A 52,033-nucleotide genomic window follows, 5' to 3' on the forward strand; every position below is an offset into this window, starting at 1 on the left:
GCCGAGGGGCATGGCACCAGGGCGAGCACGGGAAGAGTCACACCCCGTGCCGTTCTCAGCCAATCGTGGGTGGCCCTTGACCTGTTCCCGGGGGTTTCCTATCCACCTTCTTTGCAGCTTCTATGAGCTTCTCCCCCAGCCAGATGAACCCCTTAAGAATCACGGTGACGATTATCCGCTTCTTCGACATGCCCCATGATGTGCGCAGCTATCGCTCAAGGGAATGCCCGGGAAGGCTCCGGCTGATCGACCATGGTTAACCGGGGTGTAGCAGCGACCACGAACCAACCGGTAAACCTGTATTCCTGTAAGCGGTAGAGCTGTAGAGCTGTAGATACAGCTCTACAGCTTCACTAGCCCCACCAAGACCGGTACCGATTCACCCCGCCACCTCGCCTAGTCGCGTAAACAGTTCCGCACCTAGCCATGTAGCGACTAAGTTTGAGTTCAATCCATCAGCCGCAAGCTCTGACGTTGGAATGAGGCCCGATTCTAAACTGCCAGGGTTAATGCCAGGGCTCATAATAAGGCCATTACGGATGAGGTCCTGCACTAATGGCAAAACAGCATCTTCCAGCCCGAGAGTATTTGCGGCATCCCGAACATTGACTGGCCCTAATGGCTTCCAGTAGGTTATCCCGTTTTGTAAGGTAGATCCATGCAGGAATAGATTAAGCAGACGCACATGCGGCCTCTCGATGGACGCAAGAATTCTTATCCAAATACTCTCGGAGTCGATTAGTGCATCATCTGCCACTAGCGCACCCAAGGAATCGCCAAGCGACTTTAATTTCTCTTTCAAGCGGGTCCTGCGGGCCGCTTCCAACGCTTCCGTGGCGAGAAGGATAAAGCTGTCATCTTTAAGTAGTCTTTCAACAACTTCCGCGGGCGGGAGGTTTGATTTATTAGCCGCGTGCCCAATCAGCTCACCCGTTCGCTCTTTATCTAATTTGCCTAGCTTTTCGCCCCATTCCTGCAATGCGGCGCCAGCCATCGCAACTACTATTGCCGCCGGTGGAATTGCGGCGCTGAGGGTGGCAGCCGCTCCCGCTATCGCGACTTTACCTACAACCCCTGTCCCGTACTGAGGTGGAAGATCCTCAATTTCGGGTCCCCCTGTGTGCGATTCGTCGGTTCCATCTCCGGCGTTCATGAGCACTCCTCCGCTGAGCTAACCCCATCTGACCTGTTTATCACCCGCACGCCTCCAGGACACCCTCGGCACCAGGGCACGAGCAACAGGGCGCGGCCGAGGGGCACGAACCGACGATCCGGCCCGGAAACCTGTATTCCTGTATTCCTGTATTCCTGTACCTCGGTAGATACAGCTCTATCGATTCACCAGCCCCACCACCACGGGCTACGCGTATTCGCGTAGCTTATTTTCGATCCATTGATCCACTTTAGAAGAACGAACCTCGGGGTACCTTTCATACATGTATTGCATAAACTCCAACATGCCTGCTTCCTGATCATTTCCGCGGAAGTCCAGCGTTGGACGTTCGATAAGATCCTCTAAGTCAGCTTTGGAAAGTTCTTCAGCGATAACTTGTAACCTCATCAACATGATATTGCTGTAGTCGTAACTGTGAGTGAACTCAGCTTCCGCAAGCCACTTTTCTTTTAATACCCGGCGTACGGAGGATGATCTAAGATCATCCGGGAGAGTAATACTGTCTAGCCAGCGCCCACTTTCAAATACTCGATAAAAGGCAGTAGCTGACAGACTGCGTCGCTTAGCGCGGATAAGATCCTCGATCTCGGCGATCACTTCATCACTCACGTAGCGTGTAATTAGATCATAAGCAAGACTAGCGAGCGAGATGTAATGTAGCGCGAGATTTGGCTCAAGCGGTGAGGCTGGCGCGTGCGCTTTTTCGTTCCGCAGGAACTGAATTGCCATATTTAAAAACTTTACTCCCTCATAGAAATCTTTTTCTACGGGGCTCCGTGGAGCATGACCAAATATTTTTTCCTGATTTGACGGTGCGAACGCGTCGCTTGCCCTTTCGCTGCCCGTTTTCTCTCGGAGCTGCTCCCGGACAAGCTTATACGACTCCTCTACCGCGTGGAAGTAGTCTCCGTTAATCAGGTACTGATCGATGTGGTTGTAGATATCTTCGTGAATCTCAATATTGATTTTATTAGCAGCCACCGTCGCCTCGGTAGTGAAGCTAGCATTCACGCTGTCCCCTAGCGGTGTCATCACATCTTCAGGGCGTGGATCGCTCAGGCTTTGTGCGATGTCGTGCATTCGTCTAATCTGCTCGTCGGTAATCTCGCCTTCCAGTGCGCCCGCGTCTTTCTTCGCACTCAGGTATTCCGCGAGTGCATGCAGCGAACCAGCGACATCGGTGTCGGACCCGCTTCTCCAAAGAGCGCGCACGCGATTTGCTTTGGAATCGCCAAATCCTGGATAGCTTTCCGCGTCATAAATATCTACGTTAAGATCGCGGAAGAAGTTTGCGAATGAAGAATTTGAGAAGTCAAGAACATACCCTGATGTCATATTGAGAACGGACTCGAGGAACGTCTTATTAGCTATACTGAGGCCGCTCATTTGTTTGTTATTTCCCCTTGATGGTGCGAATGCCTGACTTGCTAGGGTTTTTTCCCTTTGCAGCCTTGCTCACTATCTTGCTTGTGACAGCTCTAGCTCGCCTTCGCTTCATCAGCGCTCTTTTAGCTTCATCCTTCTGGATTCTTTGGCTGAGCGAACTTGATGCTGCACTCTTAGCCTTCGCGCTGCGTGGCTGGCCCAGAGCGGTAGCGGCAGCCTCTAGCTTCGTTGTCCTGGCTGACTTTGCCCGCGCTAGGGCGGGCTTAGGCGATCTGCCCGTTGCGCTGACTTTCCGATGTGCCGCTACTGCCGGCCGATAGTGAGGCGTTGCTTTCGGAGTCGACTTCCTTACCTGCACTTCGGCGATTTGCTTACCAGCGTTAGGGATTACGCGCACCTCCAGGGGACCGAATTGCCCGTATGACTTCTTCTTGTTCTGAGTTATTTCGTGTTTGAGCTGGCGCGCGGCTCCGGCATCTTCGATGCCGTAGAGGGCGACAACCACCCACCGGCCCATAGGGGATTTCCTGAGGTATTCCAATACCCCTTTCCCCGTGGCCTGGCGCTTGCCGACGATGATTCCCAGCGCGGCGGAAGTGCGTAAGTCCTCGCGTGGCTGGCTCCGCCGCCGCTGCACGTACAAACCGCCCGCGCCGCGCTCATCGATCCGTTGCACACCGGCAATTAGGTCAGGGACCTCATCGGGCGCTACTTCGGTGTATACGCCTTCTTGCTCAAAGTAGAAATCCGTCTCCAGTTCAGGGGACCGATGCCAAAGCTCCGTATTGGGCAGGTAGGAATACAGCTCATCCCCGTCCCTAGCCATGACGCCGTACGCGCTCGACCCTTCGGCCTGCGTCTTGTAGAACTTCATGGCGTCCTCCTGTTCTCAGTATGTGTTGCTGGCCGCAGTAAAGCTATCGGCGGGGATATGGCTTTTTCCTGACGGGCAGGCCGTCAATTTCGTCTAACGTGTCGATCCCCTCGGGCATGGGAACTTGGGCCTGCCGCGCCCTCATCCTGGCGTCAGCGGCAAGCCTTTCCGACCCTGGAGCATTGAGATCACGGGAGATCTCGTAGTCCAGGTGGGTATCTGTTTTCGCAGCCAATGACAGCTCGGAGTGCACCTGCACCTCTGTCTGTGGCCCGCCCGGCGGCTTACCGATGATGTGAATACCTTTGTACGGATTTCCTGACACGTAGGTGCTTTCAATCTCGGAGATTTCCCATCCGTGCCCCCTGAGCTGGCGGACCGTCATGCGGGCCGCATCGGGGATGGTGTCATGGTCGGTCACCGCGACCGTGTAGCGCAGCGTGTCCCCCAGTCCGGCTACCACGCTTTCGGCTGAGACCTCCCTGCCCTGGCCAAAGGCGGTCGCTTGCTTCGTGGTGATCTTGCGCGCCAATGAGGCCGGCGACTTCATGCGAAATTCCAGGTCCGCCGCTCGGCCTCCCACATCGGCGGCGAGCGCTCGAATGTCGCTGGTGGCTTTCGGCTCGATGTCGCGCACGGTGGTGATGGCTTTGACGGTCGCGCAGGCCACCTCGGGGCCGCTGTCGTCCCATAGGGCGGCTACGTCGGTTGTGGCCGCCCATTCAATCGGCGGCACACCCTCGGGGGCCGGTGGTGCCAACTCGGCAGCGGTGAGGGCTCTCAGCGCCCGGCTATCGGGGCAACGTCTTCCACCTTCATCCTGTGACCGGCACACCTTGCAAATCTAGCGCAAGCAAGGCGCGGGACTGCTCATACTTCGCCGCCAGTCTGGCTTGCGTCCGTGCGTCTAGTTTCCTGACGCGCTCGGGGTTTGTGTTGTCATCGATGTCAGCGGCCTTCACGATCCGGGCCAGCTCGTCGGAGCGCACCCGCGCGAAGTAGTCATCGATGCTCTCACCCTTGCGTTTGGTCATGGCCTCGACGCCGGCGATTACTGCCTCGGGGAATCCCTGGGTGCGGAGCTGGTCAATCGTGACGCCGGTGTCTTCTACTGCGTCATGCAGCCATCCGACCGCCGTTGCTTGCTCGGCTAGGTGTGCCGGTGCGGTCTGGCTTGCTGTTCTGGCTACCCGCTCGGGGTGCCCGATGTAGGGCACGCCCGCCTTATCGGTCTGGCCCTCGTGTGCGGCCCTGGCTACCTGCTCGGCCTGTGCAATGAGCTTGCTCATCGTGTCCTCCCCTGGGCCCGTTGTGGCCCGTTACCTTCCATTGTGCTGCCCTGGCGCGGGCTACGTCCCCTCATACGCTTTCCTGACGCAACTAGCTGTAGTCGAGCGAGCCGGCTTAAGCGGTATATCTGTATACCTGTATAGCTGTATAGCTGTAAATATGACACTACAGGTATACAGGAATACCAACCAAAACAATTCACCCGTACAAGGCCCAGGTAGGCCGGGCAGGTTGGCCCTTGGTTGGGGACAAGACAGACTGCTCGGCCGGGCATAGTGCTGTGTGAGCGTCGGCCTAGTCGTCTCGGCTGGTATATGACGATCAGCGCCGAGCCTTCCGGCACGCGCACGGTAAGGGCTGCTCTAGCGCGTTATAGACCACCCGGCTTGATTTAGGACCACCTGCGACTAGCCGGATCGTTGTGACGGTTTGATTGAGGACCACCGCCAGTCTTGTTCCATCTGATGGGACGAGCTCGTGGAGGTTCGGATGAGATTGCGTACGGAATTGTTCGCCAGCATTCAAAGAGATGCCGGGTTGAGGGTGCATTGATCCGCGAGTCGGCCAAGCGTTATCAAATCGGCAGAGATACTCAGAAGGTGTTAGTCCGGATTGCCGAGAGCGTGCCGCAAAAGCATCTCAAGGATCTCGATGTCGTTAAGGGGATGTTCGCCGGGGAGTATGTCCTCTGCTATCGCCTTGATGGGCTCGATCGGGAACCAGGGAGGAATCTCGCGGTAGGTACGGTTTAATCCGGTCAGGCTCCATGTCCGGGAGTCAAGGCGTTCTGCCCAACCTGCGCAGAAGACGACAAGGGTCTTCAGCAATTCAGGAGCAGTCTTTACTACGTCGGCCAAACGGTCATGCACTTCCATAACTGAGGTCAGGCGGGTGAAAGTCCACATCATTGACTGGCCGTTGACATCGTTGCCTACCCAAGAGGCCGTGCTTGACCAGTCTGTGTCCGACCACAAGCGACGCAGGCCTTCACGGGCTGCAATGGCAGGAGCGTTTTGCCCATCACTACGACGAATATTCTCCTGTAGTAGCGCGACCGCGGCGCAGATCGGAAGCCGCTGTCGATCCTGTTCCACAAGTTCCAGTTGCTCATCTTCGGTGGCGTTACCCGCCACCGCAACAGCGAGAGCAGCGGTAGTATCCAGTCCGATCGCAAGGAAGTGCGCGGTCGGTGGGATCGCTGCCGCTTCACGGGTCGCCTCAGCGACGCGTTCGCGGAGTTCGGGGTCATACGGACGATGATTGACTCGATGAAACGGTCGCGCTTGGTTGAGAAGTTCGCGGTGAACCGCGAGGGGGTCCACATCCTCGGGCTCGCTCATGATCTGGGGAGACTTCGGTACTTCTACCTGTTCGCCTCGTGAAGCACGAACTAAATCGCCAACTGACCGCTCCATGTCCGCCAGTGCCGTGTTAAATTCAACGTCCTGGTCCGGGTTGAAGCCTCCAGTCCAGGACGAAGCCGCGTCAACTACCCCGATAATCGCTCGATCCAGAGCATCACACCAAGGTCCCACTGGAGTCCGTGTCACGCGTACCGCTGCAAGTTCAATTCGAGCTGCTTCCGCCGCCGGTTCAATTTCATTGCGTGCTGCCATCAGGGTGGATCGAATGCCTTCTCGAACTGGCTGGACTTCCATCTCCGAGGGCTCCACGTACACGGGGTCGCCGTTGTCATCCCACATGTTGAAGGATCGCCGCGTCTGTTCTCTTAGCTGTTGCCAATGTTGGGCCCAGGCCCGAGTGGCACCGCGAGTGCGCTCTGCGGTGAGACGAAGAGCCTCGACGCGTCGAACTAATTCAATCGTGGACGGTGCGTGGAGGGCATTAAACGACTCGGACGCCACGAGCGCTTCGGTCGCCTCATCGTCGTTGATCGGCCAGTTGCGTTGGATCCGGTCGTACTCTGCCATCTGCGCTGCTTTCCACTCCCGAAGCAGCTCGGCCGGGAACAAGTCGGGGGTCTCGTCGATTTCGTAGGAGTGCTCGATGCACAGCAGGATGAGATTGCTGAGTGCCCGGTTCTCCTGTGCGGGCATCTGAAGCCACCGTGGTCCGCCGCTCCGTCGTGCGTGGATGTGGGCCACTCGGCTGTTCAACACTCGGTCGCCCGTCTCGTCCGAAAGCTTGTATAGCGGGCGACTGCACTCTGGGTGAGCGCAGCGAAACGCAGACCCGTACAACTGACGGACCGTAGAGGGTGTTGGTAATGGGTATGCGGCGTTCATCATCGCTTTCCAGTCTTTTGTCTGCATCATTCGCTCGTGACGATTTTGCACCAAGGGTCCTCAGCCCGACGCAGGCAACGGAGTTCTAGAATCCTCCTTGGTCGTTAACGCAGCGTTGAGACCTTCCGTGCAATTAGGTCTCAGGATCTTCAGGTACAGCAGGATGTCCGCGACTCGTTCAGGAAAACGCTCGATGACGTCAGAACACTGTGTCGGGTGAGGGGCGGCCTAGTCGTTTCGGTCGGCGCGTATGACGATCAGCGCCGAACCCTCTCCGGCACTCGCTCGGCAAGAGCCTTTCTAGTGCCCTCATAGCCGTTCCCGCTAGCGGGCTCATCGGGGACAGGGGGCTGAACCAGGTTGTGCTATCGCCGTGCCATGGCGCCGGACGTGAACCATTGAACGAGTGTTGCAGCAGTCATGACTGCTACTTCCGCCGCTTCCTTGGTGATAGCCACCTCCGGCGTGGGACTTCCGCCATGGCGGTCCGCTTGCCCAGCCCAAAGCATCTTCATCATGGACAGAACAGTGGAGGCGGTTGTCGCGTGCTCATCTTCTCGTTGCAGCGGCAGCGACCATCCTCCTGTGTTCCTGATCTGTGAGTTGATCTTGCCGAGTGTGGCGGCGGTGTCATTTGGACTAACCACTGGGACTGCAGCGTCCTCAACGGATTTAACGGCGAGTGCGTAGGCTCGCGATGGGTCAGGATCGATACCGAATGCGGCTTCCCAAGCTTCGGCCAGTCGCTGTCCGGCGCGTCCACCAGATGCAATGGTGTGATCAACCACTGACTGCACTGCTTCGGGTACCCGTCGGACCAGTCCAGTGGAGCCGGCTCGCTTTCCGACTTTCCACGCGGACCCCGACTCTTCCAGGATTATCTCCAGCGCATCGCCAATGTAGCTGCCTTTCTGTAGCGATAGTAGGTAGTCAGCGAGCCGAAGTTCTGCCCCGGCAGCTTCAGCTGCCTTGCGGATCAAAGCCATACCAGTGGAGGGGTCTGCGCCTCGGTATGGGATTGCGATGCGACATCGCCGTTCGACTTGTCTAACGAGCTCAGCCTTCAGGAAGTAGTCATATTCCATCGAGTACTCAGCGCGTTGCGCATGAGTGAACCGATCCCACATCCAACCCCAAAACGACTCGGACATCCAGTCCGGTACACCATCGTGCAGTGCGTTATAAGTGGTGGAGCTGGCACCTTCGAAACCGAGTGGTAGCCATCCTTCAAAAGTCATAGGTTCCAGTGTGGCAGCGCATGGCGACACACATCGTGAGCGAGCAGACCTACAAGACACTCCTGCCCTAATTGAAGTCATATCGCCACTAAAGTTCACGCCGAGGCCCGCCCGCGTTTCCCCCGCCCGGGCGGGCCTCCCTTCCGACACTCTCCGCCCCCGGCGCCCATCACACTCGCAAGCCAGGCGACCACGATCGCCGCGGCTCCTACTGACGTTCACGGACGTTGGTTAGCTCATCGCTACCGCCGATAACCTGACTACGGGCCCAGCAGCGGGCACCGAGCCCCGACTTCACCGCCGACGAAGGACACCCCATGACGAACACCGCCCCCGCCTACGAAAACGTCCCGGTCGAGATCGACATCGCCCTCACGATCGAGGAAGCCGCCCAACGTGCAGGGATGACCGTGCCCTACTTCCGCACCCTCATGGGCAAGCTCAACGGAACCGAGGACGATCTACGCACTCCCGTCCAGCCCGGAGTCCGCGCCAGGAAGTACGACATCAACAAAGTGGATGCCTGGAAAGCCGCCGGAACACCAATCCGCAAGGAAGCGATCCGCGTCCCTCAGGCCAAGCCAGGAGCCCGCCAGATCGAAGCGACCGCCACACGCCAGGGCACCCGCTGGATCGTAGACTTACCCGAGATTGGCCAAGGCACCCAGACCGAGAACCTACGCAACGCCGAACGCATGGCCCACACACTCGCCGTAACCAAGCTCGGAGTCGCACTTGATGAGGTTGCAATCAACCTCACCTACACGCTCCCCGAGACAGCAAGTACCAAGTGGCAGCAGTCTAAGGACCGCGAGCGCGAAGCCAAAGACATCGCTGCCCAAGCCGCACGCCTCAAAGCCGAAACGGTTCACGACCTCAGAGATCAGGGCTACACGTTCCAAGACATCGGGGAAATGCTCAGTATGAGCCCGCAGCGGGCACAGCAGCTCTCCCAGGAGAACCTCTAAGCGCCTCTCAGCTCCCTGGACGGGCACCTTGCCTGGGACCCCCCAGGCCCTCCAGCGGGCTAACGCCGCCGTTCGGCTCGACGTCAGTCGGTGACTTCGAAATGCGCAGTGCATCCGGCCGCCACGTAGGTGGACACCGCGCCGACGTTGGAGCTCTGCAGACTGCGGCGCTTGATGAGCCCATCTCGTGAAGCGCTGCCGCGGCTGTACGCGTCATCATTGTGCCGTACCCGCGACCGCGGTGGTCCTGATGCATATCCATTGGCTCGATGAGACCGGGGCGCCTAGTGCCAGCGGACCATACCGCGGCGACGGCGACTGCATCGCTGCCGTCGTGGAGCGACAGGATGCGCACGGAGCCGAAGAATGGTCCCTCAGCGGCTGCCTGCCATCCGCACACCAAGCTGTGAACGCTCCTCCGGTATGAATGTTCCTGTTCCCGCCTGGTGCCCAATGGGTCTGGGACCTTTCACCGCCATGTCAGTCCATTGACCAGTCATCGTCACCGAACCCAAGTGTCCTGAGGTTTTCCCGGATTGCGGTGCGTTCGTCTGCAGTGAGTTTATCCATTTGGCTTGACTCGACATCGATGGTGACCTTGACGTTGACTCCGGAGCTGACGAAGTGGGCGATGATTTCCTCATATATTTGGGACACATCGCGGACCACTCGGGCTGAGGTGAGTTCCTTCGTGGCGTGGAAGCGGGTAACCGGCTTGATGGTCGGTCCCGTTGTACCATCGCCACCGGGGAATGTTGACGAACCTGTCCCAGTGCCAGTGGTTGCCCCCGCGTTGGTTCCCGTACTTGTTGCCGTCCCTCCACCAGACGAAGCCGCTGCCGCAGCAGCAGCTTCGGCAGCGGCAGTGTCGGCATCGATCTGGGCTCGGGATATGCGCGGGTCAACTATCAGACCGCTCGGTCGCACGTCGGCGGGGCGCTTCATCGTCAGGCCGACGTAGCGGTCATCCTCGTAGGCATCGGCATAGGCAAAGCCATCAAGTTCGATATGGAGGACCTCACCGAGTTGCCACACGCAGTCCATGACAACCTTCGGATCAACCACCTTAGGCATATAGACGTACTGGCTGAAGAAGCCCGCCATAGTGTCAACGGGCACGTGGTGTTTATCCTGCCAAAGACGGAGGTTATTGATCTGCATTCGAAGAAGATGCGGCGCAAAACGCTCCACAATAAATTCTCCGGCCCGCGCCTTCTTAGTGACGCGCTCAGCGAGAGTCCCGTCGCCGTTCATGAGGATCGCTTCGAGCTCAATGTCACTCTGCCCGGCTTCCTGGTGTGGAACGAGAATCCAGCGGTACGCCTCCTTAATTGAGTCTTTAACGGTTTGTTTGGCTTGCTCAACGCGGCTCGTGGCGAGTTTGATGTTGTGCTGATCGAGATTTAGGGCGTCCTTAGTATCGAGGATATTTTCCCACGCCATTCGATTGCGCACTGCATTCAGCATCACATCAACACGGTCTAACTCTGGGGCGAGGAAGACTAGGCTGTTTTTATGAATGCGGGCGTTAGTGCCGCGCTTATTCAGGAACTCGCGTGCGTCGGTTTCTGCGTTCGAATTGGCCTTCTTAGAAAAGGCCCGGTCGGGGCCAAAGATAACAAGGCCGATACTGGAATCATCCTCCACATCTATGGACCCGGCGGGGAAACGGTGGACGCGGCGAAAAAGGCCTTTGTCGGTCTCCTGTCGGACGACGGTGGTGAGTTCGTCAAAAACTTGATCGTCGTGGTAGCTGTCAGCTCGTTCCTGAACGATTTGGGAGACGGTCTGCTGCAGGCTGAGCCAGTACCGGTCCTGGTCTCGGTTCATGTACTTGCCAAGATCTCCCAGTCGCCGGACAGCGTCAGCCACGTACGAAGGGTTGTCTCCCGGGTAGGTGGCCCCAAGGACAACGCGCTTCTGTTCGATACCGCGGATCGTTGAAGCCGACCCGTCGCGTTCGCGTCGGTTTGCCATGGGGGCGGTGCCAAGGAACACCACCCTCGCTGCCCGCTTGGCTGCCATCGATCGACCGAGAATCTTAATCTCGTTGTCGATGGTCGAGGCGGCCGAAAAATCTCCTGCGATGTCGGCATCCACGATCGGTTTCCATGTGTCGTCAAGGTGGTTGGTGATCTCTTCAAAGACCTTTTGGTTGTCCATAGGAATGGATGCGGGAAGAATCATTGGTGACTGGTCACCACTGGTCCACAACGCGTGTACAACAGTTGCCATGAGCCGCAGGACGCCGCGTGTGCGCTGGAACCGTTCAAGAGTGGACCAATCCTGGTAGAGCCGGTCAAACAACTCCGGATGAATTGGATACGCGGCTTTCATAGTGGACCGGTAGCCAGGCCGCATAACTTCGTTGGGAAGATCCATGGAATACTTCTGGTAGTGCTCTAGGAACTTGCCGACAACGAGGTCACGTGAGGCTGTTTCGGTACTGCTAAACGGTTTGAAGATGCGTCGCCGAACAATCTCGAAGGACTCCTCTACAGAGGCGGGCTGCCACGCCGTTTCCAGCCGGTGGATGACGGACCGCAGGTGACGAAGCGCTTCAAGTCCAGCGGTGCCACCGATTTCGTGCTCGTTCTCGACCGACGCATCGGAAGCATGCATGTCGCGGACTACGTCAGAGGCAGGCAGTGATACGACCAAAAGCGCGGTGGGCACTGCCTTGGTTGCTTCGGTCAGTGACTGCACGAACGTCATGTGGGCGTCAAAGGTGCCTGCCGGAACAGAATCGCTACGAGACCAAAGTTGACGCAAGTAAGCGACCCACTCATCAATGAGGATTATGCAGGGACCAAACTTCTCGAACAGGGCCACTAGGTCGGTGGTAGGTGGTGGCGCGGACCTGGCGTCGTAGCGGGAGACCATAGCGAAACCTTCGGGTCCGCCCAACTGCCAAGCAAGTTCACCCCACATTGTGTTTACGACTGTGCCGTCTGGTTTGGTGGAACCGAGTACTGACAGGTCGTTGCCTACCAGGACCGCCCGGTTGACTTCAGTAGGCAGATTTTTGATACCGAGGTTGTCGAGAACCTCCCGCATACCCGGCAACTTATCGGCCGGGACACCCGACGCGGAGTGATAAACAGCCAGAAGTGAGTGAGTCTTACCTCCACCGAAGGTGGTCATTAGGTCGATGACTGGCTCACCACCAACACCACTGAGACGCTGCATGGCCTGTTCGAGCAGGTAGCGCAAGCCACGGGTCAGATAGGTCCTACCGAAGAACTCTGACGGGTCGCCGTACTCGGGTCCGGCGACACCTTGGTGAACTTGACGCAAGTCCGCTGCAAACTGAGCCAACTGAAAAGATCCGCGAGCAACATCATCGTGTGGTTCGACTACATCACGCCATGAGGGCAGTCCGGTCGAGTCGACCTGTACTGATAGCGACTTCTCCTTAGCGCGCTGGAGACGCTTCTGGTCCTCCTCGAACATCATGCGACGGAAGTCACGACGCATCTCATCGGTTGTGTCAGCTTGCTCTACAGCACCGATGGATCGGAGAAGGTGTTCCCCGTCCATGAGAACGCGTTCGGCACGTTCAGATGAGATTGGCTTGCCGTGCGCCCATTCTTTGCGGGCATCCCATAGAGCCGACACCGCACGCTTATCCTCGAACACGAGCCCGTGTTCCTTGAAGACTGCGTGCCACTGCTTGTCGAAGACCCAAAACAAGTACGCAGGGTCGGTCGCATTTGGCGTGGTATCACGTGTAGTCTGACCGGCAGTACGCACCACTTCAACTGCCCAGGCGTCGCCGTACTTTGCTTCTAGCAGCCCAATCATCCATGGGCCGAGGCCTTCTGCTACCAAATCAAGGACGCGTCCGACACGTTCCTTATTCGTCAACGCCATATCAGAAAAGCCCCTCAGTCATTGTCGCGCCGTCAGTACTCAACTTGATCAGTTCGGCCCACGAGTTGATGAGCGCGTTATACCGCTCCTGATCACCCGTTCGACCCTTCTTTGCCGCGATATCGTGCAAACGATAGACCAACGCCATCGCAGAATCACGCAGATTCCCGAGGACGGCCATCAATCGCGCCGCCTCCAACTCGCCGCCACGGTCGATTAACCGGTGAGCGAGATGATGCACAGCCTCCCATGCAGTAGGACGTATATCGGCAGAAGGAATCCAAGTGTGGTCCAGATCTCCTTCGCCAACGAGTTGCACCTTGTTTCCCCGACTGGTTACAACTTGAGCGCGAGCAACATCATCGACGCTAATTCCGAGCGTCCGCGCCGACTTATTTGCGTCGTCGAAGGAAGCAGCCTGCCAACCGTTCGTTTCCCACCATCGAACCGCGAAACGCGACGCTGGGTCGAGATCCCCTTCCTGCTCATCCAAAATTTCCGCCAGTGCAGCATTGATAAGTCCGAGAGCCTGCCTAACCTGCACACGTTGTCCAGACTGGTCAAGCACCGCTCGGTATCGTGAATAGATTTTCATACCGGGCCCTAGCGCAGCCTGATATAGATCGACAGGAAGGATAGAAGACGCCTGCAGATCCCGCACTGCCGGACCCAACTCACGACGGAGAGCACGATTGAACTCTGACAACGACGTAGACGTCGCGGTGAGAGATCGAGAACGACAGACCATCACGATGTAGGACGCGACTGCGTTAGTCCCGGCGGAGATCATGCGGTTAACCGTGGTGCCGTGAACAGGCCACGTACCCGTAATTTCGAGATCGGCGTCGATCATAGCTGTCAGAATTGAAGACCAGCGCGCTTCTTCCTCTCCCCCAGCCTTCTGCTCCTTTGACGCGTAGACGACGAGCATGGGCAAGTCGTCCGCCATCGACTTTTTAAGGTTTCGGAACGTCTCCGTGAACCCCTCGATGAAGTAATTACGTGCCGCGGCCTTATCGTTTCCGTGGTGCGTTGGTATAGCAGTGAGCTCCCCCGCCTTTGGGGTTGCCAGAGTGCTGTAAAGGTCAGGATGAACCTTCCTAAGCGCTCGACGGTGCCAAACATAAAAGAAATCCGAAAGATCCGCGTATCCAATTGCATCGAAGTAGGGAGGATCCGTTGCTACAAGGCCACCTTTATTCGGAAGAGATGCGGTACGCGCATCCGACCGGACCGTAGTGCCCTCCCCACTTGAAATAAACGGAATCGATCTCACCAAGTTGGCGACAATCGCTTCCCATGAGCCGATCGAGGTGCCGAGCGCATATGTTTCAACGAAGTCCCACATCATGGGCATATCAGCGCGACCGAACGCTGCCTTCGCCGCGCTCGGTCCGTTGCGAGTGAAAAGAAAGGTTTGCGTCGAACCGTATTGTGCGAGTTTTCCGACTGCTAGACCCAGAAGTGTCGTAACAGCGTCAGCCCAATCGTTTGATCCTCCATCCTCAAGGATTCGAGAATGTATCTCCGAGACGAGGTCGGCGAAGGTACAAAGCACCAGACGTTGCCGGTCTGTGTACTGGGACTCCTGCGTTGCAAAGCCGAATCGTGGCCCAGAAAACCATCGCGGAATGTCCGGCAGCATGATTTCAGGGAAGTCGTCGACACGTTCCACCGACAGTGCTGATTCAATCTCCACCTGTGATGGTGCGCGTGTAACTCTAAGACCGTTGTGGGCAGCGATGACGGCGATCAATCGCAATCCCAACGCCCCCGCGATTCCCTGATCGATCACTTGTCGTTCATCGATCACTGCCCCGCATCCAAGACACGCAAACGACGCACCCCTGCCGACCTTTGGAGGTTCAGGCGCAGACCCAGAACGCTGCCCTGTTACAACGTCAAGATAAACTCGTCCGTCTTGGACACGCGGCTCTACCCAAGCCAAATCTCCCTGTTTCTTGGACAACCACCAAGACGTCGTAAGTACTGTTTCGATGCCGCACACGGGGTTCGAACACGTCGCAGTCCGCCCCCATATCCACGCTACTGGTGTCTCACCAGGCGCCAGGGGAAAGGCATCTGCCAACTTTTCGGCGGCTAATTCCTTAACTATTGCGGCATAGTGCAGGGTGTCAGTGATCAACCCTTGATAACCGAGTGAGTCCTCTGGCAAAACATCAAAAAGTGCACGGACACGCATATCCTGGGTATCGATTGCTGGGTCGACTCGTGGCCTAATGGGCCGATGTCCGTAAACCTTAGGGAGGGTCTCCGTAATAGTGCGAGTGATCAGGAGCGGTATGGGGTTTAGGTCGGATCCGTGAGTGGGGAGCCCCAGTCGTTGGCCCTCGACAAGTGTCGACCCTCCCCCGCAGAATGGGTCGAACACAATTGGGACACCAGTAGGAAACTGATGCTTGAGTAGTGCCTTCGCTTCAACCAGCGTGTCAGGGTCCGGCAAACTAGCCCCATTTGCAACCAGTCTCTTGATTACGTCGAGCAGATAAACGCGCTGATTATCATCCTCAGGGTCGTCTATCAATGCCGAGAAGAGCAATGCTCGCCATGCCGGGAGGGGCATCGGCGCAAACCACTTGTGCAGGTTACGAATAGTTCCAGTCTTGACGGCCTTATCCGCCTTTGCTGCTTTGCTAATTTCTTCCAGCGGTAGCGCAACTTCAATCAACTTCCGCTTGCGGCTAGCCTCAGTCACTTCTGATCCATCTCCTTGGCTTCATTCCAAAACGGGTCCCAGTCAAACTCAACTCGGGCAGCTCGGGGGTCAATGGGTTGGTTTATCGGCTGGCGCAGGTAGCGAACGGTGGTGCTGTCGTCCGACAGGACTCGGACGAGCGCGAGGACGCTGCGTTGCCCTTTGTTGAGCGCAGTTACTGCTTCTTGGCGGGTGAGGACGAAGGTCTCACCGCCCTCAAAGCGGCCCTTGACTTCGATGAAATCGAGTCCGGCTGGGGTCTCAGATTCAATGTCGTAGCCGGGGTTGTTGTGCGGCATTTCAGTTGTGTTGTGCTTGTGGGCTCTCTCAACTCGCAGTACGGCGTCAACTGCGAGTCGTTCAATGCGCGTTGTCTCTTTGGCGCGGTGGACTGCGGCCTCGGGGTTCACCTGGGCGTCGAGCCAACCCTGGGTGATGACGAGGCATGCACCGGTCATGCGTGGAGGGCGAGCTGAAATGTCGCGTTCTTTTTCCAGTTCCTTGAGGCGTCGTTCAAGGCGGCGCGCAAGGGCTTCGGTGCGTTGTTCGATTTGTGCTGCAGGGAGACGAGTTTTCTTTCCGGCACGTTCTTGTTCACGAAGTTCGAAAGCACGCTGGTCCCAGTAGTTGATTTCTTTGGTGAGCCTGTCACGGACGAGTCGTTCGGTCTTGGCGACGCGCTCTTGTGTGCTTGCGGTGACGGCTGTGGCGTGATTTCGGGCAACGGTTGCTGAGGCATGCTTGATCACGCGCGCGTCGAGGTCTGCGGCTTGGCACCACGGTGCTTGGAGGACTTTCTGTGCGGCTTGCTTTTCGTCATCTGTGGCGGCGTCGAGGTTGGGGATGGGGCTCTGGGTAAGTGCGGTGATGGTCCCGTCAGTGTTGACCCGCACATACTGGGCTCGTCTGGAGACGACGAAGGGCTGGCCATCTCGGCCTGTGCGTTCGTCGGTGACGTCATGTTCGAGGAGACTAACGACGTAGGGGTCAATGGCGAAATCGGCGCGGTCGATGAGGATGGTTCCGCGGCGGAGTGCGTCGTGGTGGCGGTCAGTGACGACGCCCATGGTGGCGGACATGAGCGGGTGTCCGGGGTGGACCAAGGTGGCGAGGTGGTTATTGCCGGGCGCACGCACATACTTTGGATCGAAGGTGACGCGGTGGTAGGCGTTTACTATGGGTGCACCATAACCGGTGATGCGGTCGTGTTCCTTCACTTCGCTCGGAACTGACCGGATTTCGTAGCGATGGCTCTCGCGCATTCGAAGGTTCCCGCCGAGATCTTTGAATGCCTTGTGGAAGAACGCTTCAACGTGATGCGGTTGGAGCCGCGCTGCCTCGGCGCGTTCCATCTGCTTGCGGACCTCATTGACTTCGGATTCGTCGAGGTGTGAGGGCACCAACTGGTTTTCCTCGAGGATCTCGGCGATACCTTCGCCGATTTTGGCGTCAACGACTTCAGTAAGATACCGCTGGCGCTCAGGCTTGTCGCCTTCTCGAATGGCCTCGATCATGAGGTCTCGGAGGCTGTTACCCTCAAACATTTTGCCAAGCACGTCGTACACGCGCCCGCCGAGAGCTGCGCGCTGTTCGTCCAACTTCTCCAGCAATCGTGTATAGACGTCGCCTTCGCGGGTCTCTTTGGCGACAAGTGACCACATGTGGCAGACGTTTGGCTGGCCGATGCGGTGAACGCGTCCGAACCGTTGCTCGATGCGGTTGGGGTTCCAGGGCAGATCGTAATTGATAAGTAGGTGCGCATTCTTGTGCAAGTTAATGCCTTCGCCGGCTGCATCGGTAGCGACCAAGAAAACACACTTCGCGTCCTGCTCGAACGTCTCCTTGGCCTTTTTGCGGTCCTCTCGCTTAGTGCCGCCATGAATGGTGATGACAGAGTTTGGATCGCCTGTCTTTTCAGTAAGGCGGATGACCAGGTCGTCGAGGGTGTCCTTGTGTTCGGTGAAGATAATGACCTTTCGACGCGCTCCTGTGGAATCACGCATTTCGAGATTGTCATCGAGAGTGTCGCGTAGTGAGTTCCACTTGGCGTATGTAGGGCTGGTCTTAACTGCAAGGGACCTGTCTAGGAGCTGCTCGAGGACCTCAATCTCGATGATCAGTTCCTCAGGGGTGCGTGATGCGGTTGCAGCGGCAATCGCCTTGTCTTCAAATGCTTCACGTTCGGCGTCCGTGAGTTCTTCGAGGTCTTCTTCGTCCTCTGGAACGTAGAGGTCAGTGTCCTTTTTCGACGCGAGGGCCACCAACCTGGATTCTGCTAGTTCGGTCTCTAGGCGCTTTTTGCGTCGTTCTAGTGAGCGGTGGATAGCCGCAGGTGAGGAGGCCAGCCGCCGTTGAAGCGTGGTTAGAGCGAACCCGACCGCGACCTTCCTACTCTTGTCGCCGTCGGAGGCATCGTTACGGTTCATCTCTTCCCGCACGTACTCGGTGACAGCCCTGTACAGGTCCTTCTCGGGGCCAGTCAGTTCGTACCGAACGGTGTAGGCGAACCGTTCGGGAAACAGCCGGGTTCCGTCGAAGGTGAGGAGTTCTTCCTTTACGAGGCGGCGCATCATGTCTGACACGTCAACCTTGCGGGTTCCTTCGCGGGCGACCCCCTCGAAGCGGTCGGAGTCAAGCAGGGCCATGAACAACTGGAACTGTTCTTCCTTCCCGGAGTGAGGGGTTGCAGTCATTAGGAGCAAGTTGCGAGTGTGCTTTCCGAGTTGCTCGGCCATTTGGTACCTCTTGGTTTTTTTCACTTCCCCACCCCACACGGAAGCGGACATCTTGTGCGCCTCATCGATGATGATGAGATCCCAGTCGACCGTGCACGCTTTATCGAGGACGCTCTCGCTGTCGCGAGCCAGCATGTCGAGACGCGCCAGCCAAAGCCCGCCACGATTGAACGGGTTTGCTTCGCCGAGAATCTTGTCGCGGGTAAGCATCTCAACCTCGATCGCAAACTTTTCGCGCAGTTCCTCATCCCACTGGTCAACGAGACCTCCGGGCGAGACGACCAAAACATTGGCTGCGTCGCCGCGAAGGAGCAGTTCCTTGATGAGAAGCCCAGCCATCACGGTCTTGCCAGCACCTGGGTCATCCGCCAGCACGTAACGCAGCGGTTGGCGAGGAAGCATCTCTCCGTATACAGCACGCAACTGGTGTGGCAAGGGTTCGACGTTGGACGTGCCGAGTGCAGCTAATGGGTCAAACAGGTGAGCGAGTCTCATCCGACGGGCCTCCGCCGCAAGGAGAAATGCCTCCGGAGATGCGTCGAAGGCGAACGCGCTGCCAGGCTCGACGGCTTTGAGGTGAACCAACATGTCCGCGAAAACAATCTTCTCGGCAAGTGCACCCGCTTCGGTGCGGTAAGCAACCGAAGCGGAGTCATCCGTGAGACGGTCGACCGAGATAATCCTTACTGAACTGGCGCCCGCCAACCCACTGATCGTTGCGCCAACCTTAAGCACAGCGAAGAGCCCACTCTCTACTGAGTCACTCAAACGTTTCTCCTGTCGCCTGAACGTAGCAATTCCTCTGTTTACCGTAACCGTCTGAGCCGACAGGCTGCTTCTCACCAGCTGTGCACAAGACATCGGTGAGTACAGGACCGACCTCTAAGGTGTACGCCGCGTACTTAGGGGAGCTTCCCAGGAAAAACTCGACCAACTCCTCTAAACAGCACAGCAGCTACGTGGTGCGCGATAGAGTCGAGGGCTGGGGCTTATTGATTCAAACCGAACATCTCTGGAGTAGAACATGGCGCAGCGCGTACAAATTGACCTGATTGATGACCTCAACGGCGAAGTTGCGCAAGAGACGGTGCGCTTCGGCGTTGACGGCACGGAGTACGAAATTGATCTGACGAAGGAGAACGCTGAAAAGCTGCGGTCTGTGCTGTCGCAGTACGTTGATGTGGCCCGTAAGGCGTCTACTGGTCGCAAGGGTCAGGGTGGGCAGCGTGGGACCTCTACAAGCCGCACAAAGCGCGACGAGGTACAAAAGATTCGTCAGTGGGCGCAGGACAACGGGCATAACCCAAGCTCCCGGGGGCGAGTCTCGCAGACGATTGTGGACGCTTACAACGAGGCCAACAAGTAGCTCTCCCCTGTCAGGACGAATGTAGTCGGTTATGAGTCAAGCACTCGACATCCTTTTCGCCGATCTGCCATCACGGCTCAGTGTTGAGCAACTCACTGAGGTTCTTGGGCTGTCCGATAAGACGGTGACGTACCGGTGGCTACGCGATGGAAGAGTGCCGGCCATCCGTCTCGGCGGCACGTGGATAATCTTCCGCGATGACATCAAAGAGCACCTCGAGAAGAGCTACAACACCAAGCCCGGGTTTGTCAGCACCCCTCCCCCACTCACGGAGGAGGAACAAAACTCCCCGACGGAGCCCGAGGACGAAGGTTCTGACGAAGTTGCTGACGAGGACCAGGGAGCTGCATTTGAGCCTGTGGGTGAGGGCGACCGGCAGCCGGCGGGAAGTACTGATAGTAGACGTGAGGAACTCCAACGCATCCGCGGATGGGCGAAGGACAATGGCTATGAGGTCAGTTTCCGCGGTCGGATCTCGCACTCGATCGTCAACGCCTACAAAGAGGCACAGCAGTAGAGCCAGACGAGGTTCCGATCTCTGTTCTGGTCTCAGCTAGTACAGAACGAGGACCGGTCACGCTTACTCAGCGTGGGTGTCACGGACGAGCCACCAGGTGCCGTCAGGACTGTATTCGCGGTCCTGGTCGGCGCTGGCTGCGTGTGCGTTGACGGCGCGCATCGCTACCGCCGCGTGAGCCCACTCGTACACAGTTCCGGACCCCGCATAACTCGTCCATTGCTCGTCCAACTGATCTCTGGGCAGCCGAATGACGACGCCGTAGGGCCCGCGAAAATCATCGATCGGACCTTCGAAGCGTGCCGCGACAAACCCATGCCGGCTCTCGACGGACAGCAACTGCAGGCCGCTAACGTTCGGGCACCCTCCGAAGGCTTGCTCGGTTGCTACGGCGTATGTTCCGGGTTGCGGTGTTCTTGACGGTTCAGCGTGAAACTTGGTCACGAGAACGTCCTTAGGTCTAACCGAATCTCTACTCGCATACCTACTCGCGGTGGCCGGTGGGACGTGCGCGGGAGGACTAGCGTTCATGCTTGCCGACGGATCTGAAAGCAATTTTTACAATCAACACATAACGCCCCGCTACCTTTATAGGTGAAGGCCGATGTGATCTACGATTATCCGGCTATTTTCATTATCCAGGGCAAAATAGATTCTGCCGCACTCCGACGGAGGAACGTGATCATTAACCTTGACGTGTGGAATGCGAGAGCGAGTGACGCCATCCCAATCAAAATCTCTAGCCTTCTTGGGAATATTGTCGTCTTGCAGGGAGACTTTTATTTGATAATTTTCATGGATCCAAGTGTCAAGATGCCCCATCTTTCTTTCCTGCCCATCGTAAAGATCCCGCGCGACCTCCGCCAGCTTAATCAAACTATCTCTCATCAAATCTAGTGTTGGATAAAACGCCGCCTTTTTCCAGGCTTTTGGAGCGTTCGGTGTGAAAGTTATTCGACCCTTAGTGCTGCGCTCAAGGTGCTGACATAAAGCGTCCATCGATTGTTCATCCCCAACAAGAAGTTCCTTTGGGGCATCACTGAGTTCGATAACGCTTTCTGTGTCCTCTGATGATTTTGTGTACTCGGCAACAATATTTAGCTGTTCGAGCTGAGCTTTGAGGAAGGATACTTCACGCTGGCTATCCTCAGCCGCTTGATCTGCGGTAAACCACTCCTCAGTGACCGTTTTGAGTTCAGAAACAGCCAGATCTCGTTCAGCAATCACTGCTTCTAGTTGCTGTTGAAGAGATCCAGAAGCGGCTGCCTCAGCGGAAGAATTTGCCAGGTCCTTCATTCTTAGAAACTGAGATCCTAGTCTTGCTTTCCTGAAGACCTCATCCTTACCTCTAGTGAGAACAGATAGAGGTGCCACCAGTGCAACCAGCTTGGATCGCAAAGAATCCCTATCGACACTATTCACCGCAGAGGGAGAAATTTCCAACGCAGCGGCCGTCGAGTCTGCCCAAACAAGGACACCGCCTGAGTATGGAACTAGAATGGCATTATTCAATTCGTGCAGCAATCGAGTTGCTTTGTAGTCGAGAGTTACGACACGAACTAAACCGATTAGGCGACTCGACGCTCTCTGCGCAACCGCTTGGGCTTCGAGGGTACGGGTATGAAGCAACAGAATTGGAAGACGAGTATCGGAGGTAAGGGCACGGCTCAATTCTTCTACATCGCCGCTACTACGCACTTGCAAGTATTTACCATCTTGAATTTGACCATCTACTCTCACAGATAGACGATCATTTTCGACCAGCATCGGAATGAGGGAAGGTTGGTGCAAATCAACGCTGGAGGCAGGGGTTAGCCCGGAAGTCTGGACTTCTCTAGCCATTGAAACGCGGACGGTACATCTCTCGTCCTGCACACCTACCGTCACGCGGGAAACAAAGACCGAATCGTCCGCTGAAACATCTCGTCGCTCTACGCGGGTTGCCCACGTTTCCCCAGCAGCAACGTGCTCCCACTCAACAGATCGCTTGTTACCTCCTGGCGCATCCGGTAGGTCACGGGATCCAGTTACGAGGAATTCATCGCGGCCGATTTGAGTCTTACACGTTCTAAGGATCCAGCTAGAGACAGCTTCTAGAACAATAAGAGCGGCTTCGCGGGAATCCCTCTCTTTTTCCTTAAGTTCAATATCGAAGTTTGCGACATACAGAACCTGCATTTTTCTCCCTTAAAATTATTGCCGGTAGTCCTAGGTGTTTACTTCTCAGCGGCTTGACGGTTGGCGCGTGCCCGGTCCGTCCTGGAGGCTGCGTAGCCTCGGAACCATGCGATCTGCCGTTCGATGCTCTCGGCGCTCTCGCGCTTGTAGGGGTTTTGTGTAGGGGACAGCCCGGCGAGGTAGGCGCGGTATCCGGTGCGCTGGATCTCCATCGTCTCGTTACGGCCGATTAGGCTCTCAGTAGGTTCGGTTGGCATGTTCCCATCCTTGCGTGCGGTTGCGGTGTGACGCCTTGTAGTCGGAGGACCAGCCGAACATCCCGTATCGGAAGGATGCCAAGGTGTGCCGCCCATTGACGGCGAACCATGCGTTTAGCTCCTCGGATCCGTACTTCTTCACCCGCGATGCCGGGCCAGAAAACAGGCTCATCACGTCAATCCCGGCGGCGCGCCCCTTTTCATTGAGGTGGAAGGACAGCTCTGATTCGCACTTGGCGTACTGGCTGTAGACGTAGCTGTCGTACTCCTCGCGGGCCACCTCGTGCGGGGTCAGTTTCCGGGTAAGTCGCAGCGTGGGATTACTGACGTAATCGCCTTCCCCGTAGGGCGGTTCCGACTCCTGCCACACGGAGGAGTCATTTTCCTCCCCGCCCTCCTCGGCCTCGCGCTCGTCCACGAGCTCCTCGAGTTTTTCCATCGCCTCGGGGTCGTCCGCATGACGTTCGTACAGCGCGGAAACCTCGTTCCAGGACAGCTCCCGGATGGACACGGCGGTGAGGCTGTCCGCTGCGCTCGGGCGCGGTGCTGGCAGGGCTTGGTGCTCGGCCGGCTCTTGCCCGCCGGCACTCTGAGCGGCGCTATCCGGCAGCTTGGCCCCGGCCCGTCCGATGTCCGGGATAGCGTGCTGCTCGCGCTCTCCCAGTCGCTCGCACGCTTGGAAGTAGTTGCCCATCGTCCGGGCCATTTTCGCGTCCGATGCGCCCTCGTGTTCGAGCCTGTCTAGCCTCTGCTCGAACCGGCGCACGGAAGTCTTTGCTACAGCCACGGCCGCAACGTGCGGGTTCCGGTGGTACGGACACCGCCGGTAATTCGGCCCTATCACCCTACACATATTGTCTTGTCCCTCCTACCCTGCGGCTATGCCGCGTGCGTGGTGCTGGTGCCTTGGTGCCGGGTCGTGCGCCCGGCCGCGCGCCCGCTCATCGCGTGGTGGCTTGGGGGCGGGGCTTGAAGCGAGCGATACCGAAACCGAAAGCGAAAACCAGGGCAACGGCCATGACGACGCGCACCAGGTCGAGCCCGGCGTACTCGGTGATGGGGACCAACGCTCCGGCCGGTTCGACCAGGATCCGGTGGCTGATGAGCCACGCCGCTGCGGTGACCGACTGGGAGGCCAGCCACCCTCCCAGGGCTGCCAGGGCAATCGGTACCGCGAAGATGGCAACGTGGAGAACGGCCAGTTCTTCTTGCTCGTTGTTCGCTACATCACTCATCGTTGTGTCTCCTGCTCAGGGGTTGCCATTGGTCTCACGCCTCGGCATCTTCGTCCGCGGGACGGACCTGGACCACGGAATCCGCTGATACGTCCACGGTGATCTCTTGTCCGCCATCGTCGTACCCGACCACGAGGTAGGAGCCGTCGGCATCCGGGAAGATTTCGGAGACCATGATCTCCGCGCCGATCTGCTCGAACGTCACGTACTGCCCGGCTTCCAGCTCGGCAGCTGTCGTGGTGAACGTCGATCCATCGTCAGCGGTCATGCCGGGCATGGGGCTCCAGACTCCTGCCGGCGGCGAGGTGTGCCGCTGCGGTTCCTCATGGGCCTTGGAGGCGTGCTGCGCGGCGTCCTGGGGCGCTGGATACCTGTGGGCGAGGACACCGGCGACAGTGCCGCCGAACTCCAGGCCCTCGTCCTCCTGCGCCGTTCCGCGAACGGGAAACAGTGCCAATCCGGCCTCGAAGGAATCAGCGGCCTGCAAGTCCCGGGGCGCGCTCGTGCTGGCGGGACGAATCTGGGCGCGGAACCGGCGGGATTCTTCGCTGGCTACCGGATCGAAAATGACTGCCTGCCCGGTGGAGTCGATGATGTCGGCGTCCAGCAGATTCGCCCAGGTGATCCCCGGTGCACTCTCGTCATCGGTGATGGTCGGGACCGGCGGCTGGATCCGCTTACGGCTGTACACCTGGGAAACCGGGGTCATCGCAGCAATCATTCCGGGGTGGTAGTCGCTGGGGTGGTTGACGTCCGGGTTGGCGTTGTAGGTGGCCTGGATCATCGTCGGCGCGTCGTTGATGAGCGAGACCGCCCGACCCTTGCTTGCCGGGATCTGGCACCCGATGGCGTAGTTATCCCACATCATCATCGAACCGGCGGCGGATTTCAGCGGGCCGAGACTGATGCGGGCACCGAAGTTATCGCGCAGCTCGCCGTCGATGATCGTGGTGTCCGGGCGCTGCATTCCGAAAACCATGTGGATCTTCGCTGTACGAGCCAGTCGTCCCAGGTTGGCGAGCCAGCCCAGGACTGGGGGCTTGGCGCTCATGCCCTTGGTCTTGGTCTCGGCGTACCGCTGGTTCACGGCGGCCAGGAGGGCGGTCACCTCGTCAATGACCAGGGCAATGGGGTCCAGGTCCTCAGCCCGGATTTTTCCGTCCCTGATGAGGTTGTACCGCTGTTCCATCGTCTCGTGGGCGAGCTGGATGAGTCGGATCTGCGCGTCCACGTCCTGGGCCAGAAATTCGACGTTGCGCCAGTCCTTGTAGCCCAGGAACTCAACGCGCTTGCCGTCCACCAGCCACACCCGCCATCCGGCCTGGGTGAGCTGCTGAATGACGCCGTGCTCACAGATGGTCTTACCTCCACCGGTTCCACCGATGATGAGCAGGTGCGCGTCGTTCGCGGGCCGCCACGTCGCCTGCGTGCCGTTCGGGCCGATGCCCAGGGCGATCTCGAACTGCCGATATCCGCGGTGATCGGCCATCATGTTCGCGGTAATTGCCGGTGGCATGACGACCGCCGGGAGGGGCTGGGAACGGAACAGCGTAAAGCGGTCCTCGTCGGGGAACGCGGCGTACTTGAAGTTCTTCTCCCTGAGCTGGGACAGCAAACGGGCTCCGGCCTGGTTCTGCTTACCGGACAGGGCGTAGTCGATGCCCTTGATGCCGGTGATGTCCACAGATGTCAGGTAGTCCTCGATCTTCTCGTCCCAGGTGTAGGCCACGCGGGCACCGGAACCGAAAACGTCCTTGGCTGCGTCGGTCATGCGCTGCTCGATCTGCTCCCTGGGGGTCAGCTGCACGGCTTTTACCGAGGGCTTGGGTGTGAAGATGTACCGGCCGGGTTTGTTCTTCTTGCCCTCCTCCAGCTTGTACTGGATGCCTTCCTGCCGGGACAGGACGGCGGTGATCGCCTCCAGCCGGGCGGGGTCGAGGGCCGCGAGGTGCCGGGCGTTGAGGACGATGCGCCGGGCCGGGCCGGGCGTGGTGAGGGTGCCGCGCTCGTACCGGCTTGCCACCAGGGTGCGGCCCGCTTGGTGTTCCAATTTTTCCGGGAGCGGTTGCCCGAGTACGGTCGCGATGGCTTGGCGCATTGAGGCCGGTCGCATCGCGGTTTTCACCCAGTGCCGGCGGGTGGCGATCGCCACCGCTGCGGTGACTGCTGCGCCCGCTGCGGCTGCCAGGATCACCATGCCCAGCGGGTATCCCAGGATCACCAGGGCGCAGCACAGGGCCGTTGTGAGGCTGATTCCCAGGCCAACGGTGGAGGTGATCCGGGGGCTGCGCGGAATGTAGAACTCATCCCGGTAGCTGGGGATCTGCGTCGGGGTTTTCCCGAATGGCGTCGTGGGAGCACTCATGGTCAGCTGCTTTCCGGGACGTAGAGGTAGGCGTTGACTTCGCTGGCGTCGATGGCGACGGTGCGGCGGTTGTATTTGTGGCCGGGCGGGGCGTAGTACGAGTTGTTGTACTCGGAGATGATGACCTTGCCGTCGTCGGTGACTTCATCGACCCAGCCGACGTGACCAGCGGATCCGATGCCCTCGGCTCCGTTGGCTGCCCACCACGCCACGGAATCGACCTGGGGAGTGTTCGAGACTTTCCAGCCGGCGGCTTCCCATGCGGCTTTCCATTCCGCGCCGTTGCCCTTCTGGTGTCCGCCGTAGGTGTTGTTGAAGATGATCTTTTCGGCCGTGCCGCCCATCACTTCGTTGACCTTCCACGATGCGTAGCTGGTGCATTCGCCGTAGTAGAAGTTCATGGGGTCCACGTTGTAGACGCCCGGGGGCGGGGAGAGGTGTTCCCAGGGGTAGGTATCGCCCTCGGAGGATGCGGAAGTGCCCGGCACGCCGACCCCGACCAGGACGGTGCAGCCGGTGGAAACGGCGACGGTCTGGGCGTCGTCGTCGTCTGCTGCGAGGTTGACGGAGGTTCCGCCCCAGGCTGCTTGTTTGTCCTCGTCAGCATCCCGGTCAACGTCGATCCCGGCCTCGTCGATGATGGCGTTCGCGGATGCGTAGCTCGCGGCGTAGTGGTTGGGGTTCGCGTTGGACTGCACTTTGTGGATGACCTGGGTGATCTCCCCTGTCTGCCATCCGGGCACGGTGACTAGGCCCTGCGTGGTGCCTTTGTGGTTGGCTCCCAGGAGAAAACTGGTGGTCGCGTACTCGGGGTTGGTGACATGCTCCACGGTGCCCCATCCGGGGGTCTGCTGCTGGAACAAACCCTTGGAGGTGGTGGGGGATCCGTCCGGGTTCATCACTCCCTGTCCCTCGTCGCCGTAGTTGAGGTTCAGCAGGGTGGATTCGCCCATTGCGGCGATGATGGCGATCTTTGAGGCCACCCCGGGCAGGCCCAGCTCGGCGGCAATCCGGTCGATCGTCTGCGCGTTGCGAATTTGCTCGTCATGCAGTGCTTTGGGTGCTGCCAGGGTCGTATCGGAGGCGGTGATGGCACCGGTGAGCGGGGATCCCGGGCTCCCGGGGGTGCAGGACTGGGAGGCCGCGCCTCCGCCGTTGAAGATGCTGCCGATGACCATCATGCCCAGCACGATGGCCCCGATGAGGAGCATCGCCACCAGGGCGAGGGTGGGCAGGATCCAGGAGGGTTTTTTCTCTGGGGTGCGCGATTTTTCCTGGTACATGGTGCCTAGTCCTTCACCCTCTGCCAGCTATCGAGTGGTGCCGCGTTGATGAGCCAGCCCTGGTCGGTGAGCTGGGAGCGCAGACGGTACTCGAGGAGGTAACTTCCCTGGTCCTGGGTATCCACGGTCACCTGGACGTGGTGTGCCCAGCGCAGCGGGGTGTCGATCCCCCAGTCCTCCACGTTCTCCCCCACCTCCACAGTGCGGACGGCCGCGGGGGTCTTTCCCTCCAGTGCTCCGTTCGGGACCAGCGGGAGCTGGGCGGCGAGATCCGGGACCAGCCACGGCTCGGTGGTTCCCTTCCAGCTCTCGTCGGTCTCGCTCGTGCGGGAGTTGTAGACGGTGAGGAAGGCACCGGCCACAGCGGCGGGATCCTGCATGTCCGGGGTCGGGACCGGTGGTGCGGTGATTTCTTGGCGCTCGTACTGGGCCGGGGTCGGCTGTACGGGTGCCTGGGCGGCATCCGGGGACGCCTGGGCGAATCCGTTGCCCCGGTCCACCCCGGCCGGGCTGTCCAGTGTCGGCTCAGCCGTGGCTGTCGCGTCCGAAGCGTCCTCGGCCGCGGCTTGCTTCTGGTCCGCTGCGGCAGGGGAGGTCTGCGCGCCGGCCCCTGCCTGCTGGGATGCGCCCTGGGTGTTCTGGAGGAAGTAGAACGCGAGGATCAGGACCGCGCCGATGGCAAACGCCATCCACGCCGCTTTCTTGGCGGTCACCGGACTTCACCGCGCTCTGCTGCACGGTTCTGGGACCGTCGCTGCATCTGGTAAATCCCCGTTTCCGTGGACGCGTTGCGGCGGCCGCGAGCTTGGATCGGGTCGGTGTCAGGAGCATCCCAAACCCTCATGGGTTTGGCCCCTGCGGGCACGTCGTCCACGATCTGTCCCACCATCACGTTGGTGGCACCACCACGGTGGATCCGCACGCTGCCGTAGTCACCGGCGGGCAGGGTCGAACGCGGCTGCGTGGTAGGAGCGGGCTGGAGCGGCTGGGTGCGCTCCGTGTTGGAAACCTGGGTGCCGGTCGAGGAGACCGCACGGGAACCTCGGGCCGCGACCACATCGGATCCGGTGCTCGTCTGGGCGCTGGGCTGGGCGGTCGTGACCAGCTCGGTGCTGTGCGATCCCATCGGCTGAGCGGTGTTCACCTCGTGCTGAGATTCCGCCGGCGCAGCCTCGGGTGTCGTGGAGGGCACCCGGTCACCGGTGGGGGCGCTCAACTGCTCCGGGGTGCGCAGGGTGCGCGCCTGGGCGGGATTACGTTCGGCTGCCGGTGCCGGTGCGGCCTGGGTATCCATTGGGATGGACCCGTTGGCGTCGCGCACGTTGTCCTTGGTGTGCGAGAAGGTGGCCGGGAGTGCCTGGGAGGCGGACGGGCGGTGGGTCTGGGTGCGCGGTGCCGAGCCGGTGCCACCAGCACCAGGGCGGTTCTGAGCCAAGTGACCAGCCAGGAACCATCCCGCGGCGGCCATGCGCTGCGCGGCGAGGCTCGTGCCACCCGTGGCCGTGGCGACCCCTGCCTGGACGCCCTTGCTCATCATGCGGCGCTTGATGTGCTGGGAGGCGATTTTCTGCCCCTTCCCGGCGAGCTGGGAAGCGCTTTGCGAAAACGCTGAGGGTTTTAGCTCCGGTGCCCGGTTCATCGGGGATCCGCCGAAGGTGTGGGCGAGCTTTTCCGCCAGGGATTTGCCCTGCTTTTTCAGGTGCCAGAACGTGAACGCTAGGGCGATGAGCACCAGTCCGAAGATCAGGTTGCCGATCATCATCACGGTGGCCCCTACGGCGTCGTAGAGCTGCCCGACCAGCCACAGGTACAGGTTCAGCAGGAAGATGTACGCGCCGATCATGAAGACGTTCACTAGGAGCTGGAAGAACGCGTTGAGGAACGCCTGTCGACCGCCACCGGGGAACACGGCGAGGTGGACGCGGAACACGGTATTGATGAGGCCGAGACCGGCCAGCAGAACGTCTTTGACCAGGAAGATGAGGAACACGGCGATCAGGGCGGTAAGTCCCGTGGTCGAGACCAGGAACATCGCCATGAACGCGAAGACGTTGAAGTTGTCTGTCTCGTTGGCCTCCTCCAGATCCCCGTTGCAGCTCAGGACCGCTTTGCGCAGCTCCTCGGCGTCGGCCCCGGATTTCGCTTGGTCGTCCCACGTCTGGGCGCATGAGTCGCCGTCCAGGTTCGAGCCGAACGCGAGCATCAGGGCCGGGGTGCGCACGGCGATGTCCACGATCTGCCCGGAGACCGGGTTGGCGGAGGTGTCTGCTTCTGCGTCACTGTCGCTCACGGTGCGCGTTCCGACTTCGGTGCCGACGCTCGCGGAGGTGCCGATCCAGTTCTTGATGTGATCGGACGGGTTGGCGATGGGCATGGATACCAGACCGACGAACAGGGCCACGATGGAGGCCTCCAGGATCGCCGCGCCGATGCGACCGCGGATCATCCCCCATGCGATCACGATGGCGGCGATGAAGATGCCCAGGCCCACAATCCCGGTGGAGTCCAGCAACCCCTGGATGCTGTTTGCCAGGAGGATAAACGGGGAGAGGATCCAGTCAATCCATTCCAGGGACAAGACGAAATTGCAGAGGGCCAGAGTGCCGTAGACGCCCACGGTGTAGCCCATCCAGGCCAGCCGCATGAGCATGCCACGGACCGTTCGCTGTGGGTGGGTCATGTTCCCGTAGTCCAGCGGCAGCTCGGTGTACTTGCCGACCGGTACGCCGTGGGTGTCGGTGACGCCGGCCAGCGGTAGCCAGTAGGTGTTGGGATCGATTCCCTGGTCCTCGTCGGCGGCCTGGGCCATCGTCGCGTTGACCATCTGGCACAGGAAACAGGTGAACACCACGGCGAGCAGGATCCGGGTTTTCTTGTGGAAGGAGAGCCAGATCCATGCCCGCAACAGTGCGTCCTGGGCCGGGGTGGCTGAGACCGTCGTGATGCTCATGCTTGTGCCTCGATCTTGACGCGGGGTGGGCTGGTGAGGACCGTGCGGGCGCGGTTCTCGGCGCGTGGGATGAGCACCTTGATCTTCCCGATGCGGCTGAGGTGATCGCGGAACAGGGCTTCTCCGCGACGGTGGGCGGGAACAGAGCCGGAGGAGTCCATCGGGGAAAGATCCTTGGTCACCAGGTCCACGTATTCCTCGGTGGCGTAGCTGGGGTCCAGCCATTCCAGGTTCCGGCGGGCCAACTCGGCGTCGCGGGTGCGGAAGATCAGCCGCTGCGGGATCAGGCCGCGCAGCTCGGGCGGGCCGAGCTCCACGGCCGAGTGGGTGCCCAGCAGGACCGCGCCCTTGTGCTTACGGCCGGTTTTCAGCGCTTCGCTGATCGTTGCGGTGCCCTCAGGGGATCCGGTCATGTGGTGGCATTCGTCCACCGTGAACAGGGTTTCGCGGGAGTCGTCGGCGTACATGATGTTGCGGCCGATGCTGGCGAGGTAGGCGTAAGCGGATCGTCCCATCGTCTTGTTGATGGACAGCTCTTTGCGGGCCTGGGCGTTGTTCAGCTCGTCCATCGTCGGCAGGCTCATGCCGTGCGTGCAGAACACAGTGGCCTGGGCGGAGAACTCCATCGCCGGAAGCTTGGGGTTGAAGAAGGTTTCTCCGAAGTCGATGTCGGAGAACACATCCATGAGGCGTGATATTCGGCGCGCCACGTCCCGGTCTGCGGTGTCCACGGCGCTGGAGTCGAGGTGATTTTTCAGGTCGGACATCGAGCGGATCTCCAGCTCGTTGTTCAGGAGCTTTTTCAGTTCCGCGTTCAGCACAATTCCCTCGTCGTCCTTCACGGAGACGCCGAGCATCATAGTCAGCAGGTTCAGGGTTTCGCGCACCCGCTGGGCGGGGTGGTTGTAGATGCGCAGCGGGTCCAGGGACCAGTCGGGGCGCATGAAGTCGATGACGTTGGCCGTGGTGAGTGACTTGGCGAGGCTGCGCCATTCCTGGTTATCGGAGTGGTCGACCGCGATCATCTGCGCACCACGGTCGATGCTGTGACTGGCGACGGTTTTCTGTCCCACCGACTTTCCCGATCCCAGCTCACCCACAAATCCCATGGAGCCGGATACGTCGTTTTCGGCCAGACCGGCGAGGTTCAGTAGGACCGGCGAGAAACGGCCGGTGGTGACGTTGGTGCCGAACCGGAAGCCGTGCGGCATACCTAGCAGGTCGTTGGTCAGCGGCACGCCCATCGAGAAGTTGCGGCCGGTGGTAATCTGCGCGAACTCGTTGGAGACGGAGGAGATCGTGGTGCCGGGCCAGAAGTCCCAGAATAGTTTTTGCTGCCCGCCCAGGGGTACGTCCAGGGTCCATTCGTCGGAGGTGTAGAGGTCCCGGAGGTCGCGCATCTCGTCCATCGCGGTCTCCGCGGTGGGCGCGGAGGAGGAGAAGATGATGGATGCGGCCACCTCCACCTCCCTGTCGGTCGCTCCCAGGTCTTCGACGTATTCCTGGAGTGCTCGGGCGGACTTGTCGATCTCGGAGTTACCGCCGGAGAGGGAACCGTTCGTGGAGGAGCGTTGCCGGTACTGGTCTTTCAAGTTTGATTCGGCGCGCCGGTTCTTGGCTTTCACCTTGTCCGCGGAGGTGACCACCAGACGGAGGCAGAAGTCGATGTCATGGGAGATCGACGCGGCGAAGTTCACGAACTCCGCACCCGGGAAGATGAATCCGGCCTGGGGGGTGAGTCCCATGATGGAGAACTGCTGGTAGCTCGGGGTGGTGTCGGCCGCTTCGACTTTCAGGAACCGCCGCTTGAACAGTTTCATCTGCGGCATCTTGTCCTCGGGCATATCGGTCATCCCTCCCTCGTCCAGCAGCGGGTCGGGGAGGCCACTCGAGGGATTGATCCAGTCCTCTACCTCGGCAACGCTTTTGGGCTCGTAGGGCATGTTGGACTCCACACCACGGCTTACGAGGTGGTGGGTGATCCAGCGCAGCGCGGTGATCCCAACGCGCTGGGAGTGGAACGTGGCCGGGATGCTGCGCTCGATCTGCGTCATCCGGGTCTTCCAGGTGGTGAACGTGCGTTCCGCCGGCGGACGGATCGGAAGGCGGGCGGCTTCGGAGATCGTGAGATCGAAACTGCGGCGGAAACCGCTCCACAGCTCGTTCGGGGTTTTGTAGGACAGCGGCGTGATGAGGAAGTAGAGCCGTTCACCGGCGGGGTTCTCGGCAAGGTCCTGGTACGTCAGGCTGCACTCTTCCATCCACTGCGCGGAAGGGTTGTCCACGTCTTTGAGCATCTTGCCCATGACGGTTTCGGGGGAGCTGGTGGTGACCAGTCCCAGGATCATGGCCTCACCGGTGAGGGCTTGGAAAAAGTCCTGGTGCTTGGCGCGCACGGACTCTTTCTGGGCGAAGGTGCCCAGTCCGTAGGCTTGGCCTTCCAACTTCCAGATGCCGTAGGCCACGCCGTCACGGGTGACGAAGATGTTCTCGCGCATCCATCGGACGGGCTGGCGGAGGTTGTCTACCATCGGGGTGCTCCTAGCGATTTTCGTGGGCTGTGGTCAGATGGGCGTTTAGCCGATCCAGCCCGGAGGTGGAGGGTCCGTGCTGCGGCGTCGGTACATCGGTGGGCTCCTCGCGTGAGTCCTCCACAGTGTTGTCTGCCACTGCGAGGGTGGTGCGTGCTGCGCTGCGCTTGGTCTTGGTCTTGGAGTACGAGGCCGGGAGCTTGCGACCTCGGTAGGTGCCGGTGCGCGGCCGGGACATGAGGGTGATCCAGCAGTTGATGAGGTTGATGATCGACCGGCGGGATCCCGGCATCCGGCCTACCGCGTAGGTGATGCCTACCACTGCGGCCGCGATGAACAGCACATCGGTCAGCGCACCCTGGCTCCACAGGGGGCGGCTGATGAAGCCGAGCACCAAAACCACGATGCCGACGATGAACTGGGTGACCGTGTAAGGACCGCCCGGGATCGTCTCGCCGGCGGGGGTGACACCGATGAGCTGCTGAAACTTTCGCGCAGCGGTGTAGAACCTTCCCGTTTGGACGTGATTCTGGGTGCTCATGGGGTGACCTCTCGGGTGCGGATCAGACGCGGGTGGTGATGACGGCGTGAGCGTAGGTGGCCATCTGCGAGGCCGTGTCTATGCCTACGGTCTCTCCCACGGCGCGCTGGGAGAAGAAGGTGATGAGCAGGGGCAGGGCGGCGATGAGACCGCCGACGAGGATGCCCATGATGACCGATCCGACGTTCTTGCCGCGCCATGCGATGAGCATGCCCACGATCAGGCCGACCAGGACGAGGATGCCCTGAATCGCGGTGGTGGTCTGGGCGGTCTTGTCGTTGACCCAATCGAGGACGCCGCCCTGGGCTGAGAGGGAAGAGGCTGCGTTGATCGCGGTGGTGGTGAAGGTGTTCATTTCCAGGTGCTCCTTGGTGTGAGTGAAGGGTTTTGGGGTGGCTTTAGCTGGCGAGGTTCGGGGCGGAATTGAGGGAGGAAATTTCCCAGCGCCCATCGCGGACCGTCAAGTCCAGCACGTACTGGGCGGGCTTGGTGGTGTTCTCGCGGGTGAGGTTCAGATCCACGAGAACCTGGGCGGTTTGACCGGCCGTAGGGGTGCGGTCGGGCACCTCCTCGGAGGAGGCCAGGGACCGCACGGTGGCCTTGGTCCAGTAGGCCGGGCTAATCGCGTTGATCGTAGTTTCCGGCGAGACATACCGGGTTACGTCACCGGTGCCGGTGAGGTAGGCGGTCATGAAATCGGCCACAGTGGCCTCCACTTCCCGGTTCGCTACGCGGCTGGGGTAGCCGAGCTGCGGGGCCGAGCTGATCGCAGGCATGGAAATCGGTGCCGGAAGCCCCACCGGGGCCATCCCGCCGTCCTCGTTGCTCTGCACGGTGATCTGATACCAGTAGGGGGTCCACGAGGCTGCGTCCTCGGTGTTGCCGTCGCCGCTTGTGGCCTGGAGTGAGGCCGAGACGATCACGGTGCTCAGGTTCCCGGATTCTTTGGTGCTGACGACGGTGAGGTCGCGGTACTCGGTCGAGGTGGTGCCGGTAATGGCCGATCCGGTGGTGCGGGTGTAGCGGTCCAGTTCGTCGCGGTCGTTGGTGGTGGCCGTCAGCCATGCCGCCAGATACGCCTGGGCGAAAGCTCCGGCTTCCTGGTTCTGGGAGTTAGTGCTGGTGTCGGTGGTGAGCTGTACCGGCGTGGTTGGGCGGGTGAAGGCGAGGAACCCGCACAGTGCGCCCAGCGCCATGAGCACGGCCACGCCGTAGAACAGCCACCGACCGGCCACGCCCGCCCAGGACTGGACGACCGTTCCGTTACCGGTGGTGGTCGTCTGTCGCTTGGATCTCTTGGGGGACGAGACGGATTCGGTGCCCTGATCAGGGGCCTTTTTGGCTTTGATGATCTTCACGCGATTTTTCCTTGTCCTCTAGAGCTTCTTGATGGCTTGGCGGACAGCTTTGACGATCTCGAACTGGTCATGGTCGAGCGCCCTGTCCATGACGCCCTCCAGCACCTCACGGAGCTGGCTGACGATCTGCGCCCGGGGCTCGTCGGCCCAGGTTGCGCACCCTTGCAGGGGGGCCTCGATAGCCTCGCACGCTCTGACGGTTTCCTGGGGATCTCCGTCTGAGGCGAGCGCGGAGAGGAGCTGGTCCAGGTCGGTGGTCAGCGGGTCGATGATCCACTGGCCTCCTTCCACGCGGAAGGTTCCTGGGAGTGCTTCCCTGATCGTCTTGGTGGTGCGCGTCCTGCGTGCGCGGGCAGCGCCTCCCTCGTTGTCGGCCTCCGGCCACAGTGCCTGGGATACCTCCACGCCATCGCGGAAGAGTCCGCTGAGGTGCAGGTAGGCCACCGCTTCGGCGGGCTTTGCTTCCACGAGGGCTCCGTCCGCGCCATGCAGTTTCGGCTGTCCCAGGAGTGACAGCGGCGCCTGGGCCGCTGCGGGTGCCGGCTCGGTGCCGGCTGGTGCCGGCGCGGGTTCGGCCGGTGCCTGGATCGACTCGGCTTCAACCTTGGCCTGGGCCGCTATGGCTTCGGCGTCGTCCGCGACGATCTCGGCCTGGGCCACGGCCGCTGCGGCATCGGTTAGAGCCGCTTCAACCTCGGCCTGGGCCTCGATCTGAGCCGGGGTCGGGGCCGGGGTGTCACGTTTAGCGGTGCCGCTGTTGAACATGGCCTCGAGGTCTTCGGCGCTGATGTTGCTGATGGAGGTGGCACCGGTGCGCTCCTCGTCAACCGGTGCGGGTGCCTTTTCGGGCTCTGCTGGGAGGAAGTCTGCCATCGTGACGGATTCCACGGCCTGCCGGGCCTTCTCTGCTTCTACCTGGTGCTTCTCCCAGTGGATCTCCATAGCCATGTACAGCTTGTGGTTCTCGCCGATGATGTTGGGCCAGAACTGGATTGAGTGGGGGGCTGCGTTGCAGATTGCGGCTGATCCGTCGTCGTTTTCGCTTATGAACATGGCCTGTTCGGTGACGATGGTGTCGGTGAGCATGCCGACGTTGTTGGGGTTGTCGGCGCGGAGCCGCTTGAAGGCTTCGAGGGTCGCGGCGTTGGAGTTCTTCACGTACAGGGTTGCCGTGGTCCCTGCGATGTCGTTGGTGGTGATCTGCTCCACGGTTTCGACCAGATGGAAGTAGGAATGGTCGTGGTAGCTGGTCAGGAAGTTCACCAGCTTGGGACCCAGCTCGCGGTATCCGACGAGCCAGATGTGGTGCTCGGCGGTCCAGGGCTCGGTGGCGTGCTCCATGACCTGTCCGACCATGACGGCGGAGATGAACTGGTCCAGTCCGCCGAGTCCCAGGACGTGCCAGCGGTTCGTGTTCAGCAGCATCTTCCCGCCGGATGCGGAGTTCCCGATGGCGGTAAGGGCTGCGGTCTGCCATCCGTAGGTGTCGCCGGTGGAGAGTGAGAGTGCGTCACGGTGGGAAATTTTCCAGTGGCTCCCGTCGTCTTCGGATTCCCGGAGAAAGGGGTACTCGAGTTCGTAATCGACACCGAAACTCAGGCCGATGCTGGTCTCGTCGATGAGTCCCATTTCCACGATGGGCAGCTCCGGGTGATCCCCGAAATAGCAGGCGATTTTCGCCATCGCGTCCAGGGGATCCCCGACCGGGGTGTGCGTGATCGAGTCGGTGGAGGACGGGATGATCTTCTTCCGGCGCTCCTTCTGCTTCCGCTTCCTAAGGTCTTCCTTCGAGATCCATTCGCTGATCTGCTCTTCGCGGTCGGCCATCGTGTCCTCCTTCGTGCTCAGTCGTCGTTACTTGGTGCGTGCTCGGCGTGCGGTCAGAGCGGTGCGAGCCAGCAGACCAGCACCGGCGAGAAGGGCCGCGCCCAGTCCCCAGGTGATCGGATCTGCGCTCGCGTACCCGGCGGCACCAGCGTTGATCCGCCGGGGGTTGGATACAGGAGCGGCCGCAGGAGCGGCAAGCACGGCGCCCGCCTGGGGGGTGGGCAGGACGGTTCCCTGGGCGGGGATGAATCCCGTGTCGGTGGGGGTCTGCACGGACACCTGCTCGAACGGGATCCCGGATGCCGGCACCAGTACCGGCGCGAGGGGTGCCGGGGCTGCGGGCAGCAGGATCTCCGGTGCCGGCGCGGGCAGCGGCGCCGGGATCACGGGGGCCGGGATCACGGGGGCCGGGATCACGGGGGCCGGGATCACGGGGGCCGGGATCACGGGGGCCGGTGCGGGGATTGGCTCAGGTGCCGGAACGGGAACCGGGGCGGGCTCGGGTACCGGAACGGGTACCGGAACGGGGACCGGTGCCGGGGGCAGCGGGATCTCGGGCTCAGGTGCCGGAACGGGAGCTGGCGGCAGCGGGATCTCCGGCTCTACCGGTCCGTTGCCGTTCCCGGGGCCGCCACCGTTCCCTGGTCCGTTGCCATTCCCGTTCCCAGGTCCGTTGCCGTTCCCGGGGCCGCCGGGAAGCGGGATCTCGGGCTCCAGGACGGCAGGTACCTGGGCGGCGAGTTCGATAGACAGACCAGTGAAGGGAGCGACCTGCGCTGCGCTCGTCTCTGCAACGGGCTCCGTGGCGGCCGTCGCCTGCACGGAGGTCTCGGCGGCGACCTGGGCGGGGGTTTCTACGGCGTATCCGGCACTGATTGGCCCGAGAGTCAGCACGGAGGCCACGACGGCGGTAGCGAGGATCTGAGGGGTTTTCATCGGTCTTTCCTTTGGGCGGTGACGGTGCCTGCGGTGACGGTGTAGCTCGGTGAAATAGCGTCGGGACGTTTGGGATACTGCTGGACGCCATCGGCCGATTCCCAGCCATCGGGACCGGGGCAGATGATCGTGGCGGTGACCTGCTCGCCGCCATCGCACACGGGGCGGATTTCGTCCCCGGTGAGAGTCTGATCTGAGCCGATCCATACGATCCCGGAGCGGACGGTGACCTCGGCCGCGCCGATGTCCTGCTGGAGCTGCACGTCCCCGGATGTCAGCTCGTGCGTGGTCAGCCAGCGGGTATCTCCGCGTGACCAGACCATGACGGCGCGGTCATCGGTGGCGCGGATCGCCTGGGTGATCGTGGCCTCAGCCTCGGGAGTAGCAAGCTCCACGGTGGTTCCCTCGGTCACGATTTTGTTGGGGCTCTCCAGCAGGACGACACCCTCTGCCGTCGCCGCCAGGACGGCCTGGGCGTCCTCCAAGGATCCCGTGGTGCCGTCCGGGCCGGTGTACTCCCGTTCGTTGGTGATTACCGGCTCTGTGCCTCTCGCGTTGAGTGCACCACGGACCACCGACACCTCACCATCGCGCAACACTGCGACCTGCCCAGCCCCGGTATCCATCGCGCTCGCGGTGGTGCCGTCGATGGAACGGGCCTGGGCGGTGTTGTCCACGTCGGCCATGCTCCAGGCTTCTTCGCCGGTCTCGGCGTCCAGGAGTCGGACGGTGGTGCTTTCGGCGGTGATGATTCGATCTCCGATGATGCCCATTACGTCTTGTCCCTCGGGCATTGTCCACCCGTCCGGGGTCTCGGTGGGCTCCTGCGCTGCGGCGTCCGGCCCCTGCTCATCGCCCGATCCCTGGGTGAGTGTTCCACCGATACCCAGGATCGCCACGAGGGCCACGGCACCGGCTAGGCGCATGGGAGTGATGAGCCGGCGGGGCCGGTCGGTTTCCTCTGTGTGCGCTGCGGGATCGGCTGGGGTGCTGGGTGCCACGGTGGGCTCGACCGGAGTGATGACAGCGGGGGGGGTGACTGGCGCAGCAGGGGCGGCAGGGAGCGCTGTGGGCTCCTCCTGGGCGGTCTGCTGGTCCTGGGCCTCTGGTGTCGCATCCGGTGCGGTTGGGATCGGCCGGGTGCGTCCTCGCCGGTCCATTTCCAGGGCGATAACCTGCTCACCCTGGTGGACGTTGAGCTGGGCGGGGAACCGGGTAGCGAGAGAGAAAACACGGTCGATGGCGTCCTGGGGTGTACGCGCCTCGGTGGGCTCGCCGTTGATCGTCCACGGGTCACCGGGGACAATGCTGAACAGCTCCGGGGTCCGCTGTGCTCGCCTCATGCGGACACCTCTGCCGGGACGGCTTCCAGAACCAGGTTGTAGCGGTAGTTGAACAGCTCATTGCCTCCGGCGTCACTCACGGACGGGCCGGAACAGGTGACCAGGACCAGGGCGGGATCCCCGGTCATCGTATAGATTCCGGCGTCCTCAACCTGCTCCTGCGGGACGGTGTACATATCGGTGAGCACGTACTCGTGCGCCTGTCCCTCGGCGTCAGTGACATAGATGTGATCGCACGGGGCGATGGTGTGGAGCTGCCCGAACGGGGAGAGCTTGCCTGCGACGTAATCGACGTGACCGGCGATGACGGTCTTGCCCTGCTCGAATCCTAGAAGCGCCGATCCTTCGTAATGGACGACCTCGGGTGCGTCGGGCAGCGAGGACAGATCCGCGGACGTACCTAGGGGCACCTCCACACCGATACCCGGCACGGCGAGCTGGGCGGGGGCTGGAACCTGGGCAGGTTCCTTCGAGGACAGATCGCATGCCTCGGCACGGAACTCAGCAACCGGGCGCGGAGCGTAGGTCAGACCGTCATCGGTAGTGCCCACGTAGCCCTGGCGTGAGTAGGTCACCGTCACGCCATCCTCGTCGGTAGAAGTGACAGCGGCGGCAGTATGCTGACTCAGGCCCACGGCGGATCCGACGACGAGGACACCGCCGGTCACGACAAGACCAGCGCGCTTACCAACCCCCGAATGAGACACTCAAGACCTTCCCCAGCACTAAGGCTATGCGACCCTGAGAATCACATCTACTACTTTGCATACATCTACCGATGAGTATAAATCGGTTATGAACAGTCTAAGGGACAAGACGGCTACCGCAATCGTCGAAGTCCCCTCCCCTTTCGTCCTTGTTGGAGCACTGCTAGCTATCGTCGCGTTCCGCCTGCACCCAGAGCACTGGGACGAATGCTCGCCGTGCCATGAGGCATAGCCGCATCCCGACGCCCACCAACAAACCAGTGATGGTTATCAGCGCAATTACATCGGTCATCGTTACCCCAGTGTTTTTAGATGATCCTCAGAGAGCTGTTGTTCAGCGAGGATTCGACTCGTGTATCTCACCTGCCTCTGACATAGGTACAAAAGATCCTCATTGGAGATCGAGAGCAGGGCATCCTGCCGGATGGTCTCTGGGTATCCTGCTTCCCCGGCCGTGATGAGGGACGCGAGGACCAGCGCATAGACCGGATCCATGCCTGCGGCGGTGAATCCGTCGATAGCTTCGTCCACCGCGAACTTGCTGCGGCTGTTGAGCTTGTTGCTCAGTGCGGTCTTGCTTCCCAGGTGAAGGGCTGCGCGTAGACGTTCGCGTGCAATCTCTGAGCCCGCTACGTCTACCCAGGTGGAGAAACTGCCGTAGTAGCCTTCCCAGGATCCGAAGTCAGGGTAGTTGGGTGTGCGGCCGAGGAGTCGATCCGCAAGCTCTTGGAGCGCATAGGCCGGGTGCAGCGAGGTGACAATCTCCTGCTGGGAAGGCGAGGATCGGGTGCTGGTGAGGTGTTCCCATCGCGGAATTTGAGCCAGCTCATCGAGAGGATTCAGGCCGTACTTGCGGGCAATGTTGATGATGACCTGGGGATCGACCTGGTTACGGGTGCGCTGCACATTGAAAGTAACCGGCACGAACTCAGCATCCCGAGCGACCTTGGACCAGTTGACCTTTTCGCCGAAGCGTCCGTAGAGCTGCGTAGCCCACGCAGCCATTTCTTCCGTGGTCAGACGCACCCGTAGACCACCTTCGACTTGCTGCCACCAAGTTTCACCGTTTCACACTAGCCGGTGGCATAGCTCCTCCACCGGGATCAGGGCAAGAGGAACCGACTCGAAACGATCAAGGCCCAGGTGGCGGACCCGCCTCGAAGAGTGGATTTAGGGGGCGATCCATACCGAGTCGCGTGCGTTCTGCGACATTTTCAGCATAATCCCGTGGGTGCCACCGCGAGCGGTCGATCCGAACTCGGACACCTGGGCCTCCGGGTAGACCTCTAGAGCTTCGGCTAGGGCTTTGCGGAACTTCTGGGTGAAGCTTTTCATCTCGGCGTCAGAGCCGAATTGCTGGCGCAACTGTTCCCAGCTGATTCGTGCCGGGGCCTTGAGGTGGTGCAGCCGGTAGGCAAGCCACACGTAAATATCCAGGGTCATTGCAGCTCGCGAGTTGCGGAGCAGGTGCATCCATACATCGGTCCGTACCGGGACGCGGCCGCTGGTGGCAACCATTCGCATGAAGTCTGCGGACAGCTCGATAGTGGATTCCTTCTTCTCAGACAGCTCCCCACTGTGATCTGCGGTGAAGATCATGCGGTCTTTCGAGCTGATGACGTACCGCTCCGTGGTCGAATCGATCTCGCCGTTCTCGTCCTCGATGGTGTTGTTCACTGCGATGGTGGACGCGGCGAGCGCCTGCATCTGGCGCACAGCCTCGACGGCGTTGGCTTGGTTGTAGCCCAGGCCGAGCTGTTTCATGAATCCGCGGTAGGTCTTGGAGATCGAAATGATTGGATCACCGGTGCGGACTGCCTCAGTGCAGAGCAGGACCAGCGCTGCACGGGCGTACTTGCCGTAAGGGATGAAGCTATCCGCGTGGTCCGGTCCGGTGCCGCTACCGGCGGTGATGGTCATCTGCTGGGTGCCATTGCGTCGGATCCACTGGTGGGAGCTGAATCGGGCATTGGGTAGAGACAGGTTGATGAACTCCGGAAGCAGGTAGCAGAGCTGCTGGTCCGTGTCGGGGGCTGGCGGTACGATAGCCATTGAAGGTCATCCCATTTCTTCTTGTTAGCGCTTGTTGATTGGGTGGCTTGCCCCTCGGACTGTTTGCCGCAGCCGGGGGGCTTTTTTCATGCTCTGAATCGACCCTATCGCAGCAGGACGGCGGATCGTGCTCATCCTGCACTTTTTTCGATGTTCCATCAGATTAGTTATGTCCTGGGAACCTGTGGACAGCTCGAACCGGTCACCGACGGAGGTGAGATGTTTCGATACCAATTGATTCACGGGTGAGATGTTTCGATACCAAGGTGAGATGTTTCGATACCAAAGTGGGACGTTTCGATACCGAGGTGAGATGTATTGATACCGAGATCCCGGATCAGAGGGCCCTGCTTCCCAGTGTTGGCACGGATTTTAGGCTTGTGGATAACTTTGACCCTTAAGTTCTTTCCTGAAGCACCCTTAAGTTAATTCCTGGGTTCCTCCCTAGTTAACGCGTGAGGGTGGACGCTTGTGGATAACCTCCCAGCCGTGAATGACTAGGAGATCCGGTGCCTCCTGAGCTGCTGAGTGCGACCACACCTCAGGGATGAGTCACTGTGCCGAGGTACCTCGGTCGGACTGGTTGATGCCGTGCTGGGCAATCGAACTCAGTTCCTCCGCGATAGCGGCAAGGGCAATCACGTTCGCGGCCGCGATCCTTTGGTCAACGCTTAGGCTGTCCAGCTCGTGACCGATCCACGTCTTGTCCCTGCCGCCGTTCAGTACCTCGTAGATCGACTCGTAGCTTGTCATCTCATTCCCCTCAGCTCGTGTAGACCCCAGTAGTCCAGCGATCCCCACAGTAGTGCCGCCCCTAAGCGTGACGATGGAGCGGACTCACCTTAAAATCTTTAAGCTTCCAAAGATGACGAGCCCGCACCTGTCCCAGCCCCTTGACCTCTGCTGCGCCACCTCGAACAGTGAGCCAGGAGGCACACGGACAGGCCCGTCACGCGCTCGCAGGACAGAAGGGACCTCCCATGCTGAGCCCGTTCCCGGAACCGCCCTGACAGCCCTTGCTGGCTACACGAACAATCAGCCGGCGGATAGTCCCTTGGGTGTTCAGTGCGGCTGGTCATGGTGCAGGGAATCCCCGCCTAGGTGGGGCGCATTGTTGGGTTCTCATCCGGGAGTGGTGTTCGTATGTAGGGCGACAAGATACGCGGGCATCCTTGATGGGGGTCAACGCGGCTACTTGCGGAGTCGACAAGCGCGGCACCACACTGATTCATGAGTGAGTCGGGCTCAAACGAGGTCCCGGAGTCGCGGGTTGCCCTACTGCAAGGGACTCTCGGCCTGATGGTTTTCTGGAGTTTTCTCATTTGGGTGACTGACAGCTCGCCCTTCGAGTGGACGTCCCTCACTCCTGTGCAAGTGCGAGCGTTGCCGTGCGCCACGCACGGGGGTTTTGACGTGGTGTCTAGTCAACCGGTTCATGTGCCTAAAGACTATTGGATTATCTTCGGATGGGTTGCGCTTTTTGCGGGCTTGGTGGTCGCCCTATGGTCGCTGCGCATCGCGAAAAGGTTCTATGAGGTTTCATTTGTGTTGTTTGCGGGCTCCCTTGCAATTCGCGGCGCTTCCTGGCAGGACTCCTTCTTGCAGGACTCAGCAGGCGGGAGAGCATCTGCCTTTCCGTCTGGACTTCCCTGCCCTTACAGCAGCGCCGATTTAATAGCGGAAGTAGATCGCACGCTATATTTTTACGCAACGATGGCAATTATAGTGGTGTCCATTCTTGGACTTATCGTCGTGTATCTAAACGAAACGGATTTTCCCGGTCCCGGGCAGATAGCAAAGGGTAAGGTCTGGCTCACGCGGCTTTTGAGCAGCGCTATCTGGATACTGGGAATCATTCCCCTTCTTATTGTTATCCTCTTTCTCTTCGTGTTGTTTGAGGGAGGTTTCGGCGTTCTAGGCCCACTCGCCCCGGACCTCATGCTTCTTGTCGTCGCTAGCCACTTCTCTCTCTTTGCGCACGGGCGCATTCGTCGTGTCGGCCGAGAAGCCATTGGCGCTGGCCTCGTGTTGGCCCTGAGTAAGCTTGCGTCGATACAGGTGGTCTTTCGCAGCTCCCTCAAGCCATACGACGTAGCGCCGATGACAATCGAATCGCGCTCCTCCCTTCCCGCCGTGCAGCAAGAGTTGCTCAGCGATCTCATGTTTTTCTTCGAGCTGTGCGTTGTGCTCTTCGTCTGGGTTCTTATCTTCTCGATGGTGAAGAGCTACATGCATCGCCTAAGTCGACTTCGAGACAACTGAGGAGGCCGTGTGAGTGAATCTAGCGTCACCTCAGAGGAGCCTGTCCAGCCATCCCTGGGAAGGCATTACAACCGCGGCCGGCTCGCCTATCTCCACCGACGAGTTCACCCCGAGACACCGGAAACCGGAAAAGCTGGGGTAGCAGAGGGATCGGTCCTGGTCACCGATCAGGACCGCCGACAAGGGATTGAAAGGATAGATAGAGGCAACCCTAGAGAGAAGCCCACCGAGACGATCAGAGACTCGTGACCAGCGTCCACCGTCCCTCAAACAAAAGCGCCGGCGCCCGCCCAGGGAACGCGGCGCAGCGCCCACGCCACTGATCCGGCATCCAGGAGATGACCGGTCTATGACTCCCTGTAAACCTGTCTTCCTGTACTACCGCTTTACAGGTCTACAGCTATACAGGCTGAGCCGTCAGCAGGGCCGAGAGGCAGGGAGGGAATCCGAGACAGGCATAGACATCGAGGGGCCGAACCATGGACATCGCGGCCTGGAACCCATAGACATCGAGGGGATAATTACCGTTTTGGAGGTGTACGCTCGGGTCCGCTTAGCTCCTCGCTTCGCGAGTTCAGACTTCCCCGAGCGTAGCACGCCGAAAAAAATGGGGTGCCTTCCAGTGCCTCAAACAGTCATCCCGGCATCTGGCCATTCAGCCCACCTCAGACCGAACCAACGCCGCTCCCCCGTCAACTCGCTCACCGACCCACCGGGACCCAGGCGAGTATCCGCCGGCTCCTGCCGAACTCGCCCTGCCTTGCAGCGAACCAGGTGACCAGAGACCACTTTTGCCCGGGAGGGTGCGGATCCATCAGCCGTGCCGGAAAAATGAGGGCGCAGAAGGGGGGGGTGACGATCGCTCCTCGAGGAGCGCGGCCGATGGAGTCGGATCCATCACCGCCAGAGAAGCACCTGGAGCTGTGCAGCGCGTGTTCGGGAGATCACCCGCGGAAGCAACGAGAGCCCCTGCTGATAACAGCAAGGGCTCTCGGGCCGTGAGGCGGTGACACACCACGGGAAGGAAAATCGCGAAAAAAACCTCTCGCTACGTGCTCCTACCTCAGCGGGTGCAAGGGCGGCGACCAAACCACACTTGCGCAGATCAGCCTATCGGACGGCCCGACCGAGAAAGCTTGAAAGGCAACCCATTCAGACGACACTCCTTCTCGCTTGTCACAAATAGCTAACAGATCTATTTATGACAAGCGAGCCGGGAATCCACCCGGTAGGTAAGGGTATTAGGTGGTAGTTGGAAACTCGTTGAAAGATCCAAAGAATCCTAATGCAGGAAGGACGGCAAGCAAGACAACGGCAGCAATAAAGAGAAGTGGCCCAAGCCATATGATCGTTCCTCGATCCTTCAGTCTTTTTGTTTTAGCGGCAGTTGTTTCACCTTCTGGCCCTTCTTTCAATTTTCCCCAGTAGGTAACCATCATGACAAAAAATGGAAGGAGGAAGAGGAGGACGGCTAAGAATCCGTCACCTTTAGTTCCTAGTGAGTTTGCGCCCAATAGAAAAGCGGCCGCGCAGGCACCGAGAAATGATATTGCAATTATTGCGACGGCGGCTGAGTCTTTTAGGGGTGGCTCGGCGTGGTCTGAATCACGTACTTTTTTCAAGGCATAAACAGATAGCCCCCAAGACCCTGCGATAAGTGCACCGTATCCGATTAGCTCGTCCAAAATACCTCCGTTTGAATTTTAGTGATTGTTGATTGGATAGGAACTGTGTCACCCATGAGCTCTAATTGCAGGAATCACGGGCACCTCGTTCCTTGCCGTTTAGAACAGTAGCCGCGTCCTGTCTGCGTTCCCGGCGCACCCGATGCTGTCGGTGAGGGAAGGGCGGATCCGGTACCTGCCGACACGGCCGAACGATGACCGCAGGGCACGGCAGGTGTGTAATACTTGTGTAAGGAAAAAGTAAGAACGAGGCAAAGGGGAAACCATGCGGCCGATGACGATGAACGCGAAGCCGAAGCCCGTGATGTGGTTAGACGCGGCCACGGGTAAGGGTGTGACGTTGGATGGGCGCACCTTGTCCACGGTCATCAAGTCCCGGCACAAGACGCCCCAGCTCGATGACCTGCTGGATACGGCCGCGCACGCTGGGATCGAGTGGATCATGCTCACCGGCGCCGAGCCGAAGGCCCCGAAGGATCTGCCGTCCTGGATGGATGCCCCTACCCCGGGGTGGAAGCACGGCGAGCACTACCGGAAGGACGACAAGCGCGGCCGGTACGAGAAGATCCTGACGGGACAAAAGGTGGAGATTAGCATGGCCTCCACCTGGTTCGGTGATGTCGTCTTGTCCCCCGCCCAGGCATCCGATGCGTGGGGTGCTCTGCGCTACTACCTCAACCGTGTGGAACCTGAGATGACTACTCCGTTGATGTCCCCAGGACTCACCGGGGCGATTTTGTGGGCGTTCAGCGTCACCGAGCGCAAGGGGCAGCGGTTCGACCCGGAGCCGATCAGCGACGCGGTAGCCGAGCTGCTGCACGCGACCTCGGGACAGCACCACATGGAGCATCTGGTGGCTGGTCCCAACGCTTCCGACCACCCGGATACGGTGGCGCTCGTGGATCCAAAAGCCACCCCCAAGCTCGACACGTTCGCGCACTCCGATGGCCGGTTTATGTATGCGGCGCATTGCGCCGAGCTGGGGGTGGGACCGGCCCACGAGCTGAGCCGCGAGGAAGCCACCGATTTGTGGATGTTCCAGGGATCCAAGGGCAAGTACGCCAAGGCTCGATACCGGGTGAAGTTCCGGGTGCCGGACAACTGGCCGCACGTCGGGATCTTGGGCGTGCAGGATCCGGGCAGCTCAACCGAGTGGTACTACCCAAACCGGCCCGGGGCCATAGGAGAGACCTGGGCCGATCACCGGGAGCTGCTGGTAGCGGAGCGTTTCGGCTGGGGAATCGAACCTCTGGGTGGGATCCGGTTCACGGAGAAGATGCGCCCCCTGGATACGTTCGCGGAGCGGATCAAGCGCCTCCGCGCCCAGGTGGCAAAGTCCGAAGCCCCGGCCGGTTTGAAGCGGGCCGTGATGAACGCGCTGCGAAACATTCTGATCCACGGAATCGGCCGGTTCGTGATGCGCGGCAAGGAATCCCCTATGTCCGTCGATCACCTCGATGACCTGCCCCCGAATGTGGAGTACGAGCATGTAGGAGATCGGTTCGTGTACTCAGCCCGCCCTGAACTCTCCGCTGCGGACAAGTCCAGGTACCACCCGGAGCTGGCGTCCCAAGTGTGGGGTTGGTCCCGGGCACAAGTGCTCTCCTCCCCCGCCCCGATCCCAGGCACGCAGGGCCGCTACGCCGGAGCCCTGCACGTCGATCCGCGGACCCTCTTGGGAATCGAAGGAGACGCGATTTACACCAGCTCCATCCCCCAGTGGTCACTACCGACCGAACACGGTGGAGGAGACGACGGCCGCGAAGGCCGGGTGAGGTTGCAGGGCCTCCTCCGCGGAGAGATCAAGACACCCGTGACTAAGCCAGAGCGCGACGCACTGAAAAAGAAAGCGGCAGCGGCAGGACCATCCGCCGCCTGGGTGGCATAGAACATGGCCGACGACAGGGCACTAAACGAGTCCGAGTCCGTGGCGGACATCGTGCGCGGAGTCATGCAGGTGCGCAAACTCAGCCGAGCCGACATCGCCGCCGAGCTAGGCCGATCCCCGCGCATGGTGAGCAAGCTCCTCAACGGCGAATCTCGAGGAGAGTCCTTCCGCACCGCCCTGGTCTCGCTGCGCGACAACGGCACGGTAGACCGCCGCCCACCCCGACGCCGCAACAAAAATGACCAGCTCGTGCCGGTGCGCGCCAAGATCGACCGGGAGCACCCACCCGTAGCAACCCAAGACGGCGAAAAGGTCAAAGCACCCACCGTCGTCCCGGAGGACACGGACGGCCGCTACGTAACCAAAGTGCCCAACAGGTTCAGCGAGAAATCGTCCTACTCAAAAGACGGCAACCGAGTCCACCAAGTCACCATGAGCAAGACCAACAAGAGCAGCCGCGAACGAGGCATGAAGGCCATCATGGGCAAGCTCGTCGGCGTGGCACGCACCCAGTCCCACAAGGACAAAAAAGTCACGTTCACCGCCACACTCGACAACGGCCGACAGGTCATCATCGGAGAAAAAGGCGGCACCTACGTCAGCCAAGCACTGCGATCCATCAAAGCCGCCGGCGGAATCGAACAGTGGACCAACGTCGTCATGGCCGCCATGTATGAGGGCAAGGGCAACAAACCAGGAAACCACCAGATCACCGGGCTCAGGATGAACGTCACCGAGTACCAAACCCAGGACGGACTCGCTAGGTATTCCAGAAAGAAGGAAGGGAGATAGACGCCATGACGAATGACTCAACGATCATTCCCCCGATCACCACCACCGAAAGGAAGCCAGCGAGCTTCCGCCTTACAGTCCAAACTCTCCGACTCATCGCGCTCGCCGTGAACGATGCCAGGGCGAACGGCAGGCTTGCCACCAAGGGAGAGGTGATCGAGCAGGCGATCCGCGCCACCTACGGTTACTTGGACAAGCCGAAGGACAAGCCCGGCAGCTAGATCGGCCCAGCCGCTCGGCCGAGATCACTGGTAAACCTGTAGATACCGGTTTACAGCTATACAGGTTTCTATAAATAGGTAAGAATCGTCGTACTAAAACTGGGGATCAGGAAGGTCAACATGCGCGTAGCTTTTGGAGGACTTAAGGGTGGAGTGGGTAAGTCCACTTCCGCCACCTATGTAGCCGCTGGACTGGCGGGTAGGGATGAGCCCGTAGTACTCATTGATTCCGACCCCCAAGGCTCGGCGCTGCGGTGGGCGGAGCAGGCAGATTTCCCGTGGTTGACGGTGGCTCTGCCGACGAAAACCATTCACCGCCAAGTTGACCAGCTCGCGGGCAGTAAGCACGTTGTGATCGATACCCCGCCCGGGGATCTCGGCATCGTGTCCTCGGCCATGCGCGCCGTAGACACGCTCGTGATCCCAGCCCAACCGACCTCGGCTGACCTCAACTCGTTGGCCGAAACCCTCTCCCTCGCTGACGACATTGCCGTAGCGACCGATCTCCGGGTGATGATCCTGCTGACCCGCGTTATCAAGCGCACGAGGGCGCAGGTGGAAACTCGTGCCGCCCTGGTCGATGCTGGCCTCACGGTCATGGAAGCGGAAGTGCCCCAGTCGCAAGAGCTGGCCCTCGCGCACGGCAAGAAGATCACCTCACTTGGCCCCTACGCCGATGTCCTCGATGAGCTGCTTGCTGGGGGTGCCAGGTAATGCCAGCAAAAGAGAACCCGATGAGTGCCGCGCTCAGCCAGGGCGCAGCCCGCCGGCGCACACCAGGAGAGCAGGCCGGGCCAAAGGTCGCGGCCGAGCCGGAGAAGCTGCTGACCGTCGCCATCCCGCGATCCATGCACGCGGAATTGAAAGCGCTTTGCGCTCAGGCCGATATCTCGATGAAACAGCTCGTCATGCGTGGCATCAGCCGTGAAATGGACTCTGTACGCAAGCGCACCACCACCTAGGTCAAAGCCTCATGACATCCCTGATCCCCCGTTGGGTCACACGGGACCGGAGAACGGTGAAGGATGGATCCGTGGAGATCCTAAATGGCGCCGAGCAGCACCCAGACACCACTAACGAGGAGGTCCACGCGTTCGACCGTGTGCGGGAGGCGGTCCGGCAGATCTGCGCCGACAAGGACTTATCGCAAGCCCGCGTGCACTTTGTCGAGGAGATCGGCGGGCTCGCTCTCAATGCCCAGTTCCGGCCACACGGTGGAACTCCGACAATCTACGTGACACACGGGGCAGCCATAGATCTCACCCCAGCAGCACTGCGCTGGCTTCTGGCACACGAGATCGGTCACTACTGGCACGACAAGCGCTGGCGACGGACTCATCTCGTCTTCCGGATCCTGACCGCCCTGATGGTTCTTGTGGTGCTGGGCCTAGTCATAGCGCGCATCACCAACCCGTCTTATGCCATTGAGATTCTCAGCTCCATAAGCCCCATGCTCGTTCTGCCGCTTTACCTCGCATTCTGCTTTCGAAAGCGAGCTGACGAAGCACGGGCGGACGACTTCGCCGTTCTCCACGAGGGTGACTTGATCGGTGCCAAGCAGTGTTTGCATGCCTGGGACGAAGTCAGGCCCGAACGCCTCTCACCGCACCCGCTCATCAGGAAGCTGAGACTGATGATGCAGAGCCACCCCTGGCGCTATCAGAGGCTCGCGTCGATGACTTTGACCCTTCAGCAAAGCCGACCGACGATCTGAGCTTGTCCCCTGTGCTGGGTGCGGGGTGCTGGGCCTGCCGTGTTGCTTGGCTGGTAAATCGGTAGAGCTGTATCTACCGGTTTACAGCTTTACCGGGATACAGGTTTACAGCTTTACCGGTCAGCTCCTCGGGCTCAGCCGCGCAGCTCCTCGTGTTCGTTGGTGGTGCTGGGGTTTGTCTTGTCCCCTCGGGCGCGGACCCTCGGCTGCGGTTTTCTGGCGCGGCAGCTATACAGCTCGAATCAGTCATTGGCGGTGAAGTCGCCGGAGAGTGGGAACTTTCCCCACATCTTCCACCAGCGCACCGTGACGAGCGACTGAGGGAAGCACTCCTTCTTGCCTGGGTCGTCCGTAAAGTAGATGGTGAGCAGCCTTGGCTGGGCGTTCGGGGTGATCGTGATGACCCGCATGCCTTTCTGGTCCTTGTCGCACCGCGAGCGAGTCGATGAGTCCTTCGTAATAGGTTTTCTTCCTGTCACCGGTGCTCCTTCAGCTTGCTAGACTTATCTGTTTGTCGCTTATTGCGGTAACAACTCAGGAGTATCCGTGCTCGGTTTTCTTGCGAATCTGCGCGACATAAAGGCATCGCTCACCTCGGGCATGATCCTCCTATTTGCCATCTGGTTGGCATTCGGAAATCAGATTGCTGGGGTCAAAGCAGACGATTCGGTGGCCGGTAATGTCGCCCGACTTGTTGATTATCTGGGACCAGTTGCTACCCTTGGAGTCGTCAGCTTCGTCGCTTACTTTCTTGGTCTTATTCTTTCTCTCGACAGAATCGTGTTGGGTGCGAGCAGGGTCCTGAGATCGGCCAATGCTAATCAAGGATTGATTCCTGCATTTTTTACGATACTGATATCCACACTTGAGTTTATTGGTGCGACTTACGCGAGATTTTTCCGTGTCTTATTCGGCATGCGAGCAGCGAAAAGTAGATCCACTAGGACACCAGCGTTTCGCTCACCGAGGCTGAACGGGTACGTGCGTCAGATAGTCTCTGATGCGTTAGATCGAAATGGCCAAGAACTTGTCGTCAAGCGACTGACGAATGCTGCTTCCTACTCTCCTACTGCTCCTCTTGGCGCACTACTTGACTTCGCCACGCCCGAAGGCTCTGACGAAGATGTTGACGGCGTGGTTTCAGATTATGTACTCGGTACGATCCGCACTGACTTAGATATCTTGGCGGTTCAGTTGGGTCATAAGCGTGAACGAGCTTACGACCGTTTCGAAAAAGCTCGATCAGAGGCAGAGTTTCGAGCAGCGATAGTAATTCCCTTAATCTTGCTCACCGTGATTCTGTGTTCTCGACTATCAATGGAGAGCGCTAGTCCGGGCGTCATTACAGCCACTTTATTCACCGGTTTAGTCGGAACTGTAGTCCTTACGGTTAAGGCCTACAGGAAGATGAACGAATCTGAAGAAGAAGTCATAAACGCTATATTGCTTGAAGAGATTGAGGTGCCTCAACTCATAGTCTTGAAAGAACCGGCTTTGTAGCGTCCCTAATACGCTCGGTCAAATT

Annotated in this window: 43 protein-coding genes; 11 read left to right on the forward strand and 32 right to left on the reverse strand. The window is 60.0% G+C overall.

Features of this window, described 5'->3' with window-relative positions; translation table 11 throughout:
- Positions 1-379: 379 nt before the first annotated feature.
- The 7 genes from IWX65_RS13215 to IWX65_RS13245 all read right to left on the reverse strand — a co-directional run bounded on the left by IWX65_RS13215 (position 380) and on the right by IWX65_RS13245 (position 8,208).
- The gene (locus IWX65_RS13215; protein WP_196883519.1) at positions 380-1,153 is read right to left on the reverse strand and encodes a hypothetical protein; all 774 of its coding nucleotides are present in this window, start codon (positions 1,151-1,153) and stop codon (positions 380-382) included.
- Between the two features lie 207 nt (positions 1,154-1,360).
- Complete coding sequence (locus IWX65_RS13220) at positions 1,361-2,560, reverse strand: TIGR02391 family protein (RefSeq protein WP_196883521.1); 1,200 nt, start codon at positions 2,558-2,560, stop codon at positions 1,361-1,363.
- 7 nt (positions 2,561-2,567) lie between these two features.
- A complete protein-coding gene (locus IWX65_RS13225) occupies positions 2,568-3,434 on the reverse strand; it encodes a hypothetical protein (protein WP_196883523.1) in 867 nt (288 codons plus the stop codon).
- Positions 3,435-3,477: 43 nt separating this feature from the next.
- The gene (locus IWX65_RS13230) at positions 3,478-4,170 is read right to left on the reverse strand and encodes a hypothetical protein (RefSeq protein ID WP_196883525.1); all 693 of its coding nucleotides are present in this window, start codon (positions 4,168-4,170) and stop codon (positions 3,478-3,480) included.
- A gap of 79 nt (positions 4,171-4,249) precedes the next feature.
- Entirely contained in the window at positions 4,250-4,723 is a 474-nt protein-coding gene (locus IWX65_RS13235; protein WP_196883527.1) for a phosphohydrolase, read from the reverse strand.
- A gap of 603 nt (positions 4,724-5,326) precedes the next feature.
- Positions 5,327-6,781, reverse strand: coding sequence for a hypothetical protein (locus IWX65_RS13240; RefSeq protein WP_196883528.1), 1,455 nt, complete (start codon positions 6,779-6,781; stop codon positions 5,327-5,329).
- A 554-nt stretch (positions 6,782-7,335) separates the two neighbouring features.
- The gene (locus IWX65_RS13245; RefSeq protein WP_196883529.1) at positions 7,336-8,208 is read right to left on the reverse strand and encodes a hypothetical protein; all 873 of its coding nucleotides are present in this window, start codon (positions 8,206-8,208) and stop codon (positions 7,336-7,338) included.
- Positions 8,209-8,525: 317 nt separating this feature from the next.
- On the opposite strand from IWX65_RS13245, the gene IWX65_RS13250 reads away from it, so the two are divergent.
- Positions 8,526-9,176 (forward strand): hypothetical protein, encoded by a 651-nt coding sequence (locus IWX65_RS13250; RefSeq protein WP_196883530.1) that lies wholly within the window; start codon positions 8,526-8,528, stop codon positions 9,174-9,176.
- A gap of 480 nt (positions 9,177-9,656) precedes the next feature.
- On the opposite strand, the gene IWX65_RS13255 is transcribed toward IWX65_RS13250, so the two are convergent.
- Genes IWX65_RS13255 through IWX65_RS13265 form a run of 3 tightly spaced genes read right to left on the reverse strand, consistent with a single transcriptional unit; the run spans position 9,657 to position 19,268 of the window.
- Positions 9,657-13,049, reverse strand: a complete 3,393-nt coding sequence (locus IWX65_RS13255; RefSeq protein ID WP_196883531.1) for a DUF499 domain-containing protein — start codon at positions 13,047-13,049, stop codon at positions 9,657-9,659.
- 1 nt (position 13,050) lies between these two features.
- On the reverse strand, positions 13,051-15,765 hold the full coding sequence (locus IWX65_RS13260) for a DUF1156 domain-containing protein (protein WP_196883532.1): 2,715 nt from the start codon (positions 15,763-15,765) through the stop codon (positions 13,051-13,053).
- Positions 15,762-19,268, reverse strand: a complete 3,507-nt coding sequence (locus IWX65_RS13265) for a helicase-related protein (RefSeq protein WP_196883533.1) — start codon at positions 19,266-19,268, stop codon at positions 15,762-15,764. The genes IWX65_RS13260 and IWX65_RS13265 overlap by 4 nt, the downstream gene beginning before the upstream one ends.
- Before the next feature lie 256 nt (positions 19,269-19,524).
- Between IWX65_RS13265 and IWX65_RS13270 the strand changes: the two genes are divergently transcribed.
- Together IWX65_RS13270 and IWX65_RS13275 are read left to right on the forward strand one after the other, a co-directional pair.
- Positions 19,525-19,866, forward strand: a complete 342-nt coding sequence (locus IWX65_RS13270; RefSeq protein WP_196883534.1) for a histone-like nucleoid-structuring protein Lsr2 — start codon at positions 19,525-19,527, stop codon at positions 19,864-19,866.
- 31 nt (positions 19,867-19,897) lie between these two features.
- Positions 19,898-20,383, forward strand: a complete 486-nt coding sequence (locus IWX65_RS13275; protein WP_196883536.1) for an Lsr2 family DNA-binding protein — start codon at positions 19,898-19,900, stop codon at positions 20,381-20,383.
- A 63-nt stretch (positions 20,384-20,446) separates the two neighbouring features.
- Here IWX65_RS13275 and IWX65_RS13280 read toward each other — a convergent pair whose 3' ends face one another.
- From IWX65_RS13280 to IWX65_RS13375, 20 genes are all read right to left on the reverse strand, one after another.
- Positions 20,447-20,827: a hypothetical protein gene (locus IWX65_RS13280; protein WP_196883538.1), complete on the reverse strand. Its 381-nt coding sequence runs from the start codon at positions 20,825-20,827 to the stop codon at positions 20,447-20,449.
- Between the two features lie 144 nt (positions 20,828-20,971).
- Positions 20,972-22,561 carry a hypothetical protein gene (locus IWX65_RS13285; protein WP_196883540.1) on the reverse strand — a complete coding sequence of 530 codons (1,590 nt, stop codon included), beginning with the start codon at positions 22,559-22,561 and terminating at the stop codon, positions 20,972-20,974.
- A 38-nt stretch (positions 22,562-22,599) separates the two neighbouring features.
- Positions 22,600-22,818 (reverse strand): hypothetical protein, encoded by a 219-nt coding sequence (locus IWX65_RS13290; RefSeq protein WP_196883542.1) that lies wholly within the window; start codon positions 22,816-22,818, stop codon positions 22,600-22,602.
- A complete protein-coding gene (locus IWX65_RS13295) occupies positions 22,799-23,605 on the reverse strand; it encodes a hypothetical protein (RefSeq protein ID WP_196883544.1) in 807 nt (268 codons plus the stop codon). The genes IWX65_RS13290 and IWX65_RS13295 overlap by 20 nt, the downstream gene beginning before the upstream one ends.
- Before the next feature lie 154 nt (positions 23,606-23,759).
- On the reverse strand, positions 23,760-24,053 hold the full coding sequence (locus IWX65_RS13300; protein WP_196883546.1) for a hypothetical protein: 294 nt from the start codon (positions 24,051-24,053) through the stop codon (positions 23,760-23,762).
- A 34-nt stretch (positions 24,054-24,087) separates the two neighbouring features.
- Entirely contained in the window at positions 24,088-26,418 is a 2,331-nt protein-coding gene (locus IWX65_RS13305; protein WP_196883548.1) for an FtsK/SpoIIIE domain-containing protein, read from the reverse strand.
- Positions 26,419-26,420: 2 nt separating this feature from the next.
- Complete coding sequence (locus tag IWX65_RS13310) at positions 26,421-27,701, reverse strand: CHAP domain-containing protein (protein ID WP_196883550.1); 1,281 nt, start codon at positions 27,699-27,701, stop codon at positions 26,421-26,423.
- A 5-nt stretch (positions 27,702-27,706) separates the two neighbouring features.
- Entirely contained in the window at positions 27,707-28,414 is a 708-nt protein-coding gene (locus IWX65_RS13315) for a hypothetical protein (protein WP_196883552.1), read from the reverse strand.
- Positions 28,411-30,651 (reverse strand): hypothetical protein, encoded by a 2,241-nt coding sequence (locus IWX65_RS13320; protein WP_196883554.1) that lies wholly within the window; start codon positions 30,649-30,651, stop codon positions 28,411-28,413. The genes IWX65_RS13315 and IWX65_RS13320 overlap by 4 nt, the downstream gene beginning before the upstream one ends.
- Entirely contained in the window at positions 30,648-33,182 is a 2,535-nt protein-coding gene (locus IWX65_RS13325; RefSeq protein WP_196883556.1) for an ATP-binding protein, read from the reverse strand. Before IWX65_RS13325 ends, IWX65_RS13320 begins: the two co-directional genes overlap by 4 nt.
- Positions 33,183-33,192: 10 nt before the next feature.
- A complete protein-coding gene (locus tag IWX65_RS13330) occupies positions 33,193-33,723 on the reverse strand; it encodes a hypothetical protein (protein ID WP_196883557.1) in 531 nt (176 codons plus the stop codon).
- Between the two features lie 22 nt (positions 33,724-33,745).
- Positions 33,746-34,078, reverse strand: coding sequence for a hypothetical protein (locus IWX65_RS13335; protein ID WP_196883558.1), 333 nt, complete (start codon positions 34,076-34,078; stop codon positions 33,746-33,748).
- 43 nt (positions 34,079-34,121) lie between these two features.
- Positions 34,122-35,081: a conjugal transfer protein gene (locus tag IWX65_RS13340; RefSeq protein ID WP_196883559.1), complete on the reverse strand. Its 960-nt coding sequence runs from the start codon at positions 35,079-35,081 to the stop codon at positions 34,122-34,124.
- An 18-nt stretch (positions 35,082-35,099) separates the two neighbouring features.
- On the reverse strand, positions 35,100-36,908 hold the full coding sequence (locus IWX65_RS13345) for a hypothetical protein (protein ID WP_196883560.1): 1,809 nt from the start codon (positions 36,906-36,908) through the stop codon (positions 35,100-35,102).
- Between the two features lie 27 nt (positions 36,909-36,935).
- Complete coding sequence (locus IWX65_RS13350; protein WP_196883561.1) at positions 36,936-37,844, reverse strand: hypothetical protein; 909 nt, start codon at positions 37,842-37,844, stop codon at positions 36,936-36,938.
- Positions 37,841-39,187: a hypothetical protein gene (locus IWX65_RS13355; protein WP_196883562.1), complete on the reverse strand. Its 1,347-nt coding sequence runs from the start codon at positions 39,185-39,187 to the stop codon at positions 37,841-37,843. The genes IWX65_RS13350 and IWX65_RS13355 overlap by 4 nt, the downstream gene beginning before the upstream one ends.
- On the reverse strand, positions 39,184-39,894 hold the full coding sequence (locus IWX65_RS13360; RefSeq protein WP_196883563.1) for a class F sortase: 711 nt from the start codon (positions 39,892-39,894) through the stop codon (positions 39,184-39,186). The genes IWX65_RS13355 and IWX65_RS13360 overlap by 4 nt, the downstream gene beginning before the upstream one ends.
- A 294-nt stretch (positions 39,895-40,188) precedes the next feature.
- Entirely contained in the window at positions 40,189-40,920 is a 732-nt protein-coding gene (locus IWX65_RS13365) for a hypothetical protein (RefSeq protein WP_196883565.1), read from the reverse strand.
- Positions 40,921-41,064: 144 nt separating this feature from the next.
- Complete coding sequence (locus tag IWX65_RS13370; RefSeq protein WP_196883568.1) at positions 41,065-41,946, reverse strand: replication protein RepA; 882 nt, start codon at positions 41,944-41,946, stop codon at positions 41,065-41,067.
- Between the two features lie 552 nt (positions 41,947-42,498).
- Positions 42,499-42,699 carry a hypothetical protein gene (locus IWX65_RS13375; RefSeq protein ID WP_196883570.1) on the reverse strand — a complete coding sequence of 67 codons (201 nt, stop codon included), beginning with the start codon at positions 42,697-42,699 and terminating at the stop codon, positions 42,499-42,501.
- A 684-nt stretch (positions 42,700-43,383) separates the two neighbouring features.
- Here IWX65_RS13375 and IWX65_RS13380 point away from each other — a divergent pair.
- Complete coding sequence (locus IWX65_RS13380) at positions 43,384-44,208, forward strand: hypothetical protein (protein WP_196883572.1); 825 nt, start codon at positions 43,384-43,386, stop codon at positions 44,206-44,208.
- A 1,241-nt stretch (positions 44,209-45,449) separates the two neighbouring features.
- Here IWX65_RS13380 and IWX65_RS13385 read toward each other — a convergent pair.
- Positions 45,450-45,893 (reverse strand): hypothetical protein, encoded by a 444-nt coding sequence (locus tag IWX65_RS13385; protein WP_196883574.1) that lies wholly within the window; start codon positions 45,891-45,893, stop codon positions 45,450-45,452.
- A 265-nt stretch (positions 45,894-46,158) separates the two neighbouring features.
- Here IWX65_RS13385 and IWX65_RS13390 point away from each other — a divergent pair, with 265 nt between their 5' ends.
- The 6 genes from IWX65_RS13390 to IWX65_RS13415 all read left to right on the forward strand — a co-directional run bounded on the left by IWX65_RS13390 (position 46,159) and on the right by IWX65_RS13415 (position 50,508).
- Complete coding sequence (locus IWX65_RS13390) at positions 46,159-47,781, forward strand: hypothetical protein (RefSeq protein ID WP_196883575.1); 1,623 nt, start codon at positions 46,159-46,161, stop codon at positions 47,779-47,781.
- Positions 47,782-47,784: 3 nt separating this feature from the next.
- The gene (locus IWX65_RS17845) at positions 47,785-48,573 is read left to right on the forward strand and encodes a helix-turn-helix domain-containing protein (protein ID WP_334683858.1); all 789 of its coding nucleotides are present in this window, start codon (positions 47,785-47,787) and stop codon (positions 48,571-48,573) included.
- Positions 48,574-48,578: 5 nt separating this feature from the next.
- Complete coding sequence (locus IWX65_RS13400; protein ID WP_196883576.1) at positions 48,579-48,794, forward strand: hypothetical protein; 216 nt, start codon at positions 48,579-48,581, stop codon at positions 48,792-48,794.
- Positions 48,795-48,914: 120 nt separating this feature from the next.
- Complete coding sequence (locus IWX65_RS13405) at positions 48,915-49,508, forward strand: AAA family ATPase (protein WP_196883577.1); 594 nt, start codon at positions 48,915-48,917, stop codon at positions 49,506-49,508.
- 20 nt (positions 49,509-49,528) lie between these two features.
- Positions 49,529-49,756: a hypothetical protein gene (locus IWX65_RS13410; RefSeq protein ID WP_196883578.1), complete on the forward strand. Its 228-nt coding sequence runs from the start codon at positions 49,529-49,531 to the stop codon at positions 49,754-49,756.
- Between the two features lie 71 nt (positions 49,757-49,827).
- Positions 49,828-50,508, forward strand: a complete 681-nt coding sequence (locus tag IWX65_RS13415) for a M48 family metalloprotease (protein WP_196883579.1) — start codon at positions 49,828-49,830, stop codon at positions 50,506-50,508.
- 242 nt (positions 50,509-50,750) lie between these two features.
- On the opposite strand, the gene IWX65_RS13420 is transcribed toward IWX65_RS13415, so the two are convergent.
- Complete coding sequence (locus IWX65_RS13420; protein ID WP_196883580.1) at positions 50,751-50,987, reverse strand: hypothetical protein; 237 nt, start codon at positions 50,985-50,987, stop codon at positions 50,751-50,753.
- Between the two features lie 67 nt (positions 50,988-51,054).
- Here IWX65_RS13420 and IWX65_RS13425 point away from each other — a divergent pair, with 67 nt between their 5' ends.
- Positions 51,055-52,008 carry a hypothetical protein gene (locus IWX65_RS13425; RefSeq protein WP_196883582.1) on the forward strand — a complete coding sequence of 318 codons (954 nt, stop codon included), beginning with the start codon at positions 51,055-51,057 and terminating at the stop codon, positions 52,006-52,008.
- Positions 52,009-52,033 lie beyond the last annotated feature (25 nt).

It is taken from the genome of Arthrobacter sp. CAN_A214 (assembly GCF_015751955.1).
Classification (GTDB): Bacteria; Actinomycetota; Actinomycetes; order Actinomycetales; family Micrococcaceae; genus Arthrobacter_D.

What these genes read in the sequence shown, in the direction of transcription:
- IWX65_RS13400 (WP_196883576.1), top strand. Translation starts at nt 48,579, where the DNA reads ATGACGAATGACTCAACGATCATTCCCCCGATCACCACCACCGAAAGG.
- IWX65_RS13410 (WP_196883578.1), top strand. Translation starts at nt 49,529, where the DNA reads ATGAGTGCCGCGCTCAGCCAGGGCGCAGCCCGCCGGCGCACACCAGGA.
- IWX65_RS13220 (WP_196883521.1), bottom strand. Translation starts at nt 2,560, where the DNA reads ATGAGCGGCCTCAGTATAGCTAATAAGACGTTCCTCGAGTCCGTTCTC.
- IWX65_RS13325 (WP_196883556.1), bottom strand. Translation starts at nt 33,182, where the DNA reads ATGGTAGACAACCTCCGCCAGCCCGTCCGATGGATGCGCGAGAACATC.
- IWX65_RS13255 (WP_196883531.1), bottom strand. Translation starts at nt 13,049, where the DNA reads ATGGCGTTGACGAATAAGGAACGTGTCGGACGCGTCCTTGATTTGGTA.
- IWX65_RS13215 (WP_196883519.1), bottom strand. Translation starts at nt 1,153, where the DNA reads ATGAACGCCGGAGATGGAACCGACGAATCGCACACAGGGGGACCCGAA.
- IWX65_RS13350 (WP_196883561.1), bottom strand. Translation starts at nt 37,844, where the DNA reads ATGAAAACCCCTCAGATCCTCGCTACCGCCGTCGTGGCCTCCGTGCTG.
- IWX65_RS13235 (WP_196883527.1), bottom strand. Translation starts at nt 4,723, where the DNA reads ATGAGCAAGCTCATTGCACAGGCCGAGCAGGTAGCCAGGGCCGCACAC.
- IWX65_RS13405 (WP_196883577.1), top strand. Translation starts at nt 48,915, where the DNA reads ATGCGCGTAGCTTTTGGAGGACTTAAGGGTGGAGTGGGTAAGTCCACT.
- IWX65_RS13320 (WP_196883554.1), bottom strand. Translation starts at nt 30,651, where the DNA reads ATGAGCATCACGACGGTCTCAGCCACCCCGGCCCAGGACGCACTGTTG.
- IWX65_RS13275 (WP_196883536.1), top strand. Translation starts at nt 19,898, where the DNA reads ATGAGTCAAGCACTCGACATCCTTTTCGCCGATCTGCCATCACGGCTC.
- IWX65_RS13355 (WP_196883562.1), bottom strand. Translation starts at nt 39,187, where the DNA reads ATGAGGCGAGCACAGCGGACCCCGGAGCTGTTCAGCATTGTCCCCGGT.
- IWX65_RS13300 (WP_196883546.1), bottom strand. Translation starts at nt 24,053, where the DNA reads ATGAGTGATGTAGCGAACAACGAGCAAGAAGAACTGGCCGTTCTCCAC.
- IWX65_RS13245 (WP_196883529.1), bottom strand. Translation starts at nt 8,208, where the DNA reads ATGACTTTTGAAGGATGGCTACCACTCGGTTTCGAAGGTGCCAGCTCC.
- IWX65_RS13305 (WP_196883548.1), bottom strand. Translation starts at nt 26,418, where the DNA reads ATGAGTGCTCCCACGACGCCATTCGGGAAAACCCCGACGCAGATCCCC.
- IWX65_RS13375 (WP_196883570.1), bottom strand. Translation starts at nt 42,699, where the DNA reads ATGACAAGCTACGAGTCGATCTACGAGGTACTGAACGGCGGCAGGGAC.
- IWX65_RS13270 (WP_196883534.1), top strand. Translation starts at nt 19,525, where the DNA reads ATGGCGCAGCGCGTACAAATTGACCTGATTGATGACCTCAACGGCGAA.
- IWX65_RS13285 (WP_196883540.1), bottom strand. Translation starts at nt 22,561, where the DNA reads ATGCAGGTTCTGTATGTCGCAAACTTCGATATTGAACTTAAGGAAAAA.
- IWX65_RS13335 (WP_196883558.1), bottom strand. Translation starts at nt 34,078, where the DNA reads ATGAACACCTTCACCACCACCGCGATCAACGCAGCCTCTTCCCTCTCA.
- IWX65_RS13330 (WP_196883557.1), bottom strand. Translation starts at nt 33,723, where the DNA reads ATGAGCACCCAGAATCACGTCCAAACGGGAAGGTTCTACACCGCTGCG.
- IWX65_RS13390 (WP_196883575.1), top strand. Translation starts at nt 46,159, where the DNA reads ATGCGGCCGATGACGATGAACGCGAAGCCGAAGCCCGTGATGTGGTTA.
- IWX65_RS13240 (WP_196883528.1), bottom strand. Translation starts at nt 6,781, where the DNA reads ATGCCCGCACAGGAGAACCGGGCACTCAGCAATCTCATCCTGCTGTGC.
- IWX65_RS13345 (WP_196883560.1), bottom strand. Translation starts at nt 36,908, where the DNA reads ATGGCCGACCGCGAAGAGCAGATCAGCGAATGGATCTCGAAGGAAGAC.
- IWX65_RS13290 (WP_196883542.1), bottom strand. Translation starts at nt 22,818, where the DNA reads ATGCCAACCGAACCTACTGAGAGCCTAATCGGCCGTAACGAGACGATG.
- IWX65_RS13225 (WP_196883523.1), bottom strand. Translation starts at nt 3,434, where the DNA reads ATGAAGTTCTACAAGACGCAGGCCGAAGGGTCGAGCGCGTACGGCGTC.
- IWX65_RS13370 (WP_196883568.1), bottom strand. Translation starts at nt 41,946, where the DNA reads ATGGCTATCGTACCGCCAGCCCCCGACACGGACCAGCAGCTCTGCTAC.
- IWX65_RS13310 (WP_196883550.1), bottom strand. Translation starts at nt 27,701, where the DNA reads ATGTACCAGGAAAAATCGCGCACCCCAGAGAAAAAACCCTCCTGGATC.
- IWX65_RS17845 (WP_334683858.1), top strand. Translation starts at nt 47,785, where the DNA reads ATGGCCGACGACAGGGCACTAAACGAGTCCGAGTCCGTGGCGGACATC.
- IWX65_RS13250 (WP_196883530.1), top strand. Translation starts at nt 8,526, where the DNA reads ATGACGAACACCGCCCCCGCCTACGAAAACGTCCCGGTCGAGATCGAC.